The organism is Streptomyces sp. NPDC032721 (genome assembly GCF_055579625.1).
In genome coordinates, this window is record NZ_JBVIMX010000004.1 from 111,763 (window position 1) to 152,260 (window position 40,498).

Genomic DNA, 40,498 nt, shown 5'->3' on the forward strand with positions numbered 1-40,498 from the left:
TCACCACGCCACAACCGATTGCACTGGGCGCACCGATCCGCATCGGCAAGACCGTCATCGAGCTGCGGAAGTAGTACGACAATGAGCGAGCGGAGCGAGCGAGCCGCAGCGGCCCCGGACGAGGGCCACAGCGCCCTGTCCACGGGCCCGAGCGCGCTCCCGACCGGAGGGTGGGCAGTGTGGCTCGAAACCCGGTGTACCCGGAGCCGACGGGTGAGGTGCGTATGAGTCTGTCCCTGCGCTTCGCCGCCGGATCGCACAAGGGCATGATCCGGGAGGGGAACGAGGACTCCGGCTACGCCGGCCCCCGCCTCCTCGCGATCGCCGACGGCATGGGCGGCCAGGCCGCCGGCGAGGTCGCCTCCTCCGAGGTGATCTCGACCCTGGTCCAGCTCGACGACGACGTACCCGGGTCGGACATCCTGACCTCCCTGGGCACGGCCGTGCAGCGGGCCAACGACCAGCTGCGCATGATGGTCGAGGAGGACTCCCAGCTGGAGGGCATGGGCACCACGCTCACCGCCCTGCTGTGGACCGGCCAGCGCCTGGGCCTCGTACACGTCGGGGACTCCCGCGCGTACCTGCTGCGCGACGGCGTCCTCACCCAGATCACGCAGGACCACACCTGGGTGCAGCGCCTCGTCGACGAGGGCCGCATCACCGAGGAGGAAGCCACCACCCACCCGCAGAGGTCCCTCCTCATGCGTGCGCTGGGCAGCGGCGACCACGTCGAACCCGACCTCTCCATCCGTGAGGTGCGGGCCGGCGACCGTTATCTGATCTGCTCCGACGGCCTGTCCGGCGTCGTCTCCCACCAGACGATGGAGGAGACGCTCGCCAGCTACCAGGGCCCGCAGGAGACCGTCCAGCACCTGATCGAGCTGGCGCTGCGCGGCGGTGGCCCCGACAACATCACCTGCATCGTGGCCGACGTCCTGGACGTCGACGGCAACGACACCCTCGCGGGCCAGCTCAACGACACCCCGGTCGTCGTCGGTGCCGTCGCCGAGAACCAGATGCAGCTCGGCGACACCCGCGCCATGCAGACCCCGGCCGGCCGCGCGGCCGGTCTCGGCCGCCCCTCCGCCCCGCAGGCACAGTCCCCCTCGGGGAGCTTCGGTCCTGCGGGCAGCGGCGGCGGCTACGGCGGCGGCATGCCGGACGACACGTTCGACATGTACAACGGCGAGGACTTCGTGAAGTCCCCGGGCCGCAAGTGGTTCAAAAGATCCTTCTACCTGGTGCTCGCACTGGCCGTAGTGGGCGGCGGTCTGTACGGCGGCTACCGCTGGACGCAGACCCAGTACTACGTCGGTGCCAACGCCGAGCACGTCGCGCTCTACCGGGGCGTCGACCAGGACCTTCCGTGGGTCTCCCTCTCGAAGATCGAGAAGGACCACCCCGATATCGAACTCAAGTACCTTCCGGACTTCCAGGCCAAGGAGGTCAAGGAGGCACTGCCCGCCAGCGACCTCGCCCAGGCGCGCGAGAAGATCGAGAAGCTCGCACTCCAGGCATCCGCCTGCAAGAAGAAGTCCGAGCAGCGCACCGCGCCCCCGGCGCCCAAGCCGACGCCCACCAAGCCGGCCACTCCGGGCACCAAGAACCCGCCGACCACCTCACCCACGCAGAGCGCCCCCGCTCCCGGTCCCACCCTCTCCGAGGAGGAGCAGGATCTGGCCTCGCAGTGCGGTAAAACGGCCACACCGTAGGGGGCCCCACACACCATGAGCGTTGTCACCAACACGACCACCATCGGCGCGATCGAAGCACCCAGCAGGCGCAACACCGAGCTGGTCATGCTCGCGTTCGCCGTCGCCATCCCCGTCTTCGCGTACGCCAACGTGGGTCTCGCCAAGGACGGCAGCCTGCCCGCGGGCATGCTCGGCTACGGGGTCGGGCTGAGCCTCCTCGCCGGCATCACGCACCTGATGATGCGCAAGTTCGCCAAGTACGCGGACCCGCTGATGCTGCCGATCGCCACCCTGCTCAACGGGCTGGGGCTGGTGCTGATCTGGCGGCTCGACCAGGAACCGCTCATCACCACCGCCAAACTCGGCGGGCCGATGGCGGCCAAGCAGCTGATGTGGTCGACCCTCGGTGTCGCGCTCTTCCTGGCCGTCCTGTTCTTCCTCAAGGACCACCGCGTCCTCCAGCGCTACACGTACATCTCGATGGTCGTGGCGCTGATCCTGCTGATCCTGCCGGTGTTCTTCCCGGCCCGCTTCGGCGCGCGCATCTGGATCACCATCCCCGGCGTCGGCTCGCTCCAGCCGGGAGAGTTCGCCAAGATCATCATTGCGATCTTCTTCGCGGGCTATCTGATGGTGAAGCGCGACGCCCTCGCCCTGGCCAGCCGCCGCTTCATGGGCATGTACCTCCCGCGCGGCCGCGACCTCGGTCCGATCCTCGCGATCTGGGCGCTCAGCCTGATGATCCTGATCTTCGAGACCGACCTCGGTACCTCGCTGCTGTTCTTCGGCCTCTTCGTGATCATGCTGTACGTCGCCACCGAGCGCACCAGCTGGGTCGTCTTCGGCCTCACCCTGAGCGCGGCCGGCGCGGTCGGCGTGGCCATGTTCGCCAGCCACGTGCAGAGCCGCGTCAACAACTGGCTCGACCCGCTCGCCCACGCGTCCAACGGCGGCGTCACCGAGACCGCCCAGGCCATGTTCTCCTTCGGCTCCGGTGGCCTCTTCGGCTCCGGCCTCGGCCAGGGCTACTCGCGCTTCATCGGCGGCATCGCCCCCAAGAGCGACTACATCCTCGCCACCATCGGCGAGGAAATGGGCCTCACCGGCGTGATGGCGATCATCCTGCTGTACGGCCTGCTGATCGAACGCGGCATCCGCACCGCACTGGCCGCCCGGGACCCCTTCGGCAAGCTCCTCGCCATCGGCCTCTCCGGCGCCTTCGCCCTCCAGGTCTTCGTGGTGGCGGGCGGTGTCACCGGCCTGATCCCGCTGACCGGTATGACCATGCCGTTCCTGGCGCAGGGTGGCTCCTCGGTGATCGCCAACTGGGCGCTGGTGGCCATCCTGCTGCGGATCAGTGACACCGCACGCCGCCCGGCCCCCGCACCCGCCCCGTCCTCCGACGCCGAGATGACCCAGGTGGTCCGCCCGTGAACAAGCCCCTGCGCCGGGTTGCCATCTTCTGCGGCATCCTAGTCCTCGCGCTGCTCGTCCGCGTCAACTGGATCCAGTACGTCCAGGCCGACGAACTCAAGACCCACGAGGACAACCGCCGCGTCCTGGTGGAGCGTTACGCCCACCCGCGCGGCGACATCATCGTCGACGGCAAGGCCATCACCGGTTCCGTGGCCGCCAAGAACGGCGACCTCAAGTACAAGCGCACGTACAAGGACGGCCCCATGTGGGCCCCGGTCACCGGCTTCGCCTCCCAGGTCTACGGCGCCACCCAGCTGGAGAACCTCAACGACGGCATCCTCACCGGCACCGACGACCGGCTCTTCTTCGACCGCACCCTCTCCCTGTTCACGGGCGAGGAGAAGAAGGGCGGCAACGTCGTCACCACCCTCAACGGCGACGCCCAGCGCGCCGCCTACGAAGGGCTGAAGGGCAAGAAGGGCGCCGTCGCGGCCCTCGACCCCAGGACCGGCAAGATCCTCGCGCTGGCGAGCACCCCCTCGTACGACCCTTCCAAGATCGCGGGAATGGGCGACGCCGAGGAGTGGAAGAAGCTCGACAAGAAGGTCAACCCGGACGACATCTCGCTCAACCGGGCCCTGCGTCAGACGTACCCGCCGGGCTCGACGTTCAAGGTCGTCACGGCGGCAGCGGCACTGGAGCACGGCAAGGTCACCGACATCGACGCGGCGACCGATTCTCCGTTCCCGTGGAACCTGCCCACCACCAGGACCCCGCTGCCCAACGACGGTGACCACCCCTGTGAGAACGCGAGCCTGCGGGTCGCACTCCAGTGGTCCTGCAACACCGTCTTCGGCAAGGTCGGCTCCGACCTCGGCAAGGAGAAGATGCGGGAGACGGCGGAGAAGTTCGGCTTCAACAGCGAGCAGTTCACCCCGGTCCGCTCCAACGCCAGCGTCTGGCCCAAGAAGATGGACTCGCCGCAGACGGCGCTCTCCTCCATCGGCCAGTTCGACACCGCCGCCACCCCCCTCCAGATGGCCATGGTCACCGCCGCCATCGCCAACGACGGCAAGCTGATGACCCCGTACATGGTCGACAAGCTGACCGACCCCAACCTGGACGTCATCAAGCAGACCGACCCGGTCGAGATGAGCCAGCCGCTGTCGGCCGGCAACGCCCAGAAGGTCCAGCAGATGATGGAGACCGTCGTCAAGGAGGGCACCGGCAAGAGGGCGCTGATCGACGGCGCCACCGTCGGCGGCAAGACCGGTACCGCCCAGCACGGCATCAACAACGACAAGAACCCGTACGCCTGGTTCATCTCCTACGCGAAGACCGACAAGGGCTCCCCGGTCGCCGTCGCCGTCGTCGTCGAGGACAGCGACGCCGCCCGTGGCGACATCTCCGGTGGCGGTCTTGCCGCACCCATCGCCAAGAACGTCATGAAGGCGGTCCTCGACCGTACGAAGTAGGCCTTCCGGACGCGATCGGGGCGGCCCGGGACCGGGCCGCAAAGAGGAGCAGGAAGAGGAGCGGGAATGTTTCACGTGAAACGGGCCGACGGTCGAAGACCCGCATGTTTCACGTGAAACGGTCACCAGAAGTCGGCCCGGAGTGACTCCCGTCACCACACCGACCCATTCGTCCTCGTAGACGTACCGGTCAGGTATCAGGTGACGGTCGCGGGCCGAACGGGTGCGGACCGCCCGGTACCGTATGCGCGAACAGCACACCGCCGGACCACGCACAGGTGCGGTCGGGACAGACGGAGAGGGCTGGATTAGCTATGGAAGAGCCGCGTCGCCTCGGCGGCCGGTACGAGCTGGGCTCGGTGCTCGGCCGTGGTGGCATGGCCGAGGTCTACCTCGCCCAGGACACCCGGCTCGGCCGCACCGTCGCTGTGAAGACGCTCCGGGTGGACCTCGCCCGCGACCCGTCCTTCCAGGCCCGGTTCCGCCGTGAAGCCCAGTCCTCCGCTTCACTCAACCACCCGGCGATCGTCGCGGTCTACGACACCGGTGAGGATTACGTCGACGGGGTCTCCCTCCCGTACATCGTGATGGAGTACGTCGACGGATCGACCCTGCGCGAACTCCTGCACTCCGGGCGCAAGCTGCTCCCCGAGCGCACCCTGGAGATGACGGTGGGGATCCTCCAGGCACTGGAGTACTCGCACCGCGCCCAGATCGTCCACCGCGACATCAAGCCGGCCAACGTCATGCTGACGCGCACCGGCCAGGTCAAGGTCATGGACTTCGGCATCGCCCGCGCAATGGGCGACTCCGGCATGACGATGACCCAGACCGCGGCCGTCATCGGCACCGCCCAGTACCTCTCCCCGGAGCAGGCCAAGGGCGAGCAGGTCGACGCACGCTCCGACCTCTACTCCACCGGCTGTCTGCTCTACGAGCTGCTGACGGTCCGGCCGCCCTTCATCGGGGACTCCCCGGTCGCGGTCGCCTACCAGCACGTGCGGGAAGAGCCGCAGCCCCCGTCGAACTTCGACCCCGAGATCACGCCCGAGATGGACGCCATCGTCCTCAAGGCGCTGACCAAGGACCCCGACTACCGCTACCAGTCGGCCGACGAGATGCGTGCCGACATCGAGGCCTGCCTCGACGGTCGCCCGGTCGCCGCCACGGCGGCGATGGGCGCGGTCGGCTACGGCGGCTACGACTCGTACGGCGGTAACGACCAGCCGACCACCGCCCTGCGCCAGACCGGCCAAGGCGGCCAGACGGCGATGATGCCGCCCATCGGCGGCAATGGAACCGGCGACTACGGAAACGGCGGGAACGGCGGCTACGACGACTCGCAGGGCCGCCGCCGCCAGCCGCCGAAGAAGAGCAACACCTCGACGATCCTGCTGGTCATCGCGGGCATCCTGGTCCTCGTCGGCGCCGTACTGATCGGCAACGAGATCTTCGGCGGCGGCAGCAGCGACAAGGACAAGAAGGTCGATGTCCCCACCCTGGTCGGCCTGAAGTTCGCCGAGGCACAGCAGCGGGCGACATCCGCCGAGCTCACACTGAAGCGCGGCACGGACGAGCCCTGCCCGAACCAGGCGAAGGGCGTCGTCTGCAAGCAGACCCCCCAGGGCGGCCAGGTCAACAAGGGCACGGAGGTCACGGTCGTCGTGTCGGCCGGCGCCCCCAAGGTCGAGGTCCCCGACGTCATGGAGCAGACCGAGGAGAGGGCCACCAAGCGCCTCACCAAGGACGGCTTCCAGCCGAGGGTCGAGAAGGTGCAGTCCGAGAAGACGCCCGGCACGGTCGTGGACCAGGACCCCAAGGGCGGTGAGAAGACCGAGAAGGGCGCCGAGGTCACGATCAAGATCGCCACGGAAAAGCAGCTGATGATCCCGGTGCTGACCGGCCAGCCGTACGAGACCGCCCAGAAGACCCTCACGGACCTCGGATTCGAGAGCGTCGAGAAGGCGGAAGAAGAGTCGACCCAGCCGCCGAACACGGTCATCAAGCAGTCCGCGACCGGCAGGGCCCCCTCCAGCACGAAGATCGTGCTGACCGTCGCCAAGGCACCGGCAACGCCCACTCCGCCGCCCGGCGAGCAGGTCCAGGTCCCCGGCGACCTCGTCGGCAAGACGTACGACGAGGCCAAGGGCGCCCTGGAAGCACTGGGCCTGACCGTCCAGCTCGCACCCGGCGCGTCGGACAAGGGCGACTCCAAGGTCGTGTCCGTGACCCCGCCCGGCGGGAGCATGGTCGCCAAGGAAACCCCGATCGTCCTGTTCACCATGGGTGGCGGCAATGGCCACGGCCTCCTCGGTGGCAACGACTAGGCGTCCGCAGACAGCAGCAGCACAGCAGACAGCAGCACACAAGGGAGGGCCCCGGCACAGTCACTGTGCCGGGGCCCTCCCTTGGTTCCCCACGCGCTACCTCAGCTCCGCCGGCGGGGTCCGCTCGGCGTTCACCCGCTCCGTACGCTCCAGCTCGCCCCACACCACGTACCGGTACTTGGAGGTGAAGACCGGCGTGCACGTCGTCAGCGTGATGTAGCGGCTCGCCGCCGTCTTCCCCGACTCCTTGGGGACCGGGTCCAGCACCTTCACGTTGTACTTCGAGGTCTCCGGCAGGGCCGAGTACACCTTGTAGATGAACCAGGTGTCCTTCGTCTCGAAGACGATCGAGTCGCCGTTCTTCAGCTTGTCGATGTTGTGGAACTTCGCCCCGTGGCCGTCCCGGTGCGCGGCGAGCGAGAAGTTCCCCTGCTTGTCCCACGGCAGCGCGGACTTCACCGGGTCCGTGTAGTAACCCGCGACACCGGCGTTGAGGTCCTTGGTGTCGGTGCCCTTGGTGACCAGCACCTCACCGTTCTTCATCGCCGGTACGTGCAGGAAGCCGATGCCGCCCTTTATGTCGCGCGCACCCGGCTCGTTGCTCTGCCAGCCGTGCCGTACGTCGTCCCCCTGCTTGCCCGCCTCGCGGTCGGCGAGGACGTTCGTCCACCACAGCGAGTAGGCCACGAACAGGCCCAGGACCAGCCCCGCCGTGATCAGCAGTTCACCGAAGACGCTGATCGCACCCGCGATCCGCCCCCTGGCGGCCGGGGTCCGCGGCGGTGCGGGATTCTCGTCCGCCCGCTCGTCCTGCTCGGTCCTCGCTCCCACCGCACCCGTCCCCTAGTGTCCCGTCAGCTGCCGAGCGCGGGCGGCATGCCCTTGCTGCGCGGCCGTTCGTCGACCATCTTGCCCCAGACGATCAGCCGATAGGTGCTGGTGAATTCCGGTGTACAGGTCGTCAGGGTGATGTACCGCCCGGGCGCGGTGAAACCGGACCCCGGCGGCACCGGCTGGATCACACCGACGTTGGACGGCGAGGTCTGGGGCAGCAGCGACGTCATCTCGTACGTGTAGAAGGCGTCCTGCGTCTCCACGACGATCTTGTCGCCCTTGACCAGCCGGTTCACGTAACGGAACGGCTCTCCATGGGTGTTGCGGTGCCCGGCGACCGCGAAGTTGCCCTGTTTGTCGGCGGGCATCGCGGTCTTCAGCTTTCCGTCCGCGTAGTGCCCGACCATGCCCCGGTCGAGCACCTTGTGCTTGTCGATGCCCTCGGCGACCGGCACCTTCACGTCCAGCTTGGGGATGTGCATGATCGCGAAGCCCTCGCCCGGCTCGAACGCCCCGGCCGCCTTCGGCTTCGTCCCGCTGCCCTTCGCCCAGTTGTCCTGAAGGCTGTTCGTGGCCCCGTCCGCCTGCATCCCGGCGCGGACATTGGTCCACCAGAGCTGGTACGTCACGAAGAGCAGCATCACCACACCGAAGGTGATGAACAGTTCCCCGACGAACCGGCTGACGACGACGCCGGCACTTTCCTTCCCCGCCGCCGGCTTCGACCCGGACTTCGGCGCGGACTTCCCCTGTGCGGCCCGCCGCCGCTCGGCACGACCGCCGACCGCCCGCGCGTCGTCCCGTACTTCCTCGCGTACCTCCGGACGTACGTCCGGCGCCTCGCGCTCCGGCTCGGCTATTCGGCGACGGGGTGCCCGCTCCACCGTCGGAAGCGCGAACGTGGGGTCGTCCAGCACCGGTTCGGCCCGGAAATCCGGCTCGGGCACGAACGCCTGCGGCTGCTGAGTCACCTGCGCCTGGTGGTGCTGGGGCTGTGCCTGCGGCTGCGGCTGCGGCGACTGCTGCCCGTACCAGTCCCGCCGGTACCCCTCCGGGTCGTACCACTCCTGCGGTTCCTGGTACTGCTGCTGCGGTTGGGGCTGCTGGTACTGCCCCGCCTGCTGGTACTGGTGCTGGTACTGCTGAGGTTCCTGGTACGGAGGCTGCTGTACGGCCCCCTGCTGCGCCGCGTACGGGTCGTACGCCCCCTGGGGCTGCTGGGCCCAACTCGGGGCCTGCCGACCCGGCAGCGGGTCGTTCAGCGGATCGGCGAGCCGGTCCACCGCCGCCCCGAGACCGTCGCCGCCGTACTCCTCCCCGTAGGAAGGCCCGTAGCCGGCGGCGTCCTGCTCGGGGCGCAGCGCGGTCACGCGGACGTCCTGCCCGCACCTACCACCGGGGCCAGTCCCACCGACCGCTCCACGGCTCCCGTGTCACCGCACTGCACGAGCCAGTTGGCCAGCATCAGGTGGCCCCACTCCGTCAGTACCGACTCCGGGTGGAACTGCACGCCCTCGACCGGCAGATCGCGGTGCCGCAGCCCCATCACGATGCCGTCCTCGGTGCGCGCGGTCACCTCCAGCTCGGCCGGTACGGACTCGGGCTCGGCGGCCAGCGAGTGGTAGCGGGTCGCGGTGAACGGCGAGGGCAACCCCGCGAAGACGCCCGCGCCCTCGTGCAGCACCGGCGACGTCTTGCCGTGCAGGAGCTCCGGGGCCCGGCCGACCACACCGCCGTACGCCACCGCCATCGACTGCATGCCCAGGCACACCCCGAAGACCGGAACACCGGTCTGGGCGCAGTGCCGCACCATGTCGACGCAGACGCCCGCCTGCTCCGGCGTACCGGGGCCCGGCGACAGCAGCACTCCGTCGAAGCCGTCCTGGGCGTGGCTCAGTTCCACCTCGTCGTTGCGCAGCACCTCGCACTCGGCGCCCAGCTGGTAGAGGTACTGGACCAGGTTGAAGACGAAGCTGTCGTAGTTGTCGACGACCAGAATGCGTGCGCTCATGAACCGTTCGATCCGTTCTTTCCGTCGACCGTCACGTCACCGAACGGCAGCAGCGGCTCCGCCCACGGGAAGACGTACTGGAACAGCAGGTACACCACCGCCAGGACCAGGACGAGCGAGATCAACGCCCGCACCCATGCGTTGCCCGGCAGATGCCGCCAGATCCAGCCGTACATGCTGTCCCTTCCCGTTCGGTGGTGACCAGAGTAAAGGGCGGGCGCAAGCGGCCGGGCTCAGCCGCCCAAAGCCGGCGGCCTGCCCTTGCTCACGGGCTGTGTCGCGTCGAGGTGCGCCCAGGCGATCAGCCGGTGGCTGCTGCCCCACTCGGGGTCGCAGGTGGTGAGGGTCAGATAGCGTCCGGGCCCGTCGAATCCGGCCTTGCGCGGCACCGGATCGACGACCCCGACGTCGCTCGGAACCGTCAGGTACGGCTTCTTGTCGATGCGGTACGTGAACCAGGTCGTGCCGTCGTTCAGCACCACCGCGTCCCCCGGGCGCAGTCGGGGGAAGTCCTTGAAGGGGTCGCCGTAGGTCCTGCGGTGTCCGGCGACCGCGAAGTTGCCGGTCTCGCCGAGGCGGGCGGTGCCCGCGTAGTGGCCGAGCCCCTTCTTCAGGGTGCCGGTGGAGGTGCCCTGGAGGACGGGCCAGTCCCAGTCCTTGCCGAGCCGGGGGACGTACATGACGGCGAAGGGCTTTCCGTCGCGGTAAGCGGGCGGAGGGGGCGGTTCCGGTGTGCTGGTGCCCGTCGGGGCGGGGGCCGGGGCCGGGGCGGCCGTCCGTTGTGCCCACTCGTCCTTCAGGGAGTCGATCTGCCCGTCGGAGGCGCCCGCCGCCTGCACTCCGGTCCAGAAGATCACGTACACGACGAACAGGACGATGAGGGCGCCGATGGTGATGCACATTTCGCTGAAGGTCCGCACGACCAGCCGCGCGGACACCCGCCCCGGCTCGTGCCCCTGCCCCGGTCCCTGCCCGCGCGCCTGCTCCAGCGCCCGCCCCTGGACCCGCATGGCAGCCCCCTCCCGCCCCGCGCCCTACTGCTGCACGGGCTTCGCGTAGTGGAGATCCACTGTGCCCGAGTAGCCGGGCAGAGTCATCGCCTCGTGCTCGTCGACTTTCCAGCCGAGGCCGTACGCCTGGACGTACAGCTGGTAGTTCTGCAGCGCGGGGGAAGCGGCCAGCGACTTCTTCAGCCGGCTCCGGTCGCCGACCGCGGTGACGGTGTACGGCGGTGAGTAGACGCGGCCCTGGAGGATCAGGGTGTTGCCGACGCAGCGGACGGCACTGGTGGAGATCAGCCGCTGGTCCATGATCCGGATGCCCTGGGCGCCGCCCTCCCACAGGGCGTTGACGACCGCTTGCAGGTCCTGCTGGTGGATGACGAGGTCATTGGGGTGCGGCTTGGGGTAGCCGGGGTTGGCGGTGGCGCCCGGCGGGGCGTCGTTGAGGGTGACGGTGAGTCCCTGGCCCGCCAGTTTCTTGGTCCCCGCCTCCTTCTCCAGCGCGCCCAGCTTGGCGTCCTCGGCCTTGGTGCTGCCGTCGTCGCGCCGGGCGAGGTCGTCGACGTCCTGGCGTACCCGGCCGGTGGACTTCTCCAGCTCCTGGTTCTTCTCGCTGCGCTGCCGGGTGAGGTCGGAGAGCTTGAGGAGGGAGTCATCCGTGCGGATGTTGGTGCCCTTGGCGGTGCTGAAGCTGGTGACGAAGATCAGCCCGGCGAGCGCGAAGACGGCGCCGGTGAGCAGCTTGACGGGGCGCACCTTGAGCCGGCGCACGACAGAGGGCCCGGGGCCGGGATCAGCGGACTGCTCCGGGGACTCGTCCGGCGACCGGTCAGTCAACCGGTCGGTCGACCGATCCGACGACCGATCCAGCGACTGATCCGGCGACTGATCCAGCTCCCGATCCGGCGGCCCGTCCGGGAACTGGTCCGGGGACCGGTCTGGGGCGTCGGCAGAATTGCTCATACCCTTATCTCCTTCGACGCCGCGGAAGCACTACGCTAACGGACGCCCGGGGGAGGCAGTGTGCTCCCCGTCGGCTCCCGCCCTGCCCCTTGGCGTCACGCCACAGTTCCCTGCGCGGTCACGCAGCGCATCGACAGGAGAGTCCCTCGTGCCGAAGTCACGTATCCGCAAGAAGGCCGATTTCACGCCTCCGTCCGACCCCAAGAAGGCCACGGCTATCAAGCTGACGAGCCGCAGCTGGGTCGCGCCCGTGATGCTGGCGCTGTTCCTCATCGGTCTCGCGTGGATCGTGCTGTTCTACGTGACGGAGGGCGACCTTCCGATCCAGAGCCTGGGCAACTGGAACATCGTGGTCGGCTTCGGCTTCATCGCCGCCGGCTTCGGTGTCTCCACGCAGTGGAAGTAGCCGTCCGCCGAAGCACCCGCGGGCCCGCGACGCAAGCCCTGCCCAGAACTGTCCACAGCGTTATCCACACCTGAGGAAAAGTTACGACGATCTGTGGATAACTCTCACGCTGTTGACGCCAGTGTGATCGCATCCTCACCCCACACCACGCTGCAGCCCCTTGTCCTGGCCGGGAAAACCCAGCTCAGCGACAAGGGGCTCAGTTGTTCCCCTCTCTGCCCACAGCATGCACAGCTTCCGCCACGCGCTGTGGACAACCGCTCACATCGTCAATGAAGCCGTTCTGACCAGCACCGTCACCAGCACCGCGACGAAGACCACCGCGAAGGTCCCGTACTGCAGCAGGGACCGCTTCTCACGCGGCGCGTGCACCAGCCCCAGCGCGAGGATCACTCCCGCGACGAGGCCGCCGACATGGGCCTGCCAGGCGATGCCGCTCGCACCGAACGTGAAGATCAGGTTGATCACGAGCAGGGCGATCATGGGCCGCATGTCGTAGTTCATGCGCTTCATCAGTACGGCGGTGGCGCCGAGCAGCCCGAAGATCGCGCCGGAGGCCCCCAGCGTCCCCTGCTCCGGGGAGGCGATCGCGTACGTCAGCGCGCTGCCTGCCAGCCCCGACAGCACATAGAGGGCAATGAACCTGACCCGCCCGAGCGCGGTCTCCAGCGGCCCGCCGAGCCACCACAGCCCGAGCATGTTGAAGGCGATGTGCCAGATCTCCTGGTGCAGGAACATCGACGTGAACAGCCGGTACCACTCACCCGCCGCGACACCCTGGAAGACCAGGTACGGAGGGTCGGGCCAGCCGCCGATCAGCACGAGGTCCGACAGGACCCGCTCGCCCACCGGCGTCGCCACCACCACGAGGAACACGGCCAGGTTCAGCCCGATCAGGATCTTGGTGATCAGTCTCGGGTCCCCGCCGCGCAGCGCGGTGCCCACGACGTTCCGCGGCTGGTTGGCGGTCGGCGCGTGACCGGTGCCCGAGCCGCTCCGTACACAGTCGGGGCACTGGAAGCCCACCGAGGCATCGACCATGCAGTCGGTGCAGATCGGCTTGTCGCAGCGGGTGCACCGGATGCCGGTCTCCCGGTCGGGGTGCCGATAGCAGTGCGGCACCGCACCGGCTGCGTCGGCGGGCTGCTGGTCCGGGCTTTTCGGCGGCTGCTCCATGCCGACCATTGTCGCGACCTCAGCGCGTCTCGACGACGACTGTCTCCAGAACGACGTCACGCACCGGACGCTCGGTGCGCGGATTGACCTCGACGCCGATGATGGCGTCCACCACCTTGCGGCTCGCCGCATCGGCGACCTCGCCGAAGATGGTGCGCTTGTGGTTGAGCCAGGTCGTCGGTTCGACAGTGATGAAGAACTGCGACCCGTTCGTATCGGGACCCGCGTTGGCCATCGCCAGCAGGTACGGCTTGCGGAAGCTGAGCTCGGGGTGGAACTCGTCGGGGAACTCGTAGCCGGGGCCGCCCAGACCGTTCCCGAGCGGATCACCGCCCTGGATCATGAAGCCGCTGATCACCCGGTGGAAGATCGTCCCGTCGTAGAGCGGGTCCGTCGTCCGCGCCCCCGTCCGGGGGTTGGTCCACTCCCGCTCGCCCCTGGCCAGTTCGACGAAGTTCCTGACCGTCATCGGAGCCTGCTCCGGCAGCAACAGGATGTCGATGTCGCCCTGGCTGGTCCTGAGGGTGGCGTACAGCTGCTCAGCCACGGATCTGCCTTCCGCCGAAGTCCTTTGGGCCGATCCTCGCACGCGGTCGTACGGCATCGGCCCGGCCCTGCGCCCGTGACCTCCGGTGAGCCCCTGTGACCGCATTCTCCGTACCGCGGTGACCGGCTTTCTTCGGACGAGTCCGTACGGAACCGGCGCGCACGGGCGCGAAGCGTGGCATTGTCGTCCGGAGTTCCCCTTGCACCGTATTTGCCCCACGGTCGTCGCTACTGACCGTTCATGACCCGGATGCCCGCCCGCACGTGCCGGGAATGCTCACGCCGGGCATGATTTCGATTTGGGTGGAAAGGCGCATAGCCGAAGCGCCACCGAGGAGGAGGATTTCCGTGACCCGTAAGGACAGCGTGCGCCACGCGACCAGTACGGCGAAGGACAGCGTGCGACACGCCGCCGAAGTGGTGGCGCCCTACGCGGGCACGGCCAAGGACACGGCCGTGCACTACGCGCACGAAGCCCGGACCCGCATCGCACCCCGGGTTTCCCACGCCACCCACCAGGCCGCCGAGCAGGCCCGCCACCAGTACGGGGCGCATCTGGCTCCCCGTATCGAGCAGGCCCGCACCCATGTCCCGGCCCGTGTCGACGAGGCCGCGCACAAGGCGGCCCTGGTGACGAAGAAGGCCGCCAAGCAGGCCGCCGACTACACCGTCCCGCGCGTCGAGCACGCGGTGGCCGCTGCCCAGCCGGTACGTGAGGAGGCGGCGGCCCGTTCCACGGCCGCGCTGGCCGCACTGCGCGGACAGGTCTCCGCGAAGGAGGTCCAGAAGCTGGTGCGCAAGCACGAGCGCCGGGCCCGCTCCGGCCGTCTCGCCAAGCGCCTCGCGGTGCTGGGCCTGCTGGCGGGTGGCGCCTTCGCCGCATGGAAGTGGTGGGACAAGCAGGCCAACCCGGACTGGCTGGTCGAGCCCCCGGCCGCCACCGAGGTCCGCGACCGCACCCCGCTGACCTCGGTCGACGGCAGCGGCCAGGCCGACCTCGACCCCGAGGTCCAGGCCAAGCAGGCAGAGGCCGAGGCGGCGGACCCGAAGGACCGCTGACCGCTGGGCCGTCAGCCGCCGCACAAGAGCACCAGCACCAGCACCAGCACCAGCACCAGCACCAACGAGAAGACCCCCTGACCTGCTGAGACGCAGGTCAGGGGGTCTTCTCGTGCAGTGATGTGGAGCCTAGGAGATTCGAACTCCTGACATCTGCCTTGCAAAGGCAGCGCTCTACCAACTGAGCTAAGGCCCCTAAAAAGGGTGTCCACGACCGAGCGGAACAGCACTCGGTCACCGACGCACACCAGAATAGCGGGTGTCCCCCGTAATCCTGCAAACAGATTGGGGCTCCCCGTGCGCGACCACTCTCCGTAAGATGCACCGCGAGGTTCGCAGCAGCGAAGGGGAGACGCAGATGGACGCAGCACAACAGGAAGCAGCGGCAAGAGCCAGGGAGCTTCAACGCAGTTGGTACGGGGAGCCGCTGGGGGCGCTCTTCCGCCGGCTCATCGACGACCTGGGCCTCAATCAGGCCAGGCTCGCCGCCGTACTTGGCCTGTCCGCGCCCATGCTCTCCCAGCTGATGAGCGGCCAGCGCGCCAAGATCGGTAATCCGGCTGTCGTTCAGCGCGTCCAGGCCCTCCAGGAACTGGCGGGTCAGGTGGCGGACGGCAGCGTCAGCGCAGGGGAGGCAACGGACCGGATGGAAGAGGTCAAGAAGTCGCAGGGCGGGTCGGTACTGAGCGCCACCAGCCAGACGACGGCCAGTTCGGGTGCGCCGACGGTGCGCCGCGTGGTGCGCGAGATCCAGTCGCTGCTGCGGTCGGTGGCGGGTGCCGGGGACATCATCCACGCCGCGGACTCGCTCGCGGCCGACCATCCGGAACTGGCAGAGTTCCTGCGGGTGTACGGCGCGGGACGCACCGCGGAGGCGGTCGCGCACTACGAGGCACACCAGAGCTGACGGCACGCCGACAGCGTTACGGAAGCGGACCGGGGAGCGGGCGCAGCGCAATGGGTGAGATATTCGCGGGTCGTTACGAGCTGATCGACCCGATCGGCCGGGGTGGCATGGGTGCGGTCTGGCGGTCCTGGGACCACCGGCGCCGCCGTTACGTCGCCGCCAAGGTGCTCCAGCAGAGCGATGCGCACACCCTGCTGCGCTTCGTCCGGGAGCAGGCGCTGCGCATCGATCATCCGCACGTCCTGGCGCCTGCCAGCTGGGCGGCGGACGACGACAAGGTGCTGTTCACGATGGACCTGGTGAGCGGTGGTTCGCTCGCCCACGTCATCGGGGACTACGGCCCGCTCCCGCCCCGTTTCGTCTGCACCCTCCTCGATCAGCTCCTCGCCGGTCTCGCCGCGGTGCACGCGGAAGGCGTCGTGCACCGCGACATCAAGCCGGCGAACATCCTCATGGAAGTCACCGGCACCGGCCGCCCGCACCTGCGCCTGTCGGACTTCGGCATCTCCATGCGCAAGGGCGAACCCCGACTGACCGAGACCGATTACGTCGTCGGTACGCCCGGGTACTTCGCCCCCGAGCAGATGATGGGCGCCGAACCGGACTTCCCCGCCGACCTGTTCGCGGTCGGCCTGGTCGCGCTCTACCTCCTCCAGGGCCAGAAGCCGGACTCCAAGGCCCTGGTCGAGTACTTCGCCGCCCACGGAACCCCGGGCGCCCCGGAGGGCATTCCGGAACCGCTCTGGCAGGTCGTGGCCGGAATGCTCCAGCCGGACCCGCACGCCCGCTTCCGCAGCGCCACCGGTGCCCGCAAGGCGCTCACCACGGCGGTCGAGATGCTGCCGGAGGCCGACCCGTCGGACGACCCCGTCGAGGTCTTCGACCAGATCGGCCCGCTGCCGCCCGGCTTCGGCCCGACGGGCCCGACCGCCCCCGAGCCGGCCGCCCCAGCCACCGACCCCCGCCAGGCACAGGCCTCCTCGCAGGTCCAGGTACCGCCCTCCTTGCAGGTCCAGTCGCAAGTCCAGTCCCAGGTCCCGCAGGTCCAGTCGCAGCCCTCGTCGCAGGCCCCCTCGTACGCCCAGCAGCCGATGCCGAACCCGACCCTGGCACCCACCCCGACCCCGACCCCGGCCGGCCTGCCGCAGACCGCCGGAACGCCGCCCACCGCAACCCCGGCTCCTGCCCCCGCCCCCACCCCGTCCATGTCGCAGACGGGCAGCTTCCACCTCGCCCCGCCGCCGCAGGGCCCCCCGCTCCACTCCTTCCCCGCCCAGCAGCCGCCCCCGCCCGCTCCGGCGCCCGGCAGCAGCACCCCCTACGCGGCCGCACCGCTCGACCCCTCGCAGGTGCCGACCGGCGCGGTCGACCACCATCCGCAGCCCACGCGTGCCTACACCGCCCAGTCCCCCCTGGCGCACGCCCCCGCGCAGCTCCTCCAGGGCGCGCCGACGGCCGCCCGCTCCCCGCAACGCCGACCGGGACCGCCCCCGAAGGTGACGGTCCCGGTACTGCTGCTCGCGCTGATCTGCTTCGCCGTGGGCATCTGGGCGCTGACCCAGTCCTGATACACCAGTCCTGACACGTGCGCGGGGCCCGGCATCGCGAAGGCGGATGCCGGGCCCCGCTGCCGTACGTCCTACCAGCCCGCGGGCGGCCCGTACCCCGGCCCCTGCCCCGGCCCCTGTCCCGGCCCCTGTCCCTGCTGCTGCGCCGCCTGAGGCGCCCCGACCGGCTCCGGCTGCCCGCGCCGCCGTGCCACCACCGTCCACACCCCGAGTCCGAGAACGAGAACAGTGCCCGCGCCGAGCCCGGCCGCCGCGACGGCCTTCATCGTGCCGCTCTTCTCCGCCTGCGGCCCGCTCTGCCCGTTGGCCGCCGCCTCCTTGTCGTCCTCCGAGACGCCGAAGTCCGTGGCGGTCCCGGCATAGGCGGGTCCGGCCTCCTTCTTGCCCTTCACATTGACCCGCAGCGTCAGCCCGTACGGCTTGTCCCCGAAGGTCTTGGCGACCTCGGGGCTCAGCGTGAGCCGCAGGTAGTACCAGCCTGCGAGCTGCATGTTCTTCTCGCCGCTGCTGGAATTGAAGCGGTTCTCGTACCGCACGGGCGGCAGCGGATCCATCGCCGCCGCCTTCTGCTTCCCGTCGTACGACAGGCTGTCCCCGTTCTGCACGAACCCGCGCGCCGGGTTGTAGAGCGTGAAGGCCAGCGCGCTGCCGACGAACCCGTTCTTCGTTCCGGTGGCGCTGTGCAGGTCGACGTCGGAGAAGAGCTGCTGCCCCCAGTCGACGGGCACCCGGTAGAACAGCGACTCCCCGGGCTTGATCTCGTCCCGCCATTCGCCGGTGGTCAGCCCGGTGGCGTCGTTGAAGCCGGTGCCGCCCTTGCGCTTCTGCGGTCCGCCGGTGGGCGGGGCGGGGGAGGCGCTCGGCCAGGTCTCGGGCGCCGCCGTCGGCCCGGCAGCCTTCAGGCCCGGCTCGGACTGGTAGCGGATCTCCAGGTCCCAGTCCTCCGGGGTGGAGGTGGCCGCGGTCTCCCGCTCGACCAGCACGTAGTACGTACCGGCCTCCTGGCAGCTGCTGGAGCCCTCCTCGATCAGCCGCGCACCGTAGGTGCTGAGCGGCCGCGCGTACTCCGCCGATCCGAAGCCCGCGTTGTCCCCGGAGTCGCAGGAGCTGTTGTCCCTGTCCAGCACCGACACCTTGATGTCGTCGCCGTACGCGACCTTGTTGCCGAGCTTCGGCACGGCGACGGCCGAGACATAGGCATTGGTCTTGGCGTCGAGGTTCAGCCGGTAGTACTGCTTGCCCTTGGGCTTGATGGTGTCCTTGTACGTCTCTCCGGCCGTCAGCGCCGGTGCGTCGGCGGTGCTCGCCGCTCCCTTGACCGGTTTGGCCGCCGTGTCGAAGACGTACGGGCTGGGCGTACCCGCGGCCAGCGCCTGTCCCGGCAGGGCCGTCACCGCGCACAGCGCCGCCGTCCCCGCGATCATCCCCCGAAGGCCTCGTCGGCCCGGTCGGCCGCCTCGGTTCCGGAGACCCCGGACCTTGCTGCGCTGCGTCATCACGCGCCACCCCTTGTCGTGTTCCCGGCCGTCCGGCGCCGCACCGCGAAGAGCACGACCCCGGCGATGAGCACGATCGCCCCGCCCGCCACCGCGGCCGTCGCGGTGCCGGTCCATCCTGCCCCGCCCGTCGCGGCGCTGTCCGCCGGGGTGACCGAATCCGTGGCCTTGGCCGGGGCCGCACCGCCCTGCCCCTTCACGAGGGGCGCGCCGTGCTGCGGACCGGACTTCTCGTCGCCGAGGACGGAGACCCTCAGCACCACCCCGATCCGTGGGTTCTCGGCGATCTCCGCCGCCTTCGCTCCGAGCGAGACCGCGATGTAGAAGCCGCCCTTGGCATGCACGGGAACGGTGTTGGGGTGCGACTCGTAGCGGTTGGTCCACGCCACCGGGACCGTCCCGAGCCGGGCGACCGCGGGCTTTCCCGTGTAGATCACCTTCGGGTCGAAGTGCGCGGTACCGCGGCCGACGGGCGCCCGGGCGGGCGTGTAGACCTGCGTCATGCCGTACGACATCACGCTCGAACCGCCCCGTACGGTCGGCTCGTTGGCGAACTCCACGTCGTAGCGCACCTGCTGGCCCCAGCCCGCCGGAACCTTGTACCAGAGGGTCTGCGAGGGCAGGATCCGGTCGCGCCACACCCCGGCCCCGAGTTGCCGGGCGTCGTTGAAGCCCGTGCCGCCCCGGACGTCCTTCGGGTCACCGGCCGGCATCGCCGCCTTCCCGTCTCCCGCCCCGTACTCGGGCTGGGATTCGGCGGGCGTGACGCCCTTCGGCAGCGGCTTCTCCACGTCGTACGTCAGCTCCAGCGGCCAGCGCCCGGCGTCCGAGCCCTTCTTGCTCGCCCGCTCGACGGCCAGCCAGTACCGCCCTGCCTTGTCGCAGCTGTCGGTCCCGCTCTGGCTCGGCACCCGGGCGACCGCAGAAGTCAGCGGCGTGGCCCCCTCGTTCTGGTGGAAGAGCTCGGTGCTGTTCTCGCACGCGCTGTTGTCGCCGTACTCGATACGGGTCTTCAGCGCATCGAAGGTGTCCACGGCCGCACCCGGCTGCGGGACCGCCGTCGCCGAGAAGTGCGCGGTGGACACGGCATCCAGATCGGCCGCGTAGTAGCGGGTCTCACCGGGCCCGATGGTGTCGAGGTACTGACCGGGCATCAGCCCCGGCGCGGCGTCCCGGGTGCCCGCACCCCTCACCTGCTTGCCCTTGAAGCGGTAGCCGTCGGCCGAGAGCTGGGCGGCACGCTGGAGCTGCCTGGCGAGCGCCTTCGCGTCCGGGGCGTCGTAGTAACGCCCGTTCCCCGCCCCGGCGATGCACTCCAGCTGCTTGCGGGCGGCGCCCTTCACCTGGAACCCGATGGCGTCGATCCGCAGATCCACTCCGCTGCGGCCGAGCTGTTTGGCCACCTCGCAGGGCTGCGGCGTACCGCAATTGTCCTCGCCGTCGGAGATCAACAGCACGGTGCGCTGCCCAGCCGCCCCACCGGAAGCCCTGGGAAGGTCCTGTGCGGCCTTCTGGAGGGAAAGCCCGATGGGAGTGTCCCCCTTGGGCTGCACGCCGTTCACAGCCCGCTTCAGCGCCTCACGGTCGAGTGCCTGTACGGGCCATACGAGCCGGGTGTCGGTGCATCCCCTGGGCTGGTCCGCCCCGTACACCCGCAGCCCGGTCGGATGGCCGTCCGGCAACTGGTCCACCACCGTGGACACCGCCCCGCGCGCGGCCTCCATCCTCGTACGCCCCGAGCCGTCGTCATCAGCCATCGAGCCGGAGGAGTCGAGCACCATCACCAGCCCACCGGCGCCGCTCGTTTCACGTGAAACATCGCCCGGAGAACCGCTCAGCGACCCACTCGGCGACCTGCTCGACGCACCGGCTGCTTCACGTGAAACATCGTCAGCCCCGGCAGCCCCGACAGCCGGAACCCCCGTCAGCACCCCCAGCAACGCCCCACCGGCCACCACTGCCACCACCCGCGCCGTTGCTCGCACCCGCACCCCCTCACCCCGTGAGATCCCGGAAAACCCACCAGGACCCCGCACCAACTTTGCTCATGCAAGCTAGTGATTTGCGCAGGCGAATTCAAGGGTGTGGCGTCACAGTCCCGCAACGGCAGGACCGCCCCCGCACAGCACAGGGCCCCGGCCGCTCGAAAGCGACCGGGGCCCTGCTGGTGACTACTGGAGCTCAGACACCCGAACCTGCGGGCACGGAGTCAGTCGCCTCCGTCCACAGATCCTGCTCGGCGCGATCCGCCTGGATCTGGCGGTACACGAGGAGCCCGCCAATGGCGGCCAGTGCGACCAGGAGAAGCTTCTTCACCGCGCGACCTCGTCTTTCCTTGACGTAGGAGACCTCTTGGCGGCCGACTATACACACCGGCCGATACCGATCGGTGACCTACCGGGGCTTCAACTGCCGCACGCACAAAAGCGGTTGGCCCGGACGAGAACTTCCTCGTCCGGGCCAACCGGTAAAAGTGGGGCTAACAGGATTTGAACCTGTGGCCTCATCCTTATCAGGGATGCGCTCTAACCAACTGAGCTATAGCCCCGCCGCGCTCGCGCGCTGACTTCTGAAGATTAGCGCACGTGGGGCGCAGTCCCAAAATCGGTTCTCCGCCCCCCGCCACCAGCGCCTACTCGTCCTCCGCGAGCGTGAGCTCCACACCGCCCACGAAACCGGCCGACAGGTTGTAGATGAAGGCGCCGAGCGTCGCCAGTGCCGTCGCCAGCACCACGTCGATCACCGCGATCACCGAGGTGAAGATCAGCACCCGGGGCAGCGACAGGAACGACTGGAGGTCGAACCCGCTGCTCTCGCCGGAGCCGGCCGTCGAGCTGGTCGCCTCACTGATCGTGCCGCCGACGGTCGCGAAGACGCCCATGGCGTCCATGACCATCCAGAGCACCGCCGCCGCGATCACCGTGCAGACGCCCAGTGCGATCGACAGCAGGAAGCTGACCTTCATCACCGACCACGGGTCGGCCTTCGCCACCCGCAGCCGCGCCTTGCGCGTACGAGGCGTCGTCCGCGCACCGGTACGGGGCCGGCGCACCGCACCGGTCTGACCGCCCTGCGTATCGCCGCCGCCCTGCTGACCGGACTGCTGGCCGCCGCGCTGAGCGCCCTGCTGGCCGCCCTGTGTCGCCCCGCCGCCCTGCGGTCCGGCAGGACCGCCCTGGGTCGACTGGTACGCCTGCGGCGGGTGGTACGGCTGCGTCCCCGGCCCCTGGGCCGGCTGTTCCCGCTCACCGGGCAGCGGTCCTGCCGCGTACCCGTCGTAACTCTGCTGGGGCTGCGGCCCCCGGGTGTCCGTCACAGTTCCCCCCTGGGAGTCCGCGGCAGAGCCACGGGCACCGGGTGCTCCAGCCCCGGAAGTGTTTCCTCCGGTGCCCGTGGCTCCACTCACGACCTACTCCTCGTGCTCCCCTGCCGAAGGCTCTGCGCCCTCGACGACTTCGGCCGCGGCCGTGGCAGTGACCGCACCGTTCTCGTCGGTCTCCGGGCCGTCCTCGACGCCGTCGACCTCCTCGGCCTCACGGCCTGCCTCGGCGTTGCGCGCGATGCCGACGACGGCATCCCGCTTGCCCAGGTTGATCAGTTGGACGCCCATGGTGTCACGGCCCGTCTCCCTGACTTCGTTGACTCGCGTACGAATCACACCGCCGCCGAGTGTGATGGCGAGGATCTCGTCCGTAGCCTCCACCACCAGCGCACCGACGAGCGAGCCCCGGTCCTCCACGATCTTGGCGGCCTTGATGCCCAGACCGCCGCGGCCCTGGACGCGGTACTCGTCGACCGGAGTGCGCTTCGCGTACCCGCCGTCGGTCGCGGTGAACACGAACGTACCGGGCCTGACCACATTCATCGAGAGCAGTTCGTCGCCCTCGCGGAAGCTCATGCCCTTCACACCCGAGGTCGCACGCCCCATGGGACGCAGCGCGTCGTCGGTCGCCGTGAACCGGATCGACTGGGCCTTCCTGCTGACCAGCAGCAGATCGTCCTCCGCCGACACCAGCTCCGCGCCGATCAGCTCGTCGTCGCTGCCGTCCGCGGTCTCGCGCAGGTTGATCGCGATGACACCACCCGAACGGGGCGAGTCGTAGTCCTTCAGCGACGTCTTCTTCACCAGGCCGCCCTTGGTGGCCAGGATCAGGTACGGCGCGGCGTCGTAGTCCCGGATCGCCAGGATCTGCGCGATCTTCTCGTCCGGCTGGAAGGCGAGGAGGTTCGCCACGTGCTGGCCGCGCGCGTCCCGCCCGGCGTCCGGCAGCTCGTACGCCTTCGCCCGGTACACCCGGCCCTTGTTCGTGAAGAACAGCAGCCAGTGGTGCGTCGTCGACACGAAGAAGTGGTCGACGATGTCGTCCTGCTTCAGCTTGGTGCCGCGCACCCCCTTGCCGCCGCGCTTCTGCGACCGGTAGTCCTCGGTCTTCGTGCGCTTCACGTAGCCACCGTTGGTGATGGTGACGACGATGTCCTCCTCGGCGATCAGGTCCTCCATGGACATGTCGCCGTCGAAGGGCACCAGCTGGGAACGCCGGTCGTCGCCGAACTTGTCGACGATGACGGCCAGTTCCTCGCTGACGATCGCGCGCTGGCGCTGCGGGGAGGCCAGGATCTGGTTGTACTCGTTGATCTTGGCCTGGAGCTCGTCGTGCTCCGCCGTGATCTTCTGGTGCTCCAGTGCGGCCAGGCGGCGCAGCTGCATCTCCAGGATCGCGTTCGCCTGGATCTCGTCGATGGCCAGGAGGCTCATCAGGCCCTCGCGGGCGATCTCCACCGTGTTGGAGCGGCGGATCAGCGCGATGACCTCGTCGATCGCGTCCAGCGCCTTGAGCAGACCGCGCAGGATGTGCGCCCGCTCCTCGGCCTTGCGCAGCCGGAACTGCGTACGCCGGACGATGACCTCGATCTGGTGCGTCACCCAGTGGCGGATGAACGCGTCCAGCGACAGGGTGCGCGGCACGCCGTCGACCAGCGCCAGCATGTTCGCGCCGAAGTTCGACTGCAGGTCGGTGTGCTTGTACAGGTTGTTCAGCACGACCTTGGCGACCGCGTCGCGCTTGAGCACGACGACCAGGCGCTGACCGGTGCGCGACGAGGTCTCGTCACGGACGTCGGCGATGCCGCCGACCTTGCCGTCCTTCACCAGGTCGGCGATCTTCTGCGCCAGGTTGTCCGGGTTGGTCTGGTACGGGAGTTCCGTGACGACCAGGCACTGCCGGTTCTGGATCTCCTCGACCGCCACCACGGCGCGCATCGTGATCGAGCCGCGGCCCGTCCGGTACGCCTCCTCGATGCCCTTGCGGCCCACCACCAGCGCACCGGTCGGGAAGTCGGGGCCCTTGATGCGCTCCATCAGCGCGTCCAGGAGCTCCTCCTGCGAGGCCTCCGGGTTCTCCAGGCACCACTGCGCACCTGCGGCGACCTCGCGCAGGTTGTGCGGCGGAATGTTCGTCGCCATACCGACAGCGATACCCGCCGAGCCGTTGACCAGCAGGTTCGGGAAACGGGCCGGCAGGACCGTCGGCTCCTGGTTACGGCCGTCGTAGTTGGCCGTGAAGTCGACGGTCTCCTCGTCGATGTCGCGGACCATCTCCATGGAGAGGTTCGCCATCTTGCACTCGGTGTACCGCATGGCGGCGGCCGGGTCGTTGCCCGGGGAACCGAAGTTTCCGTTGGACGCCACCAGCGGCATCCGCATCGACCACGGCTGCGCCAGACGCACCAGGGCGTCGTAGATCGAGGAGTCGCCGTGCGGGTGGTACGTACCCATGACGTCACCGACGACGCGGGCGCACTTGTAGAAGCCCTTCTCGGGCCGGTAGCCGCCGTCGTACATCGCGTACAGCACACGACGGTGGACCGGCTTCAGGCCGTCCCGTACGTCGGGCAGCGCACGCGCCACGATGACGGACATCGCGTAGTCGAGGTAGGACCGCTGCATCTCGGTCTCAAGCCCGACGGGCTCGATCCGTACGGTCTGATCCTCGGGAGCAGGGGTGACAGGGGTGTTCTCGTCGGCCATTGCTGGTCAAAATCCTTTCGAAGCGGTCACAGCGACGGACCGACTCAGATGTCGAGGAAGCGAACGTCCTTGGCGTTGCGCTGGATGAACGAGCGCCGTGCCTCGACGTCCTCACCCATCAGCACCGAGAACAGGTCGTCGGCCTGGGCCGCGTCGTCCAGGGTGACCTGGCCGAGCACGCGGTGGTCGACGTCCATCGTGGTGATGCGCAGCTCCTCGGCATCCATCTCACCGAGACCCTTGAAGCGCTGGAGGTCGCCCTCCTTGATGCGCTTGCCCTGCTGCTCGCCGGCCTCGCGCAGCGCGTCGCGCTCACGGTCGGAGTAGGCGTACTCGACGTTGTCCCGGCTCCACTTGAGCTTGTACAGCGGCGGGCGCGACAGGTACACGTGACCGGCCTCGACCAGCGGCCGCATGAAGCGGAACAGGAAGGTGAGGAGCAGCGTGTTGATGTGCTGACCGTCGACGTCGGCGTCCGCCATCAGGATGATCTTGTGATAGCGGAGCTTCTCGATGTCGAAGTCCTCGTGCACACCGGTACCGAAGGCGCTGATCAGCGCCTGGACCTCGGTGTTCTGGAGGATCTTGTCGATGCGCGCCTTCTCGACGTTCAGGATCTTGCCTCGGATCGGCAGGATGGCCTGGTACATCGGGTTGCGGCCGGACTTCGCCGAACCCCCGGCGGAGTCACCCTCGACGATGAAGATCTCGCACTTCGTCGGGTCGTTGGACTGGCAGTCGCTGAGCTTGCCCGGCAGCGACGCCGACTCCAGCAGGCCCTTGCGGCGGGTCAGATCGCGCGCCTTGCGGGCGGCGACACGGGCCGTGGCGGCCTGGATCGCCTTGCGGACGATGTCCGCGGCCTCGTTCGGGTTGCGGTCGAACCAGTCGTTGAGGTGCTCGTGCACGACCTTCTGCACGAAGGTCTTGGCCTCCGTGTTGCCCAGCTTGGTCTTGGTCTGGCCCTCGAACTGCGGCTCGCCCAGCTTCACCGAGATGATCGCGGTCAGACCCTCGCGGATGTCCTCACCGGCGAGGTTGTCGTCCTTCTCGCGCAGGAACTTCTTCTCCCGCGCGTACCGGTTGACCAGGCCCGTCAGTGCCGCACGGAAGCCTTCCTCGTGCGTACCGCCCTCGTGCGTGTGGATCGTGTTGGCGAAGGAGTAGACCCCCTCGCTGTACTGCGAGTTCCACTGCATCGCGATCTCGACCGAGAGCATCCGCTCCTTGTCCTCGGCCTCGACGTCGATGACGGTCGGGTGGATGAGCTCGCCCTTGCGCGAGTTCAGGTACTTCACGAAGTCGACGATGCCGCCTTCGTAGTGGTACGTGACCGTACGGACCTGCTCGTCGTCGGCGGTCTCCGGGGTGTCCGCACCGACGACGGCCTTCGCGGACTCCCGCTCGTCCGTCAGCTTGATGGTCAGTCCCTTGTTGAGGAACGCCATCTCCTGGAAACGCCGCGACAGCGTCTCGAACGAGTACTCGGTGGTCTCGAAGATGTCGGGGTCGGCCCAGAAGGTGACCGAGGTACCGGTCTCCTCGGTGGCCTCGTGCCGCTCCAGCGGCGCGGTCGGGGCGCCCGCCTTGTACTCCTGCGTCCAGCGGTAGCCGTCCGTCCTGATCTCGACGGCCAGCTTGTACGAAAGGGCGTTCACGACGGAGACGCCGACGCCGTGCAGACCGCCGGAGACCGCGTAGCCGCCGCCGCCGAACTTGCCGCCCGCGTGCAGGACGGTGAGTACGACCTCGACGGCCGGCTTCTTCTCCACGGGGTGGATGCCCACCGGGATGCCTCGGCCGTTGTCGATGACGCGCACGGCGCCGTCGGCCAGGATCGTGACATCGATGGAGTCCGCGTGCCCGGCCAGGGCCTCGTCGACGGAGTTGTCGACGACTTCCTGCACCATGTGGTGCAGGCCACGCTCACCGGTCGAGCCGATGTACATGCCGGGTCGCTTGCGGACCGCGTCCAGGCCCTCAAGAACTGTGATCGCGCTGGCGTCGTACGACGAGGTGACCTCGGCGGAAGTACCCCGCGAAGAGGTCACCTCCACGGGGGTGCCCTCGCCGTCCTCGCCGGCGGTGGACGGACTGATCTCGTTGGGGTTGCCGGAATCGGCCACGAAGCGCCCTTTCTGGCACAGCACAGGCCCATCCCCTGCCTTCGGCTGGGGGGTTCCCCATCCCCAGGCAGGCAGGAGCGGCTGCGTCGTTCTGTGTGAGTCGACGTGCCCCGCGAAATAAGCGGGGACTACTCACCAGTCTACCGGTAGCGCGGACATGAATGGGGGTTTGCCGGTACCTGAGTCCGCATGTGCCGCCCCGAACCGGGGCCGAACGACTCCCCATATTCAGGGAGGGGCTCCAGGCGGCTCACACCGGCGCCCAGCGCTTCGGGCTGTCAACCTCTCACTACGGTGAGGGACGCCTCACTCCTGCCGTCCGGTTTCACGTGAAACATCACGGTCGCCGTTTCACGTGAAACATCGCAGAACCGGCCTACCCGTACGTATCGCCGGGTCCCTTGCTCCCCGGCGCCCGCAGGGGCCCGTACCGGCGCTGCGGGCCCTTCGGGCCTTCCAGCTTGATGACCCGTACGGTGTCCCGCCCGAGCTCTCCGTTGAGCCGCTTCAGCAGATTGGGCACCATCCACTTCAGCTGGGTCGCCCACGCCGTGGAATCGCACTGCACCACGAGGATCCGCTCGTCCTCGTCGTACTTCAGCGGCTCGGAGTGCTGGGCGACGTCCGGACCGACGATCTCCTTCCAGCGCCCCATCACCCCGCTGACCGCGATCGGCATCTCCCAGCCCCGCTCGGTCTTCAGCCGGTCCAGGGCTGCCCCCAGCTTCAACGGGTCACGGCCGTCGGCCCCCGACCCGGAGCGCAGGCTGCCGCCCCGCCGCACCGTCTTCTTCTGCTGAGCCGCAGCCCCTCGCGCCCGCGCCTGCTCCTTCGCCGCCGCCAGCGCCTGCCGGGCCAGATCCACACCCGAGGACTCGGGCCCCCCGGAGCCTCCTGACTTCGGCTTGTCGTCGCTCACAGCCGGGTCACCTCACCGTCGGCCACCCCGTAGCGGACCCCCGACAGCACCCCCGGAACGTCGTCGTCGACCGCCGCCGTCACGAGTACCTGCTCACCGGGCGCCACGAGCTCTGCCAGCCGCTCGCGCCGCCGCACATCCAGTTCCGCGAAGACGTCGTCCAGTACGAGCACCGGCTCGTTGCCCTCCGCGCGCAACAGGTCGTACGAAGCCAGCCGCAGCGCCAACGCGAACGACCAGGACTCCCCGTGGCTGGCATAGCCCTTGGCGGGCAACTGCCCCAGCTTCAGCAGCAGTTCGTCCCGGTGCGGACCGACCAGCGTCACACCCCGCTCGATCTCCTGCTTGCGCGCCTCGGCCAGCGCCGCCAGCAACTGCCCGTACAGCTCCTCGCGGGACAGCCCGTCGCCGGGCGCCGAGCTGCGGTACTCCAGCCCCAACGGGCCACCGCCGGGCGCCAGTTGCTCGTACGCCTTGTCGGCCAGCGGGTGCAGGGTCGCGATGAGGTCGAGCCGCTGCGCGAGGAGTTCCGCACCGGCCTTCGCCAAGTGCTGGTCCCACACGTCGATGGTGGACATGTCCATGGACCGGCCGCCGTGCCGCCGCGCCATCGCCGCCGACTTCAGGAGGGTGTTGCGCTGCTTCAGTACGCGCTCGTAGTCCGAGCGGACCCCGGCCATGCGCGGCGAGCGTGCCGTGATCAGTTCGTCGAGGAACTTCCTGCGCTCGCCCGGGTCACCCTTCACCAGGGCCAGGTCCTCGGGCGCGAACAGCACCGTCCGTACGATCCCCAGCACGTCCCTCGGCTTGACCTGGGACGACCTGTTGATCCTGGCCCGGTTCGCCCGGCCCGGATTGAGCTCCAGCTCGACCAGCTGGGACCGCTCGCCCTGGGTGACGGCCGCGCGGATCACCGCACGCTCGGCCCCCATCCGTACCAGCGGGGCGTCCGAGGACACCCGGTGGCTGCCGAGGGTGGCGAGGTAGCCGACCGCCTCGACCAGATTCGTCTTGCCCTGCCCGTTCGCCCCCACGAAAGCGGTGACGCCCGGGTCGAGAGGAACTTCGACCCGGGCGTACGAGCGGAAGTCGGCCAGCGACAGATGCGTGACGTGCATGGTGGTGCGCCGACCTTCCCCCGACCGCGCTTACTTCTTGCTGGACTCGACCGCGTGGCCACCGAACTGGTTGCGCAGCGCGGCGATCATCTTCATCTGCGGGGAGTCGTCCTGGCGCGACGCGAAGCGGGCGAACAGGGAGGCCGTGATCGCGGGCAGCGGTACGGCGTTGTCGATGGCCGCTTCCACGGTCCAGCGGCCCTCACCGGAGTCCGAGGCGTAGCCCCGCAGGCCCTCCAGGTGCTCGTCGTCGTCGAGCGCGTTGACGGCCAGGTCCAGCAGCCAGGAACGGATGACCGTGCCCTCCTGCCAGGAGCGGAAGACCTCGCGCACGTCGGTGACGGAGTCGACCTTCTCCAGGAGCTCCCAGCCCTCGGCGTACGCCTGCATCATGGCGTACTCGATGCCGTTGTGGACCATCTTGGCGAAGTGGCCGGCGCCGACCTTGCCCGCGTGGACCGAGCCGAACTCGCCCTCGGGCTTCAGGGCGTCGAAGACCGGCTGGACCTTGGCGACGTCCTCGGCGGAGCCGCCGTACATCAGCGCGTAGCCGTTCTCCAGGCCCCAGACGCCGCCGGAGACGCCGCAGTCGACGAAGCCGATGCCCTTGGCCTTCAGCTCCTCGGCGTGCTTCTCGTCGTCCGTCCATCGCGAGTTGCCGCCGTCGACGACGACGTCGCCGGGGGAGAGCAGCTCGCCGAGCGCGTCGATCGTGGACTGGGTGGCGTCGCCGGCCGGGACCATGACCCAGACGACGCGCGGGCCCTTGAGCTTGCCCACAAGCTCTTCCAGGCTGTGGACATCGGCGACGTCCGGGTTGCGGTCGTAACCGATGACGGTGTGACCTGCGCGGCGGATGCGCTCGCGCATGTTGCCGCCCATCTTGCCGAGGCCGACGAGACCGAGCTCCATCAGAGATTCCTTAGATTCGAGGCGATTCGTACGCGATTCGTACCCAGGTCCGAGCCTACGCCCGGCTTGTGCGTCCGGCCCGAGGGGCACGTCAGGCCCGGCGCCACCCGGCCCCGGGCCTGAACCGCACTGCTGGGCGATCAGCCGGAGAGACGCACCGGCATGATCAGGTACTTGTACGCGTCGTCCGCCTCGGCGTCCACGGCAGGACGGCCGCTGAGCAGCGCCGGCTTGGTGGACGTCGTGAAGGAGAGCTGGGCGACCGGGGAGTCGATCGCGCTCAGGCCGTCCAGCAGGAACGTCGGGTTGAAGGCGATCGAGATGTCGTCGCCGTCCAGGTTGGCGTCGACGCGCTCCACAGCCTGTGCGTCGTCGCTGGAGCCCGCTTCGAGGATCAGCACGCCCTGCTCGAAGGTCAGCCGCACCGGGGTGTTCCGCTCGGCCACCAGCGCCACACGCTTGACGGCCTCGACGAACGGGGCGGTCTCGATGACGGCGACCGAGTTGAACTCGGTGGGGAAGAGCGTGCGGTACTTCGGCAGGTCGCCTTCGAGCAGCCGGGTCGTCGTACGGCGGCCGGCACCCTCGAAACCGATCAGGCCCTCACCGGCGCCCGAGCCGGACAGCGCGATCGTGACCGTGTCACCGCTGGTCAGCGACTTGGCGGTGTCCAGGAGCGTCTTGGCGGGCACCAGGGCGACCGCGGACGCGTCGGGGTCCTCGGGCTTCCACAGGAACTCGCGGACCGCGAAGCGGTAGCGGTCGGTGGACGCCAGCGTGACCGTCTCGCCCTCGATCTCGATGCGCACACCGGTCAGCACCGGCAGCGTGTCGTCACGGCCGGCGGCGATGGCCACCTGGGCGGCGGCGGAGGCGAAGACCTCACCGGGGACGGTGCCCGTGGCGGTCGGCATCTGCGGCAGCGCCGGGTACTCCTCCACAGGAAGGGTGTGGAGTGTGAACCGAGAGGAGCCGCAGGCCACGGTCGCCCGTACACCGTCTGTGGAAATCTCCACCGGGCGGTTGGGGAGGGCGCGGCAGATGTCCGCGAGCAGACGCCCCGACACCAGGACCGTGCCGTCCTCCTCGATCTCCGCGTCGACCGACACACGGGCCGAGACCTCGTAGTCGAAGCCGGAGAGGCTCAGTGCGCCCTCCTCGGCCTTCAGCAGAAGGCCCGCGAGGACGGGCACCGGCGGACGGGCCGGGAGGCTGCGGGCCGTCCAGGCCACCGCCTCCGCGAGTACATCGCGCTCCACCCGGATCTTCACCGGAACCGCCTCCTGCTGTTGCTGGCTCGCCCTGCTGGCTTTCTTCGTCTGACTGGTGTCTCCCGGCCGTCGGCTGGGGAGGTTCACCGGGGACCAGTCTGACGCACGCCACCGACAGTCGGTGCGGCCGTGGGTCAAGTCGTGGCGAGAGGCCCGAGGGGGCACCGGGCCGAGTTGTACACAGGGCCTTCTTCGATGCGGATTCTGGGCTAACTCTTAGTGGGAGTAGTAGTAGGGCCTGTGGAAACCGTGGATAACCCCGTTTCCGCAGCTCAGACCCACTTTTTTGTCCACCGTGCCTGTGGGCGGAACCAGTGGACAACCTGCCCCTTCTGTGGACGGGCGGAAGTTCTGCACACCCGATGCACAGGCTGCCCCTACTTCCCCACAGCTGTGTCCCCAGCTTTACCCACCTTCCCCACAGGCCAATCGACCTCCTTGGTGTGACGGCTTTCACTCGACCCGGTGAGAGCGGGTGTCGTGTTGCCGAACAGTGGACAGCGTTGGGGAAAAGCTGTGGGAAAGGAACCCCAGCCTGTGGGCCGCCGGTGGACAACTCGGTGGAGACCCTGTGGACAGAAATTCTGTCCACAGCCTGTGGATTAAAGTTTGCCACAATTCCACAGCCACCTGACCTGGTGTGATGAAGCCTCAGCAACCGCGCCTGTGGACGCAATCTGGACAACTTCCCAGTCCCCAGGGTGTGGACGGGACATCGTCCCAGGATCTGTGGAGAACTGCAGCTCTCACGGCCGAATTCGAACACCGGCGGGCATCAACAGGCTTGGGACAACGCTCGGAAGGCTCCGAAAAGCACCTCCCGACCCCCTGAATCGGCCTCCACAGGACGCGAGAAGCGGCCCGGGCACACGAAAAGGCGCCCGGGAGAATCGCTCTCCGGGCGCCTCTGCCGGCGTAACGCCGCCGCTGTCAGCCGTTCTTGATGCGGTTGGTGAGCTCCGTGACCTGGTTGTAGATGGAGCGGCGCTCGGCCATCAGCGCGCGGATCTTGCGGTCCGCGTGCATCACCGTCGTATGGTCGCGGCCGCCGAACTGCGCGCCGATCTTCGGCAGCGACAGGTCGGTGAGCTCCCTGCACAGGTACATGGCGATCTGGCGGGCCGTCACCAGCACGCGGCTGCGCGAGGATCCGCACAGGTCGTCCACGGTCAGACCGAAGTAGTCCGCGGTCGCCGACATGATGGCGGGCGCGGTGATCTCCGGGGAGGCGTCCTCGCCGCCCGGGATCAGGTCCTTGAGGACCTGTTCGGTGAGACCGAGGTCCACCGGCTGCCGGTTCAGGCTCGCGAAGGCCGTGACCCGGATCAGCGCCCCCTCCAGCTCGCGGATGTTGCGCGAGATGCGGGAGGCGATGAACTCCAGGACCTCCGGCGGGGCGTTGAGCTGCTCCTGCACCGCCTTCTTGCGGAGGATCGCGATCCGCGTCTCCAGCTCCGGCGGCTGTACGTCGGTCGTCAGGCCCCACTCGAAGCGGTTGCGCAGCCGGTCCTCCAGCGTCACCAGCTGCTTGGGCGGCCGGTCGGAGGACAGCACGATCTGCTTGTTCGCGTTGTGCAGGGTGTTGAAGGTGTGGAAGAACTCCTCCTGCGTCGACTCCTTGCTCGCCAGGAACTGGATGTCGTCGACGAGCAGGATGTCCACGTCGCGGTAGCGCTTGCGGAACGCGTCGCCCTTGCCGTCGCGGATGGAGTTGATGAACTCGTTGGTGAACTCCTCCGAGCTCACGTACCGCACCCGGGTGCCCGGGTAGAGGCTGCGCGCGTAGTGACCGATGGCGTGCAGCAGGTGGGTCTTGCCGAGCCCGGACTCCCCGTAGATGAAGAGGGGGTTGTACGCCTTCGCGGGCGCCTCGGCCACGGCGACGGCGGCCGCGTGCGCGAACCGGTTCGACGAGCCGATCACGAAGGTGTCGAAGAGGTACTTGGGGTTCAGGCGCGCGTGCGGCTCGCCGGGGCCGGGGGCCGGAGCGGGCTGCGCGGCCAGCGGGCCGGGAGCGCCACTGGCCGCCGGCAGGGCCTGGCCGCCGCCGTGCCGCGGACCCTGGTCCTGGCGCTCGGAGCGGTCCTGGCGCTGCTGGTCGTACGACTGCTGTTGCTGGTCGTACGAGGGACGGTCGGGCAGCTGCGAGCGGTAGTCGTGCTGCGGCGGCCGGGAGTAGGGGTCGCGCTCCTGGAAGCCGCCGAGGCGCTGCTGCTGCCAGCCGCCGTGGTCGTCCTGCCCGCCGCCCGGCCAGGCACCCGGCGCGGGGCGCGACTGCTGGCGGTACTCGGGGTAGGCGGGCCGGGCGGTGAGGCCGTCGTCCTGGGGGCGGTGCCCGTAGGAGTCGTACGAGTCGCGTGCGTCACGGCCGTCCCGTACGTCCCGCTGCGGCGGCTCGTCGTGCTGCTGGGGGTGCTGCGGCTGGCCGTGCTGCCCCTGGTGCTGCTGTCCTTGGTGCTGTCCCTGGTACGGGGACTGCTGCCGGGCGGGCGGGGCCTGCGGGGCGGGCGACTCGCCGACGGAGTCGTCGACGGTGATGGCGATGCGGATCGGCCGGCCGCACTCGTGGCTCAGGGCCTCACTGATGAGCGGTGCGAGCCGGCCCTCCAGGACCTGCTTGCTGTACTCGTTGGGCACGGCGAGCAGTGCGGTGTCGGCGACCAGCGCGAGAGGCTGGCAGCGTTCGATCCACTGTTTGTCCTTGGCCTCGACGCCCTGCTGGCCCTCGCCGAGCAGATGCTCCAGCACGTGCGGCCACACTGCGGCAAGATCGGCAGGTACGTCAGCCACAGGGCACGCTCTCTCACAGGTCCCACGAAGGTGTGGTTCTCGGGACGGGACGGGAAGTACGGGCTGGACAGGTACGGACACATCGGCTGCATGTCTACGAAAGCCCGGTTCCAGGTTGGGCCACGGTAGTCGTGGCAGCTCACGCGGTTCAAGTTGTTGTCCACAGGCTGTGCACAGAGGACCCCCGACAAGCCCCGGTTTGACCGGATGGCGTAGCCGCGCGTACCGTAACCAGGTCGAGTTGTCGATGGCTGCTGCCGCCTGCCTCCGATGGGCAAGATCATGGTCAATGATCGTGAACGCGGTGCACTGAGAGCGTTGCGAGCTTCCTCGTGGGCGCACGGTGACAGCCAGGCGATGTTTCGCCATCCCCGATTCATTTCTGGAGCCCCCGAGTGAGCAAGCGCACCTTCCAGCCGAACAACCGTCGTCGTGCCAAGACCCACGGCTTCCGTCTGCGCATGCGTACCCGCGCCGGCCGCGCCATCCTGGCGAACCGCCGTGCCAAGGGCCGCACTGAGCTGTCCGCCTGATCCCGTAGGGATCATGACGTGCTGCCTACCGAGAATCGGCTGAGGCGGCGCGAGGACTTCGCGACCGCGGTACGACGAGGGCGCCGCGCAGGCCGCCCGCTTCTCGTCGTCCATCTACGTAGTAGCGGTGCAACGGACCCGCACGCGGCAGGGGAGAGCATTCCCCCGGCGCGTGCGGGTTTCGTCGTGAGCAAAGCCGTCGGCGTCGCTGTCGTACGCAACGCGGTGAAGCGGAGACTTCGCCACCTCATGCGCGACCGGATCGCCGGGCTGCCCCCCGGTAGCCTGGTGGTTGTACGGGCGCTGCCCGGAGCGGGTGACGCCACCCACGCACAGCTGGCCCGAGACCTGGACGCCGCATTTCAGCGGCTGCTGGGCGGGGATCCCCAAACCGAAGGTCGGGGGAGAGGCACGCGATGAAGTACCCGCTGCTGGCGCTCATCAAGCTGTACCAGTGGACCATCAGCCCCATGCTCGGGCCGGTCTGCCGGTACTACCCGTCGTGTTCCCACTACGGATTCACGTCCATCGACCGGCACGGTGCGGTGAAGGGCACTGCCCTCACCGCCTGGCGCATTCTGCGGTGCAACCCGTGGTCGCCCGGTGGTGTGGACCATGTCCCGCCACGCACCCGGCGGCGGTGGCACGAAGCGCTGCGCGACGCGTGGCGCGGTAGCAAGGGCGAGAAGTCCGCCGTTGGCGTGTCTTCTCGGGGATCGGCCCCCGAAACCCCGAGCCCGGCCGCAGAGACCTCGCCCAATGCTCAAGGAGCCTGATTAGTGGACACGATTGCCAGTCTGTTCAGCTTCATCACCTGGCCCGTTTCCTGGGTCATCGTCCAGTTCCACAAGGTGTACGGCGCCATTTTCGGCCCCGATACGGGATGGGCCTGGGGCCTGTCCATCGTGTCGCTGGTGGTGCTGATCCGTATCTGCCTGATCCCGCTCTTCGTGAAGCAGATCAAGTCGACGCGGAACATGCAGGTGCTCCAGCCGAAGATGAAGGCGATCCAGGAGCGCTACAAGAGCGACAAACAGCGTCAGTCCGAAGAGATGATGAAGCTGTACAAGGAGACGGGTACCAACCCGCTCTCCTCGTGCCTTCCCATCCTGGCGCAGTCGCCGTTCTTCTTCGCCCTGTACCACGTGCTCTCCAGCATCGCCGACGGCAAGAAGATCGGTGTCATCAACGACACGCTGCTGGAAAGCGCCCGTCAGGCGCACATCTTCGGTGCCCCGCTGGCCGCGAAGTTCACCGACAGCGCGTCCAAGATCGAGAGCCTCGGCGCCTCGGCCACCTCGGTCAAGATCGTCACCGCGGTCATGATCGTGATGATGTCGGCGTCGCAGTTCTACACGCAGCGCCAGCTCATGACGAAGAACGTCGACCTCACGGTCAAGACGCCGTTCATGCAGCAGCAGAAGATGATGATGTACATCTTCCCCGTGATGTTCATGGTGATGGGCATCAACTTCCCCGTGGGTGTGCTCGTCTACTGGCTGACCACCAACGTGTGGACCATGGGCCAGCAGATGTACGTGATCAACCAGAACCCGACGCCCGGCAGCAAGGCGCAGGACTCCTACCTGCAGCGACTGCTGAAGACCACGGTGGCCTCCGGTGAGGTCAAGGCCCGCCGCAAGCGCAACGTCATCAAGGTGATCGTCGCCAAGGGCACCGACCGCAACGATGTCGAGCGCAAGTTCATCAACGGTCTGGCCAAGGCCGGCCTGGTGGCCGAGGCGGACGGTACGGTCGCCAAGAGCACCGCCGCGATCGCCGAGGCCGAGGGCGGCACCCCCGTCGCGAAGCGTCAGCAGCCCAAGCGCCAGACCAAGGCGAAGCGCCAGGTCGCCACGTCCCAGCAGGGCACGGCCAAGACTCCCGAGGACTCCGTCTCCAAGACCTCCTTGGAGAAGAAGGACGCGCCGCAGGACGCCAAGCCCACGTCGGCAGGCAAGCCCGCCGGTTCCGCACGCCAAGCCAAGTCCGGGCAGCGCAAGGGTCCGCAGCGGCCCAAGCACCCGTCCAAGAAGTAAGAAGGAGTCCTCCCGTGACGGACACCACCACTTCCTCCGCGCCCGCCGAGGGCAACGACACCCTGACGCGCCTGGAGCAGGAAGGCGAGATCGCAGCCGACTACCTTGAGGGTCTGCTCGACATCGCGGACCTGGACGGCGACATCGACATGGACGTCGAAGCCGACCGGGCAGCCGTTTCGATCATCAGCGACTCCAGCGGCCGTGACCTGCAGAAGCTGGTGGGCCGTGACGGTGAGGTGCTCGAAGCACTTCAGGAGCTGACCCGGCTCGCCGTGCACCGGGAGACCGGTGACCGCAGCCGGCTGATGCTGGACATCGCGGGCTTCCGGGCGAAGAAGCGCGAGGAGCTCGCGGAGATCGGTGCGAAGGCCGCCGACGAGGCCAAGAGCTCCGGTGCGCCCGTGAAGCTGGACCCGATGACGCCCTTCGAGCGCAAGGTCGTGCACGATGCGGTCGCCGCGGCGGGCCTGCGCAGCGAGTCCGAGGGCGAGGAGCCCCAGCGCTTCGTCGTCGTGCTTCCGGCCTGACCGGATCATTGTCTTTCGGCCCCGTCTGTTCGCAGGCGGGGCCGATCTTTGTCAGCCTGATAGTCAGCCACCCCAGTGCGGTACGGAAGGACGGTCCCCGTGACGGAGGCAGCAGCGGAGCTTCCCCAGGCGCCGGAAGTAGCCAAAGAGGTATTCGGTGAGTTCTTCCCGCAAGCCGTTCGGTACGCCGAGCTGCTCGCGGACGCAGGCGTCGAGCGAGGGCTGATCGGCCCCCGTGAAGTACCGCGTCTGTGGGAGCGGCACCTGCTGAACTGTGCCGTGCTCTCGGAGGTGGTGCCCAAGAACATCACCGTGTGCGACGTGGGTTCGGGAGCCGGACTGCCCGGTATTCCGCTCGCCCTGGCCCGCCCGGACCTGAAGATCACCTTGCTTGAGCCGCTGCTGCGGCGTACGAACTTCCTCCAGGAGGTCGTCGAGCTGCTGGGCCTGGACCATGTGACGGTCGTACGCGGCCGGGCCGAAGAGGTCATGGGGAAGGTCGACCCCGTCCACGTGGTGACCGCGCGGGCGGTGGCCCCCCTGGACCGGCTGGCCGGCTGGGGCGTTCCGTTGCTGCGGCCGTACGGCGAGATGCTCGCGCTCAAGGGAGACACCGCCGAGGAGGAGCTCAAGGGTGCGCGTGCCGCGCTCAGCAAGCTCGGGGTGGTGAAGACCGAGGTGGTCCGGGTCGGTGAGGGAGTGGTGGACCCGCTCTCCACAGTGGTGCGCGTAGAGGTCGGGGAGAGCCCCGGCGGAGTCCGTTTCGCCGCCAAGCGGGCCAAGGCCGCGCGGACCGGCCGCTCCCGGCGGCGTCGCTGACGCCCCTGCCACCGGAGAACACGGCTGTCTTCGGACCCTGATGCTCCATACAAGGTGCCGCGCAGGCGCGGCGCGGAGTGTCGAGGGCTCCGGGTGAGTCCGCGCGTGCATCGTGTTTCACGTGAAACGTCGCTCGCTGCTGCAAGGAATCATCAGCCGGGGCCGTGCGGCCGCCACTCCGCACGGGTCAAGACCCGAAAGGACGATGGGGTTGTCCACAAAGGCGGGTTCTTCCACAGGAGAACGGGCCTCACTGGTTCATGACCCCCAAAGCGTGACAGGCTCTGGGCATTACGAGCCTGATGTCGAGGAGAGTGAATCCTTGCGGTCCGACGCCAACATCGCGGGACCGATGACCGATCCGGTCCCCGGCCCCCGTTCCGAAGCGGCGGGAGACGATGTTTCACGTGAAACATCGGCCCTGCCTGACGACACCCCTATTGGTCGTGCTGCCCAACTGGCGGTAGATGCCCTCGGCCGTGCAGGCGAGGGGCTGCCGAGGCCTGAGCAGACACGTGTGATGGTGGTTGCCAACCAGAAGGGTGGGGTGGGGAAGACCACGACGACGGTCAATCTCGCTGCCTCGCTCGCGCTTCACGGCGCACGGGTTCTGGTGATCGACCTCGATCCGCAGGGCAACGCCTCCACGGCGCTGGGAATCGACCATCACTCCGAAGTTCCCTCGATCTACGACGTTCTGATCGACAGCAAGCCGCTGTCGGACGTGGTCCAGCCCGTCAGGGACGTCGAAGGCCTCTTCTGTGCCCCGGCCACGATCGATCTCGCCGGTGCGGAGATCGAATTGGTGTCCCTGGTGGCGCGGGAGAGCAGACTTCAGCGTGCGATCCAGGCGTACGAGCAGCCGTTGGACTACGTCCTCATCGACTGCCCGCCTTCGCTGGGACTGCTGACCGTGAACGCGATGGTCGCCGGCGAGGAAGTGCTCATCCCCATCCAGTGCGAGTACTACGCGCTGGAAGGCCTCGGCCAGCTCCTGCGGAACGTGGAGCTGGTGCGTGGGCACCTCAACCCCGAGCTGCATGTGTCGACGATCCTGCTGACGATGTACGACGGCCGGACTCGCCTCGCTTCGCAGGTCGCGGAGGAAGTGCGGAGCCACTTCGCCAAGGAAGTCCTCAAGACCAGCATCCCGAGGTCCGTCCGGATCTCGGAGGCTCCCAGCTATGGGCAGACAGTGCTCACCTACGACCCGAGCTCCAGCGGTTCGCTGTCGTACCTCGAAGCAGCACGCGAGATCGCCCTGCGAGGGGCGGGTGTCTTCTACGAGGCGCAGCACGCCCATGCTGTCGACCAGAACAACCAGCACAGCATGGCGGAGGGTGTCCAATGAGCAATCGACCTAGAGGACTGGGACGCGGGCTCGGCGCGCTGTTCCCGCAGGGCCCGCAGGAGAAGCAGACCACTGCCCCGGATGCCGCTCCGGCAGCGGCGCCCGTACTGACGGCGGAGCGGGGAGTTGCCGCGGCGAAGGTGGCCGCGCTGCCTTCGAATGTTTCACGTGAAACAGCAGAGGTTCCGGCGCAGGACCGGGAGCCGGAACAGCCTGCGGCAGCGAAGCTGGAGGCGCCGGCCGGAGCGTACTTCGCGGAGGTGCCGATCGGGGCGATCAACCCCAACCCCCGGCAGCCACGCGATGTGTTCGATCCGGACGCTCTTGCGGAGCTGGTCACTTCCATCAAGGAAGTGGGTCTGCTTCAGCCGGTCGTCGTACGACAGACCAGCGCGGAGCGCTTCGAGCTCATCATGGGCGAGCGGCGCTGGAGGGCTTGCAGGGAAGCGGGCCTGGAGCGGATTCCCGCGATCGTCCGGGCAACCGACGACGAAAAGCTCCTGCTCGACGCGCTGCTGGAGAACCTCCACCGGGCGCAGCTCAACCCGCTGGAAGAGGCCGCGGCCTACGACCAGCTGCTCAAGGACTTCGCCTGCACGCACGACCAGTTGGCGGACCGGATCGGCCGTTCGCGGCCGCAGGTCTCCAACACGCTGCGTCTGCTGAAGCTCTCGCCGCCCGTGCAGAAGCGGGTCGCGGCCGGTGTGCTGTCGGCCGGTCATGCGCGAGCGCTGCTGACGCTGGACGATTCCGATGAGCAGGACCACCTCGCGAAGCGCATCGTGGCCGAGGGCCTCTCGGTGCGTACGACCGAGGAGATCGTCAAGCTGATGAACTCCCAGCCCAAGACCGAGGCGAAGCCCAAGGGGCCCAGGGCCGGAGCGCTGATGGCGCCCGCGCTGTCGGACCTGGCATCGCGCCTGTCCGACCGGTTCGAGACCCGGGTGAAGGTCGACCTGGGCAAGAAGCGCGGGAAGATCACGGTCGAGTTCGCCTCGGTGGAGGACCTGGAGAGGATCCTCGGCACTCTCGCCCCCGGCGAGGGCCGTGTTCTGGAGAAGAGCCTGGCTGAGCAGGACGGCCAGGAAGAGGAGAGCTGAGCTCTCCTCGAAGAACTTCCTCTGGGGCGGGGGGGGGGGGGGGGGGGGGGGGGGGGGGGAAACACACCCCCCCCCCCCCCCCC

At 68.6% G+C, this 40,498-nt stretch carries 36 protein-coding genes and 2 tRNA genes (1 of these 38 cut by a window edge); 17 read left to right on the forward strand and 21 right to left on the reverse strand.

Annotated features, from left to right (window positions below):
• The 5 genes from ACZ5PB_RS10745 to pknB form a co-directional block, all read left to right on the forward strand.
• Positions 1-74: the 3' end of an FHA domain-containing protein FhaB/FipA gene (locus ACZ5PB_RS10745; protein ID WP_468689753.1), read on the forward strand. It extends 445 nt beyond the left edge of the window; only the last 74 of its 519 coding nucleotides appear in the window; its start codon lies beyond the left edge, outside the window; it ends in the stop codon at positions 72-74.
• Positions 75-224: 150 nt separating this feature from the next.
• Entirely contained in the window at positions 225-1,712 is a 1,488-nt protein-coding gene (locus ACZ5PB_RS10750) for a Stp1/IreP family PP2C-type Ser/Thr phosphatase (RefSeq protein WP_468689755.1), read from the forward strand.
• A 15-nt stretch (positions 1,713-1,727) separates the two neighbouring features.
• A complete protein-coding gene (locus tag ACZ5PB_RS10755; RefSeq protein ID WP_468689757.1) occupies positions 1,728-3,128 on the forward strand; it encodes an FtsW/RodA/SpoVE family cell cycle protein in 1,401 nt (466 codons plus the stop codon).
• Positions 3,125-4,585, forward strand: a complete 1,461-nt coding sequence (locus tag ACZ5PB_RS10760) for a peptidoglycan D,D-transpeptidase FtsI family protein (RefSeq protein ID WP_468689759.1) — start codon at positions 3,125-3,127, stop codon at positions 4,583-4,585. The genes ACZ5PB_RS10755 and ACZ5PB_RS10760 overlap by 4 nt, the downstream gene beginning before the upstream one ends.
• 314 nt (positions 4,586-4,899) lie before the next feature.
• Entirely contained in the window at positions 4,900-6,912 is a 2,013-nt protein-coding gene (gene pknB / locus ACZ5PB_RS10765) for a Stk1 family PASTA domain-containing Ser/Thr kinase (RefSeq protein ID WP_468689761.1), read from the forward strand.
• A gap of 96 nt (positions 6,913-7,008) precedes the next feature.
• Here pknB and ACZ5PB_RS10770 read toward each other — a convergent pair whose 3' ends face one another.
• From ACZ5PB_RS10770 to ACZ5PB_RS10795, 6 genes are all read right to left on the reverse strand, one after another.
• The gene (locus tag ACZ5PB_RS10770) at positions 7,009-7,743 is read right to left on the reverse strand and encodes a class E sortase (protein ID WP_468689763.1); all 735 of its coding nucleotides are present in this window, start codon (positions 7,741-7,743) and stop codon (positions 7,009-7,011) included.
• 23 nt (positions 7,744-7,766) lie between these two features.
• Positions 7,767-9,116, reverse strand: a complete 1,350-nt coding sequence (locus tag ACZ5PB_RS10775) for a class E sortase (protein WP_468689765.1) — start codon at positions 9,114-9,116, stop codon at positions 7,767-7,769.
• Entirely contained in the window at positions 9,113-9,757 is a 645-nt protein-coding gene (locus ACZ5PB_RS10780) for an aminodeoxychorismate/anthranilate synthase component II (protein WP_468689767.1), read from the reverse strand. The genes ACZ5PB_RS10775 and ACZ5PB_RS10780 overlap by 4 nt, the downstream gene beginning before the upstream one ends.
• The gene (locus tag ACZ5PB_RS10785; RefSeq protein ID WP_468689769.1) at positions 9,754-9,933 is read right to left on the reverse strand and encodes a hypothetical protein; all 180 of its coding nucleotides are present in this window, start codon (positions 9,931-9,933) and stop codon (positions 9,754-9,756) included. The genes ACZ5PB_RS10780 and ACZ5PB_RS10785 overlap by 4 nt, the downstream gene beginning before the upstream one ends.
• 57 nt (positions 9,934-9,990) lie before the next feature.
• On the reverse strand, positions 9,991-10,695 hold the full coding sequence (locus tag ACZ5PB_RS10790; protein ID WP_468690276.1) for a class E sortase: 705 nt from the start codon (positions 10,693-10,695) through the stop codon (positions 9,991-9,993).
• 96 nt (positions 10,696-10,791) lie between these two features.
• Positions 10,792-11,595, reverse strand: a complete 804-nt coding sequence (locus ACZ5PB_RS10795; protein WP_468689771.1) for a DUF881 domain-containing protein — start codon at positions 11,593-11,595, stop codon at positions 10,792-10,794.
• A gap of 274 nt (positions 11,596-11,869) precedes the next feature.
• Between ACZ5PB_RS10795 and crgA the strand changes: the two genes are divergently transcribed.
• Entirely contained in the window at positions 11,870-12,127 is a 258-nt protein-coding gene (gene crgA / locus ACZ5PB_RS10800) for a cell division protein CrgA (RefSeq protein ID WP_468689773.1), read from the forward strand.
• Between the two features lie 261 nt (positions 12,128-12,388).
• On the opposite strand, the gene ACZ5PB_RS10805 is transcribed toward crgA, so the two are convergent.
• A complete protein-coding gene (locus ACZ5PB_RS10805) occupies positions 12,389-13,303 on the reverse strand; it encodes a rhomboid family intramembrane serine protease (protein ID WP_468689774.1) in 915 nt (304 codons plus the stop codon).
• Positions 13,304-13,322: 19 nt separating this feature from the next.
• Positions 13,323-13,850 (reverse strand): peptidylprolyl isomerase, encoded by a 528-nt coding sequence (locus ACZ5PB_RS10810; RefSeq protein WP_468689776.1) that lies wholly within the window; start codon positions 13,848-13,850, stop codon positions 13,323-13,325.
• A 347-nt stretch (positions 13,851-14,197) separates the two neighbouring features.
• On the opposite strand from ACZ5PB_RS10810, the gene ACZ5PB_RS10815 reads away from it, so the two are divergent.
• Positions 14,198-14,908, forward strand: coding sequence for a DUF5324 family protein (locus tag ACZ5PB_RS10815; RefSeq protein WP_468689777.1), 711 nt, complete (start codon positions 14,198-14,200; stop codon positions 14,906-14,908).
• A gap of 123 nt (positions 14,909-15,031) precedes the next feature.
• Here ACZ5PB_RS10815 and ACZ5PB_RS10820 read toward each other — a convergent pair.
• Positions 15,032-15,104: transfer RNA gene (locus tag ACZ5PB_RS10820), tRNA-Ala, on the reverse strand.
• Between the two features lie 162 nt (positions 15,105-15,266).
• Here ACZ5PB_RS10820 and ACZ5PB_RS10825 point away from each other — a divergent pair.
• Complete coding sequence (locus tag ACZ5PB_RS10825; protein WP_468689780.1) at positions 15,267-15,815, forward strand: DNA-binding protein; 549 nt, start codon at positions 15,267-15,269, stop codon at positions 15,813-15,815.
• Between the two features lie 50 nt (positions 15,816-15,865).
• Positions 15,866-17,383, forward strand: a complete 1,518-nt coding sequence (locus ACZ5PB_RS10830; protein WP_468689782.1) for a serine/threonine-protein kinase — start codon at positions 15,866-15,868, stop codon at positions 17,381-17,383.
• A gap of 71 nt (positions 17,384-17,454) precedes the next feature.
• On the opposite strand, the gene ACZ5PB_RS10835 is transcribed toward ACZ5PB_RS10830, so the two are convergent.
• From ACZ5PB_RS10835 to dnaA, 12 genes are all read right to left on the reverse strand, one after another.
• Complete coding sequence (locus ACZ5PB_RS10835; protein WP_468689784.1) at positions 17,455-18,807, reverse strand: hypothetical protein; 1,353 nt, start codon at positions 18,805-18,807, stop codon at positions 17,455-17,457.
• A gap of 71 nt (positions 18,808-18,878) precedes the next feature.
• A complete protein-coding gene (locus ACZ5PB_RS10840) occupies positions 18,879-20,660 on the reverse strand; it encodes a vWA domain-containing protein (RefSeq protein ID WP_468689786.1) in 1,782 nt (593 codons plus the stop codon).
• A gap of 400 nt (positions 20,661-21,060) precedes the next feature.
• Positions 21,061-21,195 (reverse strand): DLW-39 family protein, encoded by a 135-nt coding sequence (locus ACZ5PB_RS10845; protein WP_003958712.1) that lies wholly within the window; start codon positions 21,193-21,195, stop codon positions 21,061-21,063.
• Positions 21,196-21,353: 158 nt separating this feature from the next.
• Positions 21,354-21,427, reverse strand: a tRNA-Ile gene (locus ACZ5PB_RS10850).
• 84 nt (positions 21,428-21,511) lie between these two features.
• Positions 21,512-22,195 (reverse strand): DUF3566 domain-containing protein, encoded by a 684-nt coding sequence (locus ACZ5PB_RS10855; RefSeq protein WP_468689788.1) that lies wholly within the window; start codon positions 22,193-22,195, stop codon positions 21,512-21,514.
• A gap of 93 nt (positions 22,196-22,288) precedes the next feature.
• Entirely contained in the window at positions 22,289-24,907 is a 2,619-nt protein-coding gene (gene gyrA / locus ACZ5PB_RS10860) for a DNA gyrase subunit A (RefSeq protein WP_468689790.1), read from the reverse strand.
• A gap of 44 nt (positions 24,908-24,951) precedes the next feature.
• Positions 24,952-27,057 carry a DNA topoisomerase (ATP-hydrolyzing) subunit B gene (gyrB, locus tag ACZ5PB_RS10865; protein ID WP_468689792.1) on the reverse strand — a complete coding sequence of 702 codons (2,106 nt, stop codon included), beginning with the start codon at positions 27,055-27,057 and terminating at the stop codon, positions 24,952-24,954.
• 352 nt (positions 27,058-27,409) lie between these two features.
• On the reverse strand, positions 27,410-27,952 hold the full coding sequence (locus ACZ5PB_RS10870; protein WP_468689794.1) for a DciA family protein: 543 nt from the start codon (positions 27,950-27,952) through the stop codon (positions 27,410-27,412).
• Entirely contained in the window at positions 27,949-29,070 is a 1,122-nt protein-coding gene (gene recF, locus ACZ5PB_RS10875) for a DNA replication/repair protein RecF (protein WP_468689796.1), read from the reverse strand. The genes ACZ5PB_RS10870 and recF overlap by 4 nt, the downstream gene beginning before the upstream one ends.
• Positions 29,071-29,100: 30 nt before the next feature.
• Positions 29,101-29,982, reverse strand: a complete 882-nt coding sequence (gene gnd / locus ACZ5PB_RS10880) for a phosphogluconate dehydrogenase (NAD(+)-dependent, decarboxylating) (RefSeq protein WP_468689798.1) — start codon at positions 29,980-29,982, stop codon at positions 29,101-29,103.
• Positions 29,983-30,122: 140 nt separating this feature from the next.
• Positions 30,123-31,253: a DNA polymerase III subunit beta gene (dnaN, locus tag ACZ5PB_RS10885; protein ID WP_468689800.1), complete on the reverse strand. Its 1,131-nt coding sequence runs from the start codon at positions 31,251-31,253 to the stop codon at positions 30,123-30,125.
• A gap of 930 nt (positions 31,254-32,183) precedes the next feature.
• A complete protein-coding gene (gene dnaA, locus ACZ5PB_RS10890) occupies positions 32,184-34,043 on the reverse strand; it encodes a chromosomal replication initiator protein DnaA (protein ID WP_468689802.1) in 1,860 nt (619 codons plus the stop codon).
• A 395-nt stretch (positions 34,044-34,438) separates the two neighbouring features.
• Here dnaA and rpmH point away from each other — a divergent pair, with 395 nt between their 5' ends.
• The 8 genes from rpmH (at position 34,439) to ACZ5PB_RS10930 (ending at position 40,415) form a co-directional block, all read left to right on the forward strand.
• On the forward strand, positions 34,439-34,576 hold the full coding sequence (rpmH, locus tag ACZ5PB_RS10895; protein WP_014137019.1) for a 50S ribosomal protein L34: 138 nt from the start codon (positions 34,439-34,441) through the stop codon (positions 34,574-34,576).
• Between the two features lie 18 nt (positions 34,577-34,594).
• Positions 34,595-34,996 carry a ribonuclease P protein component gene (gene rnpA, locus ACZ5PB_RS10900; RefSeq protein WP_468689804.1) on the forward strand — a complete coding sequence of 134 codons (402 nt, stop codon included), beginning with the start codon at positions 34,595-34,597 and terminating at the stop codon, positions 34,994-34,996.
• On the forward strand, positions 34,993-35,352 hold the full coding sequence (gene yidD / locus ACZ5PB_RS10905) for a membrane protein insertion efficiency factor YidD (RefSeq protein ID WP_468689806.1): 360 nt from the start codon (positions 34,993-34,995) through the stop codon (positions 35,350-35,352). Before rnpA ends, yidD begins: the two co-directional genes overlap by 4 nt.
• A 3-nt stretch (positions 35,353-35,355) precedes the next feature.
• The gene (gene yidC, locus ACZ5PB_RS10910) at positions 35,356-36,615 is read left to right on the forward strand and encodes a membrane protein insertase YidC (protein WP_468689808.1); all 1,260 of its coding nucleotides are present in this window, start codon (positions 35,356-35,358) and stop codon (positions 36,613-36,615) included.
• A gap of 14 nt (positions 36,616-36,629) precedes the next feature.
• Positions 36,630-37,145, forward strand: a complete 516-nt coding sequence (locus ACZ5PB_RS10915; protein ID WP_468689810.1) for a Jag family protein — start codon at positions 36,630-36,632, stop codon at positions 37,143-37,145.
• A 99-nt stretch (positions 37,146-37,244) separates the two neighbouring features.
• Entirely contained in the window at positions 37,245-37,964 is a 720-nt protein-coding gene (rsmG, locus tag ACZ5PB_RS10920; RefSeq protein WP_468689811.1) for a 16S rRNA (guanine(527)-N(7))-methyltransferase RsmG, read from the forward strand.
• 274 nt (positions 37,965-38,238) lie between these two features.
• A complete protein-coding gene (locus tag ACZ5PB_RS10925) occupies positions 38,239-39,315 on the forward strand; it encodes a ParA family protein (RefSeq protein ID WP_468689813.1) in 1,077 nt (358 codons plus the stop codon).
• Entirely contained in the window at positions 39,312-40,415 is a 1,104-nt protein-coding gene (locus tag ACZ5PB_RS10930; protein ID WP_468689815.1) for a ParB/RepB/Spo0J family partition protein, read from the forward strand. The genes ACZ5PB_RS10925 and ACZ5PB_RS10930 overlap by 4 nt, the downstream gene beginning before the upstream one ends.
• Positions 40,416-40,498: the final 83 nt, after the last annotated feature.

What these genes read in the sequence shown, in the direction of transcription:
- ACZ5PB_RS10750 (WP_468689755.1), top strand. Translation starts at nt 225, where the DNA reads ATGAGTCTGTCCCTGCGCTTCGCCGCCGGATCGCACAAGGGCATGATC.
- ACZ5PB_RS10755 (WP_468689757.1), top strand. Translation starts at nt 1,728, where the DNA reads ATGAGCGTTGTCACCAACACGACCACCATCGGCGCGATCGAAGCACCC.
- pknB (WP_468689761.1), top strand. Translation starts at nt 4,900, where the DNA reads ATGGAAGAGCCGCGTCGCCTCGGCGGCCGGTACGAGCTGGGCTCGGTG.
- ACZ5PB_RS10780 (WP_468689767.1), bottom strand. Translation starts at nt 9,757, where the DNA reads ATGAGCGCACGCATTCTGGTCGTCGACAACTACGACAGCTTCGTCTTC.
- ACZ5PB_RS10785 (WP_468689769.1), bottom strand. Translation starts at nt 9,933, where the DNA reads ATGTACGGCTGGATCTGGCGGCATCTGCCGGGCAACGCATGGGTGCGG.
- ACZ5PB_RS10805 (WP_468689774.1), bottom strand. Translation starts at nt 13,303, where the DNA reads ATGGAGCAGCCGCCGAAAAGCCCGGACCAGCAGCCCGCCGACGCAGCC.
- ACZ5PB_RS10825 (WP_468689780.1), top strand. Translation starts at nt 15,267, where the DNA reads ATGGACGCAGCACAACAGGAAGCAGCGGCAAGAGCCAGGGAGCTTCAA.
- ACZ5PB_RS10830 (WP_468689782.1), top strand. Translation starts at nt 15,866, where the DNA reads ATGGGTGAGATATTCGCGGGTCGTTACGAGCTGATCGACCCGATCGGC.
- ACZ5PB_RS10835 (WP_468689784.1), bottom strand. Translation starts at nt 18,807, where the DNA reads ATGATCGCGGGGACGGCGGCGCTGTGCGCGGTGACGGCCCTGCCGGGA.
- ACZ5PB_RS10840 (WP_468689786.1), bottom strand. Translation starts at nt 20,660, where the DNA reads ATGGTGCTCGACTCCTCCGGCTCGATGGCTGATGACGACGGCTCGGGG.
- gyrA (WP_468689790.1), bottom strand. Translation starts at nt 24,907, where the DNA reads ATGGCCGACGAGAACACCCCTGTCACCCCTGCTCCCGAGGATCAGACC.
- recF (WP_468689796.1), bottom strand. Translation starts at nt 29,070, where the DNA reads ATGCACGTCACGCATCTGTCGCTGGCCGACTTCCGCTCGTACGCCCGG.
- gnd (WP_468689798.1), bottom strand. Translation starts at nt 29,982, where the DNA reads ATGGAGCTCGGTCTCGTCGGCCTCGGCAAGATGGGCGGCAACATGCGC.
- yidD (WP_468689806.1), top strand. Translation starts at nt 34,993, where the DNA reads ATGAAGTACCCGCTGCTGGCGCTCATCAAGCTGTACCAGTGGACCATC.
- ACZ5PB_RS10930 (WP_468689815.1), top strand. Translation starts at nt 39,312, where the DNA reads ATGAGCAATCGACCTAGAGGACTGGGACGCGGGCTCGGCGCGCTGTTC.